Origin of the sequence: Barnesiella sp. An55 (assembly GCF_002161555.1) — a bacterium.
GTDB lineage: Bacteria > Bacteroidota > Bacteroidia > Bacteroidales > Barnesiellaceae > Barnesiella > Barnesiella merdipullorum.
Map to the genome: position 1 here is coordinate 1 of NZ_NFHZ01000008.1, position 57,671 is coordinate 57,671.

The 57,671-nt window shown below is 45.1% G+C and carries 35 protein-coding genes, 3 tRNA genes and 3 pseudogenes (1 of these 41 running past the window's edge); 15 read left to right on the forward strand and 26 right to left on the reverse strand.

From position 1 onward, the window contains the following. Positions 1-506: 506 nt before the first annotated feature. The 4 genes from B5G10_RS06255 (at position 507) to B5G10_RS12555 (ending at position 5,048) form a co-directional block, all read left to right on the forward strand. Positions 507-827, forward strand: a complete 321-nt coding sequence (locus B5G10_RS06255; protein ID WP_087423885.1) for a helix-turn-helix transcriptional regulator — start codon at positions 507-509, stop codon at positions 825-827. Positions 828-850: 23 nt separating this feature from the next. Then, a complete protein-coding gene (locus tag B5G10_RS06260) occupies positions 851-2,728 on the forward strand; it encodes a DUF262 domain-containing protein (protein ID WP_087423886.1) in 1,878 nt (625 codons plus the stop codon). Continuing rightward, complete coding sequence (locus tag B5G10_RS06265) at positions 2,725-4,656, forward strand: DUF262 domain-containing protein (RefSeq protein WP_087423887.1); 1,932 nt, start codon at positions 2,725-2,727, stop codon at positions 4,654-4,656. The genes B5G10_RS06260 and B5G10_RS06265 overlap by 4 nt, the downstream gene beginning before the upstream one ends. A 113-nt stretch (positions 4,657-4,769) precedes the next feature. Beyond that, the gene (locus B5G10_RS12555; protein WP_143241083.1) at positions 4,770-5,048 is read left to right on the forward strand and encodes a hypothetical protein; all 279 of its coding nucleotides are present in this window, start codon (positions 4,770-4,772) and stop codon (positions 5,046-5,048) included. 291 nt (positions 5,049-5,339) lie between these two features. Here B5G10_RS12555 and B5G10_RS06275 read toward each other — a convergent pair whose 3' ends face one another. From B5G10_RS06275 to B5G10_RS06300, 6 genes are read right to left on the reverse strand one after another with little or no spacing between them, the layout of a single operon-like run. Continuing rightward, positions 5,340-8,054 (reverse strand): AAA domain-containing protein, encoded by a 2,715-nt coding sequence (locus B5G10_RS06275; RefSeq protein WP_087423889.1) that lies wholly within the window; start codon positions 8,052-8,054, stop codon positions 5,340-5,342. A 55-nt stretch (positions 8,055-8,109) separates the two neighbouring features. Further along, on the reverse strand, positions 8,110-10,194 hold the full coding sequence (locus B5G10_RS06280; protein WP_143241084.1) for a hypothetical protein: 2,085 nt from the start codon (positions 10,192-10,194) through the stop codon (positions 8,110-8,112). A 24-nt stretch (positions 10,195-10,218) separates the two neighbouring features. Then, positions 10,219-14,334: a restriction endonuclease gene (locus tag B5G10_RS06285; RefSeq protein ID WP_087423891.1), complete on the reverse strand. Its 4,116-nt coding sequence runs from the start codon at positions 14,332-14,334 to the stop codon at positions 10,219-10,221. A gap of 15 nt (positions 14,335-14,349) precedes the next feature. Then, positions 14,350-17,229, reverse strand: a complete 2,880-nt coding sequence (locus tag B5G10_RS06290; RefSeq protein WP_087423892.1) for a helicase-related protein — start codon at positions 17,227-17,229, stop codon at positions 14,350-14,352. A 5-nt stretch (positions 17,230-17,234) separates the two neighbouring features. Then, complete coding sequence (locus tag B5G10_RS06295) at positions 17,235-22,421, reverse strand: DEAD/DEAH box helicase (protein ID WP_087423893.1); 5,187 nt, start codon at positions 22,419-22,421, stop codon at positions 17,235-17,237. Positions 22,422-22,438: 17 nt separating this feature from the next. Continuing rightward, positions 22,439-22,651, reverse strand: coding sequence for a helix-turn-helix transcriptional regulator (locus B5G10_RS06300; protein ID WP_072542540.1), 213 nt, complete (start codon positions 22,649-22,651; stop codon positions 22,439-22,441). Between the two features lie 217 nt (positions 22,652-22,868). Between B5G10_RS06300 and B5G10_RS06305 the strand changes: the two genes are divergently transcribed. After that, complete coding sequence (locus B5G10_RS06305; RefSeq protein ID WP_087423894.1) at positions 22,869-23,684, forward strand: hypothetical protein; 816 nt, start codon at positions 22,869-22,871, stop codon at positions 23,682-23,684. Between the two features lie 60 nt (positions 23,685-23,744). Here the strand turns inward: B5G10_RS06305 and B5G10_RS06310 are convergent, their stop codons facing one another. The 5 genes and pseudogenes from B5G10_RS06310 to B5G10_RS06330 all read right to left on the reverse strand — a co-directional run. Next, positions 23,745-24,149 (reverse strand): hypothetical protein, encoded by a 405-nt coding sequence (locus tag B5G10_RS06310; protein ID WP_087423895.1) that lies wholly within the window; start codon positions 24,147-24,149, stop codon positions 23,745-23,747. A gap of 35 nt (positions 24,150-24,184) precedes the next feature. Further along, positions 24,185-25,123, reverse strand: coding sequence for a relaxase/mobilization nuclease domain-containing protein (locus tag B5G10_RS06315; RefSeq protein WP_087423896.1), 939 nt, complete (start codon positions 25,121-25,123; stop codon positions 24,185-24,187). Continuing rightward, on the reverse strand, positions 25,113-25,421 hold the full coding sequence (locus tag B5G10_RS06320) for a MobC family plasmid mobilization relaxosome protein (protein WP_005646264.1): 309 nt from the start codon (positions 25,419-25,421) through the stop codon (positions 25,113-25,115). Before B5G10_RS06320 ends, B5G10_RS06315 begins: the two co-directional genes overlap by 11 nt. 139 nt (positions 25,422-25,560) lie before the next feature. Then, entirely contained in the window at positions 25,561-26,634 is a 1,074-nt protein-coding gene (locus B5G10_RS06325; RefSeq protein WP_087423897.1) for a DUF6371 domain-containing protein, read from the reverse strand. 83 nt (positions 26,635-26,717) lie between these two features. Continuing rightward, positions 26,718-27,479, reverse strand: a pseudogene (locus B5G10_RS06330) (DUF3987 domain-containing protein); the annotation flags it as partial. Between the two features lie 204 nt (positions 27,480-27,683). Between B5G10_RS06330 and B5G10_RS12695 the strand changes: the two are divergent. Continuing rightward, positions 27,684-27,827 (forward strand): hypothetical protein, encoded by a 144-nt coding sequence (locus B5G10_RS12695; RefSeq protein WP_158098789.1) that lies wholly within the window; start codon positions 27,684-27,686, stop codon positions 27,825-27,827. Between the two features lie 275 nt (positions 27,828-28,102). Beyond that, positions 28,103-28,591 carry a hypothetical protein gene (locus tag B5G10_RS06335; RefSeq protein ID WP_087423898.1) on the forward strand — a complete coding sequence of 163 codons (489 nt, stop codon included), beginning with the start codon at positions 28,103-28,105 and terminating at the stop codon, positions 28,589-28,591. A gap of 244 nt (positions 28,592-28,835) precedes the next feature. On the opposite strand, the pseudogene B5G10_RS12560 reads toward B5G10_RS06335, so the two are convergent. Beyond that, a pseudogene (locus B5G10_RS12560) lies at positions 28,836-28,991 on the reverse strand (site-specific integrase); the annotation flags it as partial. Positions 28,992-29,584: 593 nt separating this feature from the next. Between B5G10_RS12560 and B5G10_RS06345 the strand changes: the two are divergent. Next, entirely contained in the window at positions 29,585-29,941 is a 357-nt protein-coding gene (locus B5G10_RS06345; RefSeq protein WP_143241085.1) for a DUF4377 domain-containing protein, read from the forward strand. Between the two features lie 49 nt (positions 29,942-29,990). Here B5G10_RS06345 and B5G10_RS06350 read toward each other — a convergent pair. The 3 genes and pseudogenes from B5G10_RS06350 to B5G10_RS06360 all read right to left on the reverse strand — a co-directional run bounded on the left by B5G10_RS06350 (position 29,991) and on the right by B5G10_RS06360 (position 33,361). Beyond that, a pseudogene (locus tag B5G10_RS06350) lies at positions 29,991-30,842 on the reverse strand (helix-turn-helix domain-containing protein). Between the two features lie 249 nt (positions 30,843-31,091). Beyond that, complete coding sequence (gene mnmE, locus B5G10_RS06355; RefSeq protein ID WP_162612480.1) at positions 31,092-32,498, reverse strand: tRNA uridine-5-carboxymethylaminomethyl(34) synthesis GTPase MnmE; 1,407 nt, start codon at positions 32,496-32,498, stop codon at positions 31,092-31,094. A gap of 8 nt (positions 32,499-32,506) precedes the next feature. Continuing rightward, positions 32,507-33,361, reverse strand: coding sequence for a DNA/RNA non-specific endonuclease (locus tag B5G10_RS06360; RefSeq protein WP_087423902.1), 855 nt, complete (start codon positions 33,359-33,361; stop codon positions 32,507-32,509). Positions 33,362-33,481: 120 nt separating this feature from the next. Here B5G10_RS06360 and pepT point away from each other — a divergent pair, with 120 nt between their 5' ends. Together pepT and miaA are read left to right on the forward strand one after the other, a co-directional pair. Beyond that, complete coding sequence (gene pepT / locus B5G10_RS06365; RefSeq protein ID WP_087423903.1) at positions 33,482-34,702, forward strand: peptidase T; 1,221 nt, start codon at positions 33,482-33,484, stop codon at positions 34,700-34,702. Positions 34,703-34,790: 88 nt separating this feature from the next. Beyond that, the gene (miaA, locus tag B5G10_RS06370; protein WP_087423973.1) at positions 34,791-35,699 is read left to right on the forward strand and encodes a tRNA (adenosine(37)-N6)-dimethylallyltransferase MiaA; all 909 of its coding nucleotides are present in this window, start codon (positions 34,791-34,793) and stop codon (positions 35,697-35,699) included. A gap of 49 nt (positions 35,700-35,748) precedes the next feature. Here miaA and B5G10_RS06375 read toward each other — a convergent pair whose 3' ends face one another. From B5G10_RS06375 to panC, 6 genes are all read right to left on the reverse strand, one after another. Beyond that, entirely contained in the window at positions 35,749-36,831 is a 1,083-nt protein-coding gene (locus B5G10_RS06375) for a CapA family protein (RefSeq protein ID WP_087423904.1), read from the reverse strand. A gap of 14 nt (positions 36,832-36,845) precedes the next feature. Then, positions 36,846-37,727: a bifunctional methylenetetrahydrofolate dehydrogenase/methenyltetrahydrofolate cyclohydrolase FolD gene (gene folD / locus B5G10_RS06380; protein WP_087423905.1), complete on the reverse strand. Its 882-nt coding sequence runs from the start codon at positions 37,725-37,727 to the stop codon at positions 36,846-36,848. Between the two features lie 118 nt (positions 37,728-37,845). Further along, positions 37,846-39,168: a signal recognition particle protein gene (gene ffh / locus B5G10_RS06385; protein WP_087423906.1), complete on the reverse strand. Its 1,323-nt coding sequence runs from the start codon at positions 39,166-39,168 to the stop codon at positions 37,846-37,848. A gap of 155 nt (positions 39,169-39,323) precedes the next feature. Beyond that, positions 39,324-40,646 carry an MATE family efflux transporter gene (locus B5G10_RS06390; protein ID WP_087423907.1) on the reverse strand — a complete coding sequence of 441 codons (1,323 nt, stop codon included), beginning with the start codon at positions 40,644-40,646 and terminating at the stop codon, positions 39,324-39,326. Between the two features lie 87 nt (positions 40,647-40,733). Then, the gene (panD, locus tag B5G10_RS06395) at positions 40,734-41,084 is read right to left on the reverse strand and encodes an aspartate 1-decarboxylase (protein WP_087423908.1); all 351 of its coding nucleotides are present in this window, start codon (positions 41,082-41,084) and stop codon (positions 40,734-40,736) included. Positions 41,085-41,096: 12 nt separating this feature from the next. After that, positions 41,097-41,951, reverse strand: coding sequence for a pantoate--beta-alanine ligase (panC, locus tag B5G10_RS06400; protein WP_087423909.1), 855 nt, complete (start codon positions 41,949-41,951; stop codon positions 41,097-41,099). A 217-nt stretch (positions 41,952-42,168) separates the two neighbouring features. Here panC and B5G10_RS06405 point away from each other — a divergent pair, with 217 nt between their 5' ends. The 3 genes from B5G10_RS06405 to B5G10_RS06415 all read left to right on the forward strand — a co-directional run bounded on the left by B5G10_RS06405 (position 42,169) and on the right by B5G10_RS06415 (position 44,676). After that, positions 42,169-42,984: a glycogen/starch synthase gene (locus B5G10_RS06405; protein WP_087423910.1), complete on the forward strand. Its 816-nt coding sequence runs from the start codon at positions 42,169-42,171 to the stop codon at positions 42,982-42,984. Positions 42,985-43,004: 20 nt separating this feature from the next. Then, complete coding sequence (locus tag B5G10_RS06410) at positions 43,005-44,429, forward strand: DUF4270 domain-containing protein (RefSeq protein WP_087423911.1); 1,425 nt, start codon at positions 43,005-43,007, stop codon at positions 44,427-44,429. 174 nt (positions 44,430-44,603) lie between these two features. After that, a tRNA-Thr gene (locus tag B5G10_RS06415) sits at positions 44,604-44,676 on the forward strand. 299 nt (positions 44,677-44,975) lie between these two features. Here the strand turns inward: B5G10_RS06415 and B5G10_RS06420 are convergent. From B5G10_RS06420 to B5G10_RS06435, 4 genes are all read right to left on the reverse strand, one after another. Next, a tRNA-His gene (locus tag B5G10_RS06420) sits at positions 44,976-45,052 on the reverse strand. A gap of 38 nt (positions 45,053-45,090) precedes the next feature. Beyond that, a tRNA-Asp gene (locus B5G10_RS06425) sits at positions 45,091-45,167 on the reverse strand. Positions 45,168-45,466: 299 nt separating this feature from the next. Then, the gene (locus B5G10_RS06430; RefSeq protein ID WP_087423912.1) at positions 45,467-47,743 is read right to left on the reverse strand and encodes a choice-of-anchor J domain-containing protein; all 2,277 of its coding nucleotides are present in this window, start codon (positions 47,741-47,743) and stop codon (positions 45,467-45,469) included. Between the two features lie 379 nt (positions 47,744-48,122). Then, complete coding sequence (locus B5G10_RS06435) at positions 48,123-49,025, reverse strand: AraC family transcriptional regulator (protein WP_087423913.1); 903 nt, start codon at positions 49,023-49,025, stop codon at positions 48,123-48,125. Positions 49,026-49,178: 153 nt separating this feature from the next. Between B5G10_RS06435 and B5G10_RS06440 the strand changes: the two genes are divergently transcribed. Together B5G10_RS06440 and B5G10_RS06445 are read left to right on the forward strand one after the other, a co-directional pair. Further along, positions 49,179-51,086: a CocE/NonD family hydrolase gene (locus B5G10_RS06440; RefSeq protein WP_158098790.1), complete on the forward strand. Its 1,908-nt coding sequence runs from the start codon at positions 49,179-49,181 to the stop codon at positions 51,084-51,086. A gap of 268 nt (positions 51,087-51,354) precedes the next feature. After that, positions 51,355-53,283, forward strand: a complete 1,929-nt coding sequence (locus B5G10_RS06445; RefSeq protein WP_087423974.1) for an NAD(+) synthase — start codon at positions 51,355-51,357, stop codon at positions 53,281-53,283. 45 nt (positions 53,284-53,328) lie between these two features. Here B5G10_RS06445 and B5G10_RS06450 read toward each other — a convergent pair whose 3' ends face one another. Continuing rightward, a protein-coding gene (locus B5G10_RS06450; protein ID WP_087423915.1) for a translocation/assembly module TamB domain-containing protein crosses the window boundary here: on the reverse strand, positions 53,329-57,671 show its 3' portion. It continues 340 nt past the right edge of the window; only the last 4,343 of its 4,683 coding nucleotides appear in the window; the start codon falls outside the window, past its right edge — the gene reads right to left on this strand; the stop codon is at positions 53,329-53,331.

Sequence of the window (57,671 nt, forward strand, 5' to 3'; positions counted from 1 at the left end):
TTCCAGAGGGCGGATATCCGTGAAATTTATAATCAGCCGACAACTCCCGTTTGTGTTCCGGAGGCGGGTTCTGTCGAGCAACCTACTTTATGGTAAAATTTCTCCGGACAGCAGTGTTTCCATATATAAACGGAATTTCTTCCATATCACTCTATTTTTGATTATATTGCTAATATAGCACAAAAATGTAATTACATAAGTCGATGCTACAAAAAGTGTATATACATTTATTGTAGTATTTTGCTGATTGGTGTTGTCTATACATAAATATCTGGATAAAAGTTGTACAATCATAATGGGTTTCGTTTTCTGGCAAGAAACAATATATTATTTGTTATAGGTGAAATACGAACTCTACGAATAATATAATAGCATTTAATATTTCAACGTCCAATAATGTGCCCAAGGCAGATTCAGGTAAGAGTAAATTCTAAAATTTATTTTTGTAACCTATCATAAAATAAAGTAAAACCGCTATATTTGCATATTATATGATATGTTGAGCTATGACGAAGAGTACGATGGGTACCAAGTTGCCAAGGAAATTGGGGCAGAAGATGCAAATTGTGGGTGAGCAGATCAGGCTGGCCAGACTGCGTAGAAATCTCAGTATTGCTCAGGTTGCCGAACGTGCCACCTGTTCGCCTCTTACGGTTTCACGCATCGAGAAAGGCATACCGACTGTGTCGATAGGCATTTATCTCAGGGTACTTTATGCGCTTCAGTTGGATGATGATATTCTTCTGCTTGCAAAAGAAGATACAATGGGAAAGGCTTTGCAGGATTTGAGCCTTAAGAAACGAGAAAGAGCATCCAAAAAGGAATAAAAATTAAATGAATTGGTAATAATATGTTGTATATCTATCCGGAAACAGTAGAATCAGTCAGAAAATTTGTAAATAGGAAATGGCCAAATAAGAATAAAGAAGTGTATTGCCAAGAAAATGAAAGTGCTTGGCATCAGAATAGGTATATATTGATTACTGTCTCACCCCGGATTAACTTTAAAGTAGTGCATTATGAATATATTAATGGCTACTTGGAGTTGCATCTGGAGGACGAATATTATGGTAATACATTCAATCAGAGATTGTATAAATATCTTCGTGATAACATCGATACGGAATCGGGCGATTATTTATGGCATAATTGGTATGGGATGAGACAAGGACGATTACGCTATGAATATAAGATTGGAGATCTTCTGGAATTAGCAGATTATCTTACAAAATTTATTAGTAAGATCGATCCACTGATTGAAGATTTCCTAAACACATATTATGACGGGAATAATGATACTCAAAAGGATAGTTGTACAGTATCATCTATTGATTTTAATGAAATAGAAAATGGTGCTTCTGTCAACATTAATATCACAGAAGGAACTGAAAGCAAAGTTGTCCTTCATACGATGTTATTAAAAGATGTATTTTCCTTAAAATTAAAGATACCGGATTATCAACGTATATATTGCTGGCCACAAAAAAATGTAGAACAGCTGCTGGATGATATTTTTATTCCAAGAAATCATAAATATCATTTAGGGACATTGATTCTTCAAAAGAAAGGTGATGATTATGATATCATTGATGGTCAGCAAAGAACTGTTACTTTGGCACTCATTTTACGTGCTATGTGTATTGATAATATTCTGTTATTGAAAGAAAAATTTGATTCTGTTGAAGCTCAAAAATATATAGGGTATAACAGATATATTATAGAAACGTACCTTGATAGACATTATCCTAACATTGAAACACGTAGTAAAGAAGCAAAAAAAATTCTTGATATAATTTCGTTTGACGTACTAGTACTTAATGACTCTTCACTTGAACTTGCTTATACGTTTTTTTCAACACAGAACGCCAGAGGAAAGGCTTTAACAGATTATGAGTTGTTAAAATCACATCATCTCAGATTCATTCCTGAAAGCCATGAAGCTCAACAGCGTCATTTGGCAAAGATGTGGGATAAGCTTCTTATGAAAAGTGAACGGGAAAATGGAGATAGAAGCGTATCAATTATCTTAGGAATATATTTATATTGCCTCCGTAAGTGGACAAGAAAACAATATTGGTATATAAAAGAACCAAACAGGGTTAAGAATGAGTTTGAAGCAGCTCCAACTATACCAGAAATTCCACCTTTTGGCGAGAGATTCGATTTTATGGACCCAATCCAGGGAGGAACACATTTCTTTGCTTTTGTAAATGCATTCATTCAACATTATAATCATTTTATTGAGACAAAGCAATACCATATTCTTTGGGAAACCATTTCATGTTCTGGATTAATTGAAATAAATATTAACGGTAACGATGACAATAAAAAGTTATCGGAAGGAAAACGACGGACTCATTGGTGGTACGGGGATGTCATAGCGGCATTTTTATTCGCCTATTATATGAAATTTGGAAACCAATATCTATCTGAAGCTTTAACTTGTATAACAAGGATTGTATCTCAATTAAGGTATGAGAAAAGTAAAGCCAATAAGCAATCCATAATGGACAAAGCAGGGGAGATGGAAATCATAGTAATGATAAATCAGGCTACATCACCAACATTCTTCCTTGCAAGTGCACGAGATATCATAAAACGTCTCCCATATTTTGATAAAAATCTGAAAGGAATAAGAGCTGATTATTTCAATAAAGAAATGTCACTTTATGAACAGAACGAAAAAAATTATCTCATTGACTCATTTAAAACACTTCATAACAAATGACGAATATAAAACAAGCTTATACTCCAAGAAAAATTGTAGATTCAGGATTATTCTTCAGTATTCCTTTATATCAGAGATTATTTGAGTGGGGAGAGGAGCAGATAATCCAGCTACTTGATGACCTTTATTCTTCGTACAAAAGAGACAAAGAATCTGCATATTACATTGGAATGCTTACAGTCAAAAGGACTGAAAGCAGTATAGAACTTGTCGATGGTCAGCAACGCTTTACCGCAATGATTCTTCTAGGGATCCATTTCAAGTGGAATAATTTTCTATATGTCTCTACTGAACATGATAATATCTTGCGTCTACAATTTACAGCGCGAGAAGAAGACAAAAAATATCTTGAAGCAAAAATCAAGGGAATAGAGTGTTCGTTCTTAAATGAAAAAATGGAAAATGGATTGAATTATATTTCAAAACACCTGAAGAAAATACTACAGAATAATTCAGGTAAAGATTTTGAGAATTATATTTTCGAAAAACTAACATTTTTCCTTTCTGAACTTCCAGGAAACTATTCCCCTATGGAATTGAATACTTATTTTGAAAGGATGAACACCTCGGGTAAATCATTGGAGAATTATGAAATACTCAAAGTCGATATCATCCGGCGTTTGCGCACTGATAAGGAAAAATATACTCTTCTTTGGAATGCTTGTAGCATAATGGAGAAGATGATTCTCAGAAAACATAATAATGAACAGCTCGACAGCTTGAGGAATCGTTATAAAAATGCTATGATTGAGATAATCCAAAACGGGAATATAGATAATGCATTTGAAAAATATCAAACTAAATTTGATATTGAAGAGGAGGATTCTGATGACAATCAAGACTTGGAAGCTACCTCTATAGCTATAGGTGACATAGCTATCAATACTGAGAATCCATATAAGATTATAAAACGACGTACTGATGAACATTCACTCCTGACATTTCCGGAATTTCTTTTGCAAGTATTATATATATGCCTTAATATGAATATTTCTGAACAAGAAAAGGATGGAAAGGCAGTAGAAGGTATGCTTGTTACAGATTTCTTTGATGTGAGAAAACTATGTGACACTTTCAAGTGGGCCTTTGAAAAACGTGGTCTTGATGCAGAAACTTTTATGCGGAAACTAGGATTGTATCGCCTGATTACGGATTATTTCATTATTAGAATGAACGATGAAGATGAGGAGCCTTACCCATTTAAATTATATAAAGGAGATGACAAAGAGAAGATGAAGGTTAGGATGTATCTTGCTATGCTATATTCCGCTTCATCAGCCATGACATATTATATGTGGATGCCCCAATTGCTTACCTATTTGGAATTTTTTGTTTCAATTAATAATAGTCTTGATATTAACGCTACAGAATATCTTGTCAAACTTAAGGCAATAGATAATAAATGGCATCCAGAACAAAACGTTGTCGATAATAATCTGACATACACAACCATTGATAGATATTGGTTTTGGAGAATAGATTACTATTTATGGGAACAAAGAGAGTTATTCTTTAAAAATGAGTTACTCAATGTCGTTGAAAAATATGTATTCAGAAGGAATCGTTCCATTGAGCACATTGCCCCACAGCATCCTAAAGATGAGTATGGTGACAAAACCAGATTCTACTGGGACGATGAATCTCGACCGGAAGTTGCTTGGAAACGAGATTGTCTGGGTAATATGGTCATGATATCTTCTGGTCAGAACAGTACATTGACTAATTCATGTTTTGAAGTTAAACATGCAGTTATGCAGAGATATGCATCTGGAAACGGAACCGTTGAAAGTCTGAAAATGTTATATGTTTATTCAAAATATAGCAGTTGGTCTTTAGATAATATTGATGAACATTATCGTTTTTCAATGAAGGTATTAAAATATTCGTATGAGAAAGGAAATACTATATGGAATGATCTCTATATCTAACTTTGGAAGTATAATAAAATGATTTATAGTAGTATTAGTAAAACATTTATTCTATTGTAAAGCCCAAGAGTTTACTCTACCTTTGCATTATAACCTAATAAATTATATCGGATATGCTCGAAATTAGATCAACAAAAAAAGGCTATGTTGCCAATCAAGAAATTAGTCCAAGACTATTTGAACAAGTAGGTAATACAATTGTGAGAGTTATTTGCGAAGTTCCTTGTTATGTCGAAGCTAATACTTTAGAGAATTCTATATGTACTTATATGAATTCTTTTATGCCAGACGGTATTGAAGTAAAAACAAATCACGTAACAATTCATCAAAGTTCTGGTGAGGATACAAGAGGAAAATACATTGAAAATCTAGATTTTCAAGTATATATCTAATCTGAATGGGCACTGTCCAAAATTTTGTGTAAATGGAAACAGGATTCGTCTGTAAGCTTCTCCTTATATCGGGATCCTGTTTTTCAAAAATATACATAAATTGATTCATAATCAATCCTCAGTTATGAATAGGCTGTGTTCATTTCTTCTCAATTTCCATAAGTGAAAGATACACGGTCTTTTTGATGGCATCATCCGAAAGGAATGAAAGTTTTGATTTTATATGCCTCTGAATGATAAAACGGTAGGTTCTTCAGGATTTTTCTTTGTTTCTTTGTATATATCCTAATTTCATAAAATTGCTAATAATGATTTTTTTATCGTTTCCTGATTCACTGTATCTGTCGTAGAAATGCGAAGCAGGCGAAGTCCTATGTTGGTGAAGATCTGATCTTTCAACGCATCACGTGATTGTTGGGCGCCATTCTCTTTATGGAAATGCCATCCGTCCACTTCTATGGCACAGATCGGCCGTTTGGTCAGGGAGTTATAGAGCAGGAAATCCACATGTGAGAATGGACTTTCGGCGAACGCTTTTTCTTTATCTTCCAGTTGATTCCAGTCGGCAATAAGTCTGGACAGTGGATAATGACAAAGTACTCCCGTATGGGGCAAACCTAATTCAGCAATAGCTTTTAACAGGATATTGTATATTAGATTCTCTGATAAATGTTCAGAGACGGCAGGATGAGCAGCTTCGTAAGCCAATCTTTCTGCCGTATATTGCTGATAGAGCAAATCAAAAACAGAATGCAACTTACTGGATTTCACTTCAAAATTGTTGTACTGAATATAGCTGATTAGCTGGCTGAGATTGGAATCCTCTGGCATTTCATTTCCGTTTGTAACCAAACATAATTTGGTCTTAGCACGTGAAATGGCCACATTAAGCAAATTGGCGTCATCCGAAAATTCGGTAGGATAGTTGTCTACCATACTCATAATGATGGTGTCACATTCCCGCCCTTGGTACTTATGTACTGTACTGGCTATGTCTTTTCCGACGGTTTTGTTGATTGCTTCAGCTTGTGCCCGATACGGAGTAATAATACCTATACTTCCCGACTCTGTACATTCCGGTAACACCTCTTGCGTAATGACATCTATTTCCCGTTTGTTGAAATGTCCTCTGGCATGGTTGCCGGGTACAGTTCGAATCACCTGCAATACATCTTTTTCACCTTCGTCTGTAGTCATAGCAATCAGTTCTCCATTGTAAAAGCGTTGATTACAGAACTCTATAATTTTCGGATGGCAACGATAATGTTCTCTAAGCAGTGTTACTGGCGCATCCCGAAAAATTTCTACGCAAGATTGTAGGAAACTGTGCGTGACAGCATTGTATCGGTCGTCCACTTGATATGTGGTCTGAATAGCCTTCAACGCCAATTCTTCTTCTCGGCTTACCACATTGGGTAACTGTTTATCGTCACCCACAATCACGGCGTTCATGGCACATGATAGAGCCAGAGCCCCCGTCTTAATATCCACTTGTGAAGCTTCGTCCATAATCACATAGTCAAATACCAGGTCTTTACTTATACAGCTTTTGGCCGAATAAGTGGTACTGAGCACAACTGGATATTCTTTCATGAACTCTTCTGTTCTGGGCTTAATATCCTTGATCGTAAATTTTTTCCTTTGTCCGGTATTATACCGTTTAGCTATCTTATCCTTCAATAGTTGCAGAGAAGAGGAGCGAAGTTCTTTCATACTCTTCTGGATATCTATGCTTTGGAGTGCCGAAGCAATCGATTCCAGCTCTTGCTCTAATTCTGTTTTTCGAGAAAAGTAATAGGCCGACTCCAAACTGTGTATAACATCTATTGCTTTTCTATTTAAAAATGTCAATATTTTAGTTCCTAATGAAAAAGCCCATTGCAATCTAAACCATAAACCTGGCTTATGTCCGTTCTCAACCATCATCTGATAGCGGTTGAGCAATTTCATAAGTTTAGTCGATGGTTTGCCATTCAACCATTCATCTTCTGTATGGTTGTCTTCCCGCATTTCGTTGTATTTCGATTCTTTTAATAGGGCATCGTATTCTGCCTTTAGTTTGGCCTGCCGGAGTTGTCTATCAAATCCTTGTGAAACGGCTTGAAGTGAGTCTTTCGCCAGATTCTTTGTAGTTGTTTGTTCTTCTAGCTTCCAATCTGTCATAGTAGGATACTCTGGCTGGTTGGCGATGAATGTTTCTTTGTTTTGTACACTGCCCAGTTGGGCCACAAGGAAGCCAAGTCCTTCTCCCTTTAGCTTCTCAGCTACATTCTCTACAGCCGAGTTATTATTTGATACGATTAATACCGTTTTACCTTTCATCAGCAGATTGGCAATGATATTCAGTATCGTCTGTGTCTTACCGGTTCCCGGAGGTCCCTGAATAATGCTTACCTGATGTGTCAATGCTGCTTCTACAGCCGCTTTTTGGCTGGCATTGCATCCAAACGGATAATAGACTTGTTTGGGCGTGGGGTAAGTTGCCAATTTTGTTTTGTCACCTAGGAATTGAGCCAAGGGAACATTGTCACGCTTCACATCTACCAATTCATATTGTTTGGATAGAATACTTTCATCATCTTCTTCCGCAATCAGTCCTGTTTCATCAGCCAGTTTGCGAAGATAATCCCAAATAGAACCTCCATTTTTGTCAATCGGGGTACGGGTAATATAGACCTCGTTTCCTTCCAGATTCTCATAGTAGCCATTGTCATAGGTCACTCGATAAAAAATGTAGCGACCATCTGTAAAACGTAGTAATTCTGCAACATTGTTAATGTGTTTATTATTGATGTATAGCCCTTTTTCTCCAAGATTGATAGTATCAGGATGTGTCAGATAAAGTAAACGGGATGGATTGTAATTGAATACACGTGGTGATGACGAAAAACGAACAGCCCAAAGTCCATTCTTGTTTTGGTAAATAGAAGAAACACGTTCGGTGACAAACATTTGCTTGTCACCGCGTTTCTCTAAATCTATAATCATGCATTGGCGAGAATCCATACTATACTCCTCTTTGTTTATGGATTAAATTATGACTTATGTAGTCCATTTTTATTTAAGAAATATGATTCCATAAATTAATCGCTACTTTTTTCAGCCATCCTTTACGATTTTTGTAATTCTTAACAGAAAATAACGCAACCCAAGAATATGCGACAAGAAGAACTAAAATACCATATGTTCCAAAAGTTATAGATTTAGCTATCTCCTTTTGAGTATCATCTAAAGAATCTATCCATGTGATTAACTTACTTATAATATTCCAATTCTCAGATTTATATATAAAGCAAAGAGTTAAGATTGCAATAAGTAATATGCTTACCATTAATATGAATATAAATCTAGGCCTTTTCCAATTTTTTAACTTCTGTTCTTCTATAGTGCTTTCCAGTCGGGATATTTCAGAATCTTTTTGCTCTAATTCAATTTTATGTGATTCCTGTAATTCCGTTTTTTCTGTTTTTAATTTTTCTATTTCTGTAGATTGGGTTCTATTAATTTCTTCTAGTTGGGATATATTATCTTCATTTTGCGCTTTATTTTTTTCTAAAGAGTTTATTATTTTGTCCTGTTCTGTTTGAGCAAATGATTTTGTTTTCTCTATAATTTCTGTACTAGAAAGATTACATAATTTTTTTTGATAATCACTTTTGATTAATTGTGTAATAAGGTGTTTTTGTTGTAAAATATCTGAGGTGGTTTCGCTTATTCCCTCAATCGCATATAATAATTGCTCTTCAGACATTACACTGCTATTAACTTTCATATTAAGAAAACATACAAAACTTTTATAGTCATCATCTGTGCGTGAAAGATACCTCAAGATTAAGCTAAGCCATTGACTTGGTAACATAACGATAGGGGCTTCATTTGAATTTCTATTGTAATCCCATATTCGTAATGCCTGATCTGATGAAATAATGAAATCTTTAGTATTGAAAATATCATTATTTGAGTCTCCTCGTTTATATTCAATCCACATTATGTTATAAGCATCAATTTCAGAGGCAATAAATTGCTTCTCGGGATCAAACTTACGTATAGAAGAAGCATATGCACTTATATTTTCCTTAATTGTTTCATTATTTTCATTAAAAGGCACCATTGAGTCTTTAGTTATTTTATATGTTTCTTTTAAGGTTTCATATGATGCTAATATATGGGCTTTAAAGAGCTCGATAGAACTATTGGAGCGACCAGCTTTCCATTTAAAATAGAGTTTATAAATTCCATCAATCGTAATAAATTCATTATAAACCTTAGGATTAACATTTGGCGTCGGTTTTAGTGCATCTTCCAATCTTTCTAATTGATAAGACAGTGTTTCTCTAAATTCTTGTTCAGTCTTTTTTGTGATGAAAATATGCTGTTGTAAATTACTCCTAGCAATATTACGCAAAAATGATCGAGTTCTAATCTTCCGATCTTCACCGTTCAGTCCAATCGCTCTAAAAATAATATTTGTATCAAGATAGAGATTTTTGTTTTTGAGATTGTTAAATTCCAGAGTTGTATTTTTTTTATTTGTCATCATACAAAACTCTAATGCGGAACTTGCAAAGTTATAAATCGCTTTATTTTTTTCTGGGTCTTCACTATTTAGGAAACCATTAATTAATAATCTGTCCTCCTCACTATATGATTCCTCTGGTACATCTATCGAGTAATCCTCTTGTAATAGCTTTTTGTATGCAGATAAGTTGGTAGTGAAAACACCATAGAAAAATTGTCTGAATATTTCAATTTTATTTGGATCTATGCCGTTATTTGAAATATATTCCTCAATATAAGTTTGGAGATTTTTCACTTTTGGAAGATTCTCCAAAGTTATTCTTCTTTTCCCGTTTAAGGAGACCATTTTAATGTCATTATCTATATATGAATCAAAATGTTCCTTATATTTTGGAGTGTCTATAATGTTTTCTAGTTCTTCGTATGAAAAAGATAATCCCCCATAATTTTCCTGTATATACAACATTAGTTCAGATAAGGGAATAGCCGTCGTTGAAATCTTTATCAAAGAATCTTCTATTACTTTTTTGCAAATCTGCTTACTTGAAATAATGCCATCATTATTATTTGCATAAATCAATGCGGACATTCTAAATAAGCCAGTAGTTAAATCATCTTTATTTTTCATTTATTTGAAAATTTTATAGTTATCCTATCTGTCAAATCCAAATTTATTCCATGCCTCCATAACCAAGCGTTTGGTACGGTACTCGCCCAGTTCTCGGAGTTCTCGCTCTTTGAGCACGCGGAATGTTTCGTTGATACAGCCTTTGCCACACACATCTTCAGGATCAAGAATATAGCGAAGGTCCTCAGTGGTAAGACCATATAAATGAGCAAAGATGGCATCCAGTTCGGCTTGCCACACAGTTCGTTGCTCTTCATCCCATATGACTGGTTCTTCAGGTAGGTCATACTCTTCTGTGCACTCTTCTCGTAACTCTTCCATCCAACCATCCAAGTCATGATTGAACCAGCAAAGGCGTGCTACACGCTCCACAATTCCCTGTTCGTAACCCGATGAGGAAACCTGTTCGGGAGTAAGGACAGGGAATTGTTTCACAAAACTGATACTGGCATGACTTCCGCCAATTTTTTGTCTTGTTGCATAATCAAATACTAATGAGGACATCATTCCCAAAAGCAGTGCTCCGGGCATAGTGCCACGCTCCACGAAGAGGAGCGTGGCACTATGCCCGACGCCGCAGGCGTCGGGAATAAGTGATATAACAAATGTTCTATCATGTGTTGCATTTGTTATGTCTCGAAATCCAATAAGCCATTTATGTGACCACTTCCATATAATATTACCTTTGGCATCAGTTTTAATAAGTCTATTATCCATATCCTCTTTGGGAATCCAATACCATGGCATAATATTATGATTGGGATTTTTTAATTCATCAGATGTTGGCATAGCCATTTGTCTAGCAGGCTTCTCCTTTGTTCCTTCGTTGATCGTTCCGAAATGGTGATTATAATGCCAAATCATTTTTCCCTCATATAGCGGGTCATAAATTTGATTATTTAAAAGAAATTTATTCCCATTTAATTCTGCTCCTTTATTGATAAGTTGAGAGTAGGTCCGGAAAAGATAAGAAGCTGTAGACATATTAAACATACTGCCAAACTTGACATCCCAAGGATTCTCATTTGTTGTATCGTTTATTATCACTTTACAACGGCGATAAATCTTTGTGGTAAGCATTGCATCACGACTGGTTCGAAATATCGGACATGTTTGGGTATTCGGATTCAGAAGTTTAAAATCTGTTGTTTTAAGTTGATAGATTCTTGTTGGATCGAGAAGATGATCCAGACGAGTAAGATAAAATCCACCTGAAACCTCACGTGGATTATCTTGTTTTTGACCGACAGTAATAAGGCAAAATCTTGCTAGAGAAGCAATATCAAATATTTTTTCTCTATTTACGAAATCATATAATGATATTAATCGATTGTCATTAATAAGTCTTGCAAAGAAGTCTTTTGTTGAATCATTTACTGCAATACCTGTAGGCAATACTAATCCCCATGCTTCTTTTGAACAATTTAAGCAATGTTCAGCAAATAATGGATATAAATCAATTTTTCCTATAGCAGTAAGAGGAAAACGTCCAGAATTTTTTAAATAATTAGATTGACTCGATACAGCCTCACGAGCAGTTTTGTATTCAAGATATAAGGCTGGATTATTTTCTTTAAGTTGAGCAATTTTTTTATCTCGAGCCGCTTGGTTTGCAGCGTGGACAATGGAATCATCTTTGCCAACGAACCATTTTTCATCTTCCATTTGAAGTTTATCCCAAGGTGGATTGCCACACATCACATCAAATCCGCCTCCATCAGCAAAGACCTCTGGAAACTCAACGCACCAGTGGAAGAAACGATTGGCCTGTGCCACTTCGTTAACTTCTTGCTTAAACGAATCAGGAAGAACCTGTAAACCTTCCATCTCCTCAGTTGAATAATCAAGATACTTTATCTCCTGTAAAGCATTATAGACTGTACGGGTATAGGGAATATTGAATGGGGTAAATGTCTCGGTTTCACTATCAAATTCAGAAGTCAAATCTGTTGCATGGAATTGTTTATAGAAACTATAAACATATATATCACAAGCTCGTCGTAGACATTCTACACGAGGAGATTGCATCAATTCTTCCCATTTTGATTGCTTGGTAAGCTCTTGTAAGAGTGAGTCTTCAGGTAAATCATTTATTTCTTTTACCTTACCGGCCAGTCCGATTTGCTCGCTATCAATGCTTTGAATGGCAATATCCTGACTGAACAAGGTTACGGATAAGCCTATATTTTTCCCACTACGGACTAAATCGACATCTTTGAGAGCCTGCTTGTTGAGCTCAATAATTCTTTTCTTGGTTTCTTTATTATCAGCAGTGAAGGCTTCTTTGGGAACTCCATCAAGGAGTATGTCAAGGTTGGTCACTCCAACCACAGAGTTACCGCAACGAATATGATGGTCAAGGAAAGAAAGTGGTTTCCCAGCACAATAACCTTCAATCCAAAGCACAACCTTACAAAGTTCTACAGCATCGGGATTATAGTCTACTGCATAGATGCACTTCTGAATTACTTCACGAAGCGCTTCACGATAGTCGAGCGAAGCTGGATTGTCTTCACCAGTACGTAAGGTACATATATACCAGGCTAAAGTTCGAGCCATAGCCAAAATAATATGACCTGAACCACTAGCGGCGTCACATACTTTCATGGAGAGTAGTGAACGAACTTTTTCTTCAATGGTCTGACATTTGGCAATACGCTCTTTAATTACCGGCTCCAAGGTTGTACGAATAAGACTTTGCACGAGATCCGGACGGGTATAGTAGGAACTAGATGATTTCCGATCAAGACCTGCGCCAAAAGTAAAGTTCCACTCTGAGACGGATGTTCCCTGCATAATGATAGCACGCATTTCAAGAATGCCCTCATATACTGACCCAAACTCTTCTACATCAAGAGATGAATAATTAATCTTTACCCGATTTTGCTTCTCGTCCCTAAACTCATTTAGACAAGAGAAAGCAGCCAGAAGCTGTTTATTGGTAATCTGGCATTGACGTAAATAATGTAATGTCTCAGTCGCGAATAATACGCCTCCAAGAGGCTTTATCAAGAGTGGAGTTCCAAATGTTTCATCCTCAAAAAGTCGGAAAGAATCCATTAGTCCTTCCCATAAGTCGCAGTAGTGTTCATTGCGCAAATAGGGTAACTCAGACAAACCACGTAAGCGAGACACTGCATAATATTTTTTGTAGATGTCCTGGCAACGAACTTTTTGATCATAATCATTATCTGTATCCGGAGCACCAATATTGTATACCAGATTGCGGTCTTCGATAATAAAGAGAAATAATAATCGGTAAATAAAATGAATCAGTTCTTTATTCAAAGTCTGTGCGTTTGCTTCACCATTGATGACAGCCTGTCTGAATACTTCATTACCTGCACCTTTTCCACATACCACTGAGCGTCCCAGTATTTCCATTGCTTTTTGAACGGCATCACTTAACCCTGCACGAATGCGGTTACCGCTTTCAATAGAGCGATTGAACCATTGTTCCATGATACAGGCATCGTCCCCGCTGTGTGTGAAACGGGAAGAATGCATCAGTCGGAACAACAAGCAGAATTCAGCATAATGATCTTCTTCGACCATACGACGTATGTCGAACTCAATGTATGTAAGTTTGACTAATTGTCCGGTGTTACGAATAAGGCGTAATACTTGACCATTAGTTACAATGCCATATACATGTTCGGTATTATTTAGATAGTCAAGCATAGTAGCTTGAGGTGACTTTTGGCGGCGTTCACCTTTGATTCGCTGGTCGAGTGTACATTTGTCGAGAAGATCTAATTCTGCATCACCAGTTTTATCTCCGACTATAATAATTGGCATTTGGTCCAATTCAGGACAAATATAAGGTATGTCGAACTTACGTTCGCCTACTTCAATTTGTGTAGGTTGATAATCTAACTGATAATCAAGACTTGAAAAGAACCGTTCCATGAGACGACGTACAGCTTTCGTTCCGTATGGGTCGCGAAGAGAGTTACGTTCAGAAAATAGTTTCCAATCGTTACGCAGACTGCTCCATGCATTATCAATTTTGGCCGTGAGCGAAACATCAAGATTAAAATCTTGTTCACGGTTGCCTTGCATGGAAGATTCAGTCTCTATTTCATGTAAAATATCATCTGAGAGAAGATGGCCATATATATGTATAGAAGTATAATCCATATCCAATAGTTTACTTTATAAATGTGATACTTTGGGTGTATAAACAAACGCAGCTATAACATCCATGGGAAGAATTGGCTTTACTACCTGATATTCTGCTTCTGAAAGATACGTACGGTATCGTGCAAACGAACGTACCAGGTTATTTGCCCGTTCTGTGGCAATGTCGTCGGTGTGTAGGCGTAGTGTCGCTTCATTGTTAATCCATTCCAAACGGCGGTTGAAGATATTGCGTTGAGCAGCTAAGTCAATATCACCGGTTGGCTGTGAATCCAAAAATAGATTTTGGCATTCAGCCTCTGAAATGAAATCATGATTGTCTACTTTCCCCTTATACCCAAAGAATATCATTTCCTCACCAACCAATTGATTATCGTTGTGTTTTGTCTCGCTAATTACAGATCGGACTCGCATAAGGAGTACGGTAGTAACCATATCAACCTTGTCTGTCTCTATAACCATTGCACGGCAAGCTCCCAAGTTTCCGCCGTTGATTGTATCATTGACAACACTCCTTGAAAGATCTTCTACGAAAGTGTGATTACGTCCAATATACATGTAGTTTTTAGGAGTAGGCGAAGCAAATGAAATCCGCACTGTTCCTTTTTTATCTACCGTCCGTTGAAAGTAGGATTTCAAATTTTCTGGCAGTTCGATAAATTGGAAGGAATAGCACAGTGGAATACTATCCACTTTCACATTGATACCGGCATGTCGTAATTCTCCGATAACGAAATCCCTTGTATCGTAAATATCACCTATAACCTTTTTGGCTTCATTCAGACTTTCAATCAACCGGGTCGGATCCATTGCTTTCGTATTATGGGCAAAGTAGGTATGTGACTTCTTTTCAATTTCTACAGCTCGTTGAATACGTTTATCATGTTCTTCAACCGTTTCTGAAGCCCACTCCATATCAAAAAGAGTCGGCTGTTTAATAAATTCCTTTTTCGTGTCGAGTACAATAATCTCTTCCATAATACTCTCCATAAGCGTAGAATCATTATCGGCAATTGGGATGTAAATACCTAATGATTTTCGAATCTGATTTTGCTTACGATAAAGTACTTTCATGATGATTTTGTCGACAGGATTCGTGTCTTCATCAAAGAGCGTAAAAATCGCAACTTCCTTTTCAGTCTGTCCAAAGCGATCTATACGACCGTTACGCTGTTCCATACGATTAGGGTTCCATGGTAAATCATAATGAATAACACAATTAAAACCCGTTTGAAGATTTACTCCTTCTGAAAGACAATCAGTACATACTAATACATGGCGAGGTGCTTTAGCTAATTCTTCAATCTTCATTTTACGGTCTTCATCCGTAAGTCGACTGGTTATCACTTCAATCGATACATCTTTGTATTTTTTATTGCCAGATAAATGTTTGGCTATATAGTCTTTACAATATTCTGCTGTCTGTATATATTGACAAAAGACTATTGGAGCATATCCAGAATTTAAAGCAAATTCAACATTCTTTGCCAATTCTGTAACTTTGCTATCTTGTCCCTTTTCTTTGATTTCTCGAAGGATTGAAATGAATGAACGTAACTTGTTCTTCTCACTATTTGATGATTCCTCGTATGATTCAGGAATTACATCATCATTGAAAAGCCCATCTTTTAATGCATCATTAAATTTATAAATCTTGTCGTTATCTTCTGCTACATTTTCAGAATCATTAGAGCGTTTGTTTATTTTGTTCTGTAGCATGCTAATACCTGCATCTGGACTTGACATCACACCTCTGATAAGGGCCAATAGATCCCAGTAAATATAGCGTTGTTTTATTTTACCTAAAGAACGTGCAGCTTTGACACCTTCACGTACATAGTCTATAATGTTCATAAGGAGAGCATGGTACTGAGCACTTAATTCATATTTGGCATCAAATTGAACGCGAGTAGGAAATATCATATCATTTCCTACATAAGGTTTAACATCTGCACGACGGCGTTGGATAAAATAATGTGACAGTTCTTCACGTTGGCGAGCATCTTCCAATGTGAAATGTTCAAACTCAGGTTTTAAGAGCCCGATAAGTGATTGAAATTCCTCATTATTTCCACTATGAGGAGTTGCAGTAAGAAGTACTATATGCCTTTCTGATTTAGACAAATCAGAAAGTAAAGCATGGCGTAGCTGCTGACTCTTGTTGGCACCTTTGGGCTTAGCGCAAGTATGTGCTTCGTCCACTATGATAAATTCCGGACAATGTTGTAGAAACATTGGCTTTCGGTCTGAAGACTTAATATAGTCTATAGAAATGATTTGGAAGGGTATATCGCGGAACACATTTTGATTGGCACGCATATTCTTTTCCAAACGGCTTATTGTGCTGGAGCGGATAATTTCGGCTTCCAGCCCAAATTTATCGCGAATTTCATTCTGCCATTGCTCGCATAGGTGTGGCAAACATATAATAGCAAAACGTTGAATCTCTTTGCGATCCAAAAGTTCTTTAGCAATTAATAAAGATTCCAAAGTCTTACCTATACCTACATCATCTGAAATCAGCAAACGTATAACCTGGTGTTTCAGGGCCAATATGAGGGGAACCATTTGGTAGGGGCGAGGTTCAAAAGAAAGTCGTCCTAAACAATGGAATGGTCCTGCTATGTCACGAAATGATAATCGGCACGCATTATAAAGAATACGTGCTGCCTCAGGATAACTATTCGCTCCCACATCATCAGATGAGGGCTTGCGAAAATCATATGAGCAGACCATTGAATTTAGTTGGTCTTTATATAATGGCTTATACAGACCGATAACTTCGGCATCTGTACCACCTAAAGGTTTTATAATTAATATATCTTTATCTGATGACTGTTGAACCACCCATGGACGTGAGCGAAATTCAACAAGTGTTCCTGTTTTATATTCCATCTCAATTAACTTATTGGAGTAAATATGTCTGAATGTGCAGATACGAACTCTGCCAATGGCGTTTTGTAGTACCAAACGATGACTACATAGCCGGCATCTTCAAGTACTTCTCTTTTCTTTCTATCATCTTCCTGCACTTCTGGTAAATCATGGGGTGTACCATCACAAAATACCACGATTCTATCACCATATATGAAGTCTGGTTGCACATAATATTTTTCTGGAAACATTGGCTGGGCTTTATCTGGTAGACGAAGCTTATGCTCATATAAATATTTTAAGAATTCGTATTCTGTGCTGCTATTATGGTCACGGGTTGCTTCGAGTTCCTCATACTGTTTATCGTAGCTTTGAAGTTGGCCAGCATTGCGCACTTCTATATCAGCATTCATCATGATAGATAATGTATTATATATTTTTCTAATATCAATAAGTTGATGATATGGCTGATTGTAGTAATTAAGCAAATTAGTATAATCTGCAGGAATTAATTTGGCACGCTCTTCCTCAGAGAGTGGTGTAGTTCTTCCATAACAGATTTCATAAGCTCGTTTTACTACTGCGTGATAAGATGCAGGCTCTAATACTAAGCGTTCCAGTACACCTAATGAACCTTCTGCATTTTCGTAAATGAGAAGATTGGGGACTTTTTCATCTCCCATTACATCGGCTCCTATTTCACTACCTTCTATTTGAAAGACATCTTCTATTGCTTGCTTAAATGCATACAAGAATGTACGAACAGCTCCTTTATCTGATAAAGCAAGCGTATCAAGAGGCTGAATATAAATAGCATTTGCAGTTGTCTCTGTAAATAACTTGACGTACTTGATACTGTTTGGCTCTTCCGGATGCTGTTGTTGTTTTTGCATATGAATTGCCATACGTTCTGCACTAATCCAATCACCTGTTTTTGTATCAAAGGCAAAGCCATTTGCATTGTCGTCATTTTTTGATTCCAGAATATAAGTCAAGCGGCATGAGGGGATGTAACGAATATTGGCTAAATGAGTTCCATTATTAGTCTTTAGTTCGCACATGCTTATTGCACGAGTATCATCTGAAGAGAAATAGGTTTTTAATTGATAGAATTTTCGACTTCGTTCTTCTTCCTGACACGTAATTTTTTCGCTTTCTTGTGCTACCATGTCTTGTAATTGTATACAATAGCCTGGTATCATTTTAGAGACACCATCAAGACTCTCTCCTGTGATTATATCTGTATGATGTGAAGCATTCTCTTGATTTTTGTAAATTACTCCCGTTTTGGGATTGTAGAAAAATTTGTTAGGCGTTACTTCTCCCGTTAACATCATGCGAGATACACGGAATTTGCCACCATCATTGTAGATGATATTTTGAGGACCAAATTCTGTTAATGCCAACGATTTTGCCCGGCTAAGATATTCTACCTTATCGCTATTTTTATATTGCAGTAAAGCTCTCTGAGGTAATTTTGTAAAATTATATCCTGGCAAGAATCCTTCGCTGGCAAAATATCTGTAAGGGTAGAATTCGTTCTCTTCCGCATTTTTCCCTTGATTTTGTCCGAGAAGCATATCGCGAAGCTCGATTCCTCGTCTTTCCTTTAATAGTGCCTCTTTCTTTTCCTTGGAATTTTCACCATATATATTATTTCTGGTAACAGTTTGTGCTTCTTCAATCTGCTGTTGAGCTAATTTATATAAGCTACGCCAGCGGTTGAGAGCTTTGTCAAAATCATATAAATAACTATCCAAAATCCAGTCCATCCAACTGTCAGAGAACCAATATGGCATTTCTTTGTCGATTCTACTAGACAAATAATAGTCTGATATAGCTTGCTTAAAAATGGCTTTAATCTCTTGTTTTCGTTCTTTTGAAAGTTGGAGATGATGAACAACTTCGGGTTTTAACGTGATGTTATTTGCATTACTATAATCAACCAAATCTGCAATCCCGTTAGATAATTGAGGAATGGGGCATATGGATAATATAGTAGAATGCAAATGGGTCGAGAATAATTCTTCGTTAACCAATTCCATACGTGGTGCTTTTACCTCACCACTCACCATCTTTTCAGGATGACGAAGATAATAATTTTCGTGTGAGTTACGTGTACGGCAGTAAGTATAGATTAAAGCTGCTTGACCGCTACGTCCTGCACGACCAGCACGTTGAGTATAATTTGCTGGAGTAGGTGGAACATTGCGCATACCCACTATAGATAGGTCTTTAATGTCAATACCAAGTTCCATGGTAGGTGAACAGTATAGTACAGGAAACTCTCCATTACGGAATTGCTGTTCTCGTTTTTCACGTTCATCTTTAGGAACCTGACCTGTATGATCTTTCGCTTCCAAATTTATATTGGAAAGCGGAATATTTTTATAGAAGTTCTGAAAATAGTTATTAGGGGTATAAACAATTTCATCCCCAATAGTCCTAATTCTTGTAAGATCTGTTCTCACATTTTTTTCATCACCTTTTTCCCATAAAATGCTTGAATAAAATAATTGGTAAGCTCCGTCATTTTCTTGAATGTAATTACCCAATGCAGCAAATAAAGATTGCATATAGGAAACATAATCTTCTGAATTACGGATTGTTGCAGTACCTCCATTTATATTCAAGAAATCGCGAACAAAAAATGCCAATTTAGAGCGATAGCCAGCGACCTCTTTTCCAAAAGCCTTGCGCTTATTCTGTGGTTTTACAAAGCATAATGCATGTGAGGCAGTAATTCTGTCGTTATCGTCTAATGTCCATGGACTTTTTAGATTTTCTCTAACTTGTTTCTCTATGTCTTTTGCAGCCTCTTCTGTTCTATCATCAGAATATATGCACAATTTGTGACGCATATAATCCAATATTTGGATGATGAAGCGTTCCTTATTTTCATCAGATAATCCGTCTAGTTCAGGTATATCATAGAGACGGTCGCAACCATTCTCACCTGTAATTTCGTCATGGAGATATTCATAATTAATCTTCAATAGTGCACATTCTTCAAGATTGGGCATGTTTACTTGCCAGTTTCCAGCCAGATCATCGTAGATGATAGTTCCTAAATATCTTTCCATTACATTTTCTACTTTCTTTGCACGTCCTCCAGTCCAATTGGGGAATCGGAAATAATCGTTATGAGAAAGATGAAGGTGCTTAAATACGAGTCTAGCAATTCTATCACTACCAATAGGCTCATCTGCTTCTTTTACAGCATTCCAAATGGCAGAGCGTATTTTACCTATACGTATAAAATCATTAAAATGGCCAGATTGTAGGGCAGCATCCTGACGAGCATCCACAAAAGTCATGACTTTACAGTCTGCAGGTTCTACATTTGCATTTCTCATTTTTATGACATTCTCATATGAAAGTACGGTTGTTGCTGTACTTCTACCTTCACTACCAATTTTTGATAACTTAGACCATTCTTTACTTGATCCTGAATAGATAGCTTTTGCCGTTGGATCATACTTCAGTGGACTTGGCACATATATTCCTTCAATACACTCATTATTAACATCTTGAACTTCTGAAAGGTTCCCATATATTGTAAAATAAACTCTTTTTGGGAAACGATCTAAATAAGTTTTCTTAAATTTTCGATTCCCATTTTTATCTATAGTGTACCAGTCCTCTGGAATATCATCTGAATTTGGATCTAATAAGAAATCTTCAACAGATTCATTCTTATGGGGAACGATAATATAACCGTTGTTTATAGTAAATTCTTGCTCTTCTTCATCTAATTCATTACGCTCATCGTAATTTCTGGGTAGAAGAGTGTCGTTTATAATTTTTACAGAATACAATTCATGTCCGCTTAAACGACTGAACATGATAGGATAGTATTTTACTTTATGCTCATTATCAGACAATTCTTCACAATATAATTTTTCATCAACTGTAATGTAACGGTTTTCAGGATTTCCTAATGTTGCATATACATTTCCGGTCTGAGGAATAAATTGATGGATTTTATAAGGTAATAGATTAGCCCCTTGATTAATATTAATATCATTACACCAGTTTAATATCTCAATAATGTGCTGAATACAAATATCTATTGAGACTTTTCTATCAATATAATTATGTAATTGTTCAGCTATTTTCCTAATAGAACAAGGAGCTCCTCTGAAGTACTTTTGTTCCTGTTTGTCAAAGCTCAGCGCAATGTTCTGCTCAATCCAATTGGCTGTAGGATGATTACGGAGCATATCAGCATTTAAATCTGACGGAATAGGAGAATTTATAGCTGATAGTATATCCTCTTTAGAATAATTTGTATTGGATAAGCCAACCTTCAAAGTTTCATCTACAACTTGATTAATATCATAGGAGCTGCCAAAAATGCAAGAAGCAACTTCTGCAACCTTTTGACGCTGTTCTTTATAGCTAAGTTTATCATCTGCAACCATTGTGGCAGATGTTCCAAAACATAACACTGGCTTTTTAGCTTGTGCCTTTATTCGCCTAATCAAAAATGAGACATCACTACCTTGCATACCACGATAGGTGTGCAATTCGTCAAATATCAAATAATGAAGATTCTCAAGGAAACAATCTCTGAGCCGTTTTTCATCGCCAGCTCGAGTCATTAAAAGTTCCAGCATCATATAGTTGGTTAATATGATGTTGGGAGGCGTAGTTTGTATGCGTTCTCTAACTTGTGAATCTTCTTGTCCTGTATATTTGGCAAATGTAAACGGGCATTCTTTTCCTGTTGCATTTTCATACTGTTGACGATATCTAGCCAACTCTTCGGATTGAGAGTTGATGAGCGCATTCATAGGATATACAATAATGGCTATTGTTTTATTGATAGAATCTTCTTGATGTTGTAGTATATAATTGAAGATGGTAGCCATAAATGTACGAGATTTGCCAGAACCTGTACCTGAGGTTACAATAAATTCTTTATCTTGACATCCTAATTCTATCGCCTCCTGTTGGTGTTTATAGAAGGTATTCTTAAAAAATAATCCTAAGTCTTTATGAATAGGGAAGCCATTTTTGATCATTTGACTGACATCGATTCCAGACGCAAAATTAGGATTAAACTGAATTAAGGCATCCGGCCACAATTTTTCACTTTTAATGGCCTCACTAACCTCTTTTCTTATCCGTTCGTCTTTTATGGAAACGAAACTACCGATATATTCTTTATAGCTTCGTTTTATTTCTTTGTATATATCTAATATATTCATATTTGTATATAATCGTTCTATTGTTTTGAGCTTATTAACAGTTCTCGAATATCGACTTCTAATATTTGAGATATTCTTAATAATGTTTCAAGACTTGGTTGGGAAGTGTTTGTGCACCATTTGGACACAGTAGCAGGATCTTTCTCCAATTGCTTAGCTAGCCATTTATTGGTTCGCTTTTTCTCCACAAGCACAACCTTGATGCGGTTTATGTCTTTTTCTTTTTCCATAAGGATTTTCTTTCGTTCTATGCAAAGATAAGAAAGCCTATCTATTTTTCATCATTTCAATAGGACTATTTGTAATATAAATTGCGAATTAGTTCAATATTATAGCTATTTATAGATAACATAATTTCTTTTTGGAATAGAAATCTGTATCTTTGTAGGTAACAATGTTTTGATATGGGCAATTGCTGATAGAAATAGAAAAATAGATATTAATTATATGGAACAAATAATAACAACAACAGTTGTAACTTTAATATCAGGAGCTATCGGTGCCATAATTGGTACTTATGGCGGAGCGTTATTTGCTGCAAAAAGACAAGAAAAACATATAAAAGAACTTAGACAAGTCGCTATAAAAGCTTTAAAAATATTCCAAAAGTATGCTCGTAATAGACAAACTTACGATGTTGCAGCTTCTGAATTCAATAATGCATTAAGTATTGCTGAGAAAAGAGTTTTTATTGTTGCATTACATAAGTTGGGTATCCCTATTCTGGCAACTCCAGATTCTAAGTTTGACATACAAAATATTGTATTTGAAAAAAGAGAAATAGATAAAGACGAAATAGAAGCTATTATCAGCCAAATACAATTAGGACATTGTGATCAGTTATTTTACATTGAACCTGATAATTATTTTAGTGAAAACATTCGTTTAAAAACATTACGTTATATTGCCAAAAGATGGGTAAGAGAAGTTTTTGGTAAAAGCAAACTTGATCGTTCTCAGAATCCTATTGTTATAGTTTATCCTACTAATTGGTGGCTAGGTTATACATTAGGGGAAAGGTTAGGAATTGCGGTTTTAAGAGAACGTATATCTTTAGACGAATATTTTGATGAACAAGGCTTGCCTAAGGAAGATTCTATTGAGCGTTTAATAACAGACATAGATCGTGGTCTATGGGATAGTAGCTTCTTTTGGGATATAGAAAATTATCGAAGCGTAACTGCAACAAGTTCTCTTAATAATATGATCTCTCAATTATTAAACAATAGTCAGAACAGTACGATTCAGAAAAAAGAGAGATAAAAGACAAAAAGTTTGTAAAAAAAGCAACAGAGAGGATTTTCCTCTCTGTTACGAAAAAAGTTACACCTCTAACTCCTTCAACGGCAACCCATAATTATATTGTCCGAAAAATCCTCTGTGAATAAGTTTCAAACCAAGGATCTGATAATACTTGTAATCGTCATCTTCGGTGCAGAGGTATTTGTAACCGTAACGTGGGGCGTACTCCTTAAAGAATCGGGCAAGGTCTTTCAGGTTTTCCTGCTGGTTTCGTTTGAAGTTGCTGCGCACAATGATAATGCTCCAGTCGGGGATGCTGCCAACGCCGCAACTATATTCCCAGAAACGGATGTATAAATCCATTTCGCCCACATGGACAGAAACACAAATGCCATTGGCGTTGTGCATGACGGAACAACAGTTTCTGTAACCGAATCTCTCACACAAATAGAGATTGAAATCATAAATAAAATCGGAATAGTTCATAATAATTTGAATTTTGATGGTTAATAAAAAATTGATTATAGACTGAAACCTCGCTTGCGTTTCGGTTTCTTTTTCTTCTTTTTAAGCCGGTTGGCCTGTATTGCTTCCTCCGTATCATAATCCGTAGGAGAGAGCGTGAACAATCCCACACTGATGCCGGAATGATTCTCCTGCTGGTATTCATGACGAGGTTCCTCGCGTATGGTTTCTGCCTGTGCCTGACGCTGGTTCATGGTAGCAGAAAGAGCGTTATATCTCAGCTCCTGGTCGATGTTCAGGAAACTGAACTGGCGGTCAATCTTGGAACCGCTAAAGGTCAGTTGGTCACATGTGAACTTGACACCTTGCATCTCTCCGGTCGTGCGACTTTGCTTCCATTGCGTATCAATTCCGTACTTCCGTAAGGCCACTCGCAGCTCACTCCAGCTTCGGGCGTTCGGAACCTCTCGTTTTAAGGCATGATAGATAAAATACTTTACCTTGTCATGATGACGTAACCGCATGAAATTGACATGCTCTTTTCCTTCGGCAAAATGCAAACAGTAACGGGCTGTCAGCATCTTGCAGACCTTTTCATTCCGGTAACGGTCGTTCTTGTCGCTGATAGTGCGGCCGTCATTATCCACCCGGTTGTAAACGATATGACAATGCGGATGATCACGATCAGTATGCCTGGCGATGATGAACTGCGTGTTCTCGATTCCCATCAATTTCATGTAGTCATGGGCGATCTTTAGCATCAGCCCATCATCGTCACGGATGCGGTCCCCGTCCTCTGCGGAGAAGCTTAATGATATATGGCCGACCTTGTTCTTGACCTTGTCATTCAGTAAAGTCTGCAACTCGAATTGCTCCGCTATTTCTTCGGGCGAACCGTAGACACCAACTGCCTTCAGCAGGCGTGACTTATCTTCTTTCAGCACATAGTTTATGCACCCGGAAAACGACGTGCCTTTGACAATCTTACCTATCATCCTTGAGCTGTTTTATGAGTTGTGAAATCTGTTGAACGGCGGTACTGCACTCATCGGCCACACGATAAAAACCGTAAGCATTGGCTCGTCTGGCAAGCTGGTTCAGGTTCGTGCTTTCGCCAATCAGTTTTCGGATGATGTCTAGATTTTCTCTCGTAATTCGTTCGCGCACCGTACCGTGTTCGATGAGTGAACGCACTACTTCGCTTTGGCTGCGTTTACTGCGTCGGCTAAGTGCTCTGAGCCAGCCGAATTGTTCGTCTGTAAGACGGATTGTAACTGTATTTTTCTTGTCCATAATATTTGTTTTTGAGATTAATAATTGTGACCATCGGGAGCCGTCTCACCGTCTTTTGAGGTGAGCAAGTGGCCGGGAAATGTAATACACCGGCATAAACTTGCTCCAGTGAAAAAGAAGTGAATCAGACATCTGACAGTCATCGTTTGAAAAGTCCTTTCCGAGTATGTTGAACCGTTGCTGAAAGCGGTGCTTTCTCCACATTGACAAGCTGTAAATCGAAAGTTTCGACCAGCGTTTTCAAGGCCGGATTCAACGTGATAAGACGATTGAAAATAGCCTCCTTTGTCTCTTCTCTCAGCAGAAAATCGGCGATGTCATAACCCGCATCACGTTCTTCTTTTGTTGCGTTTCTTTCCATAAAATCGAAGAGAGAAACCTCTATTCCCAGGCTCCGGATCATCTCCATTTTACTGTTCCAATAGTCGGTTGCACCCAGGTCAGGGAAGAGCAGGACACGTCGGTTTCTCAATACGCTCATGGCGTCCCGATTGAAGGCTCCGTTCTTTCCGCCCGAAGCAATCCAGAGGTATTGCGGCAAATAGAAGCTGGAAATCAAAGCGCTTTTCTCACTCTCTACAAGGGCAACCGGACGCTGCTGGTCGGAGGACAAAAGGTGCTCACCAAACAAACATTGCCGGAGATTGAAATTCTCTTTCTTCAGAAGGGAATGTACCCACGTGATGTAGTTGTGCGGCTCTTTAATCCGTCTCCCGTTTTCGGGATTGTAGAGCATCACTTTTCCGGTTCGTACCCGTCCGGAAATATCTACCTGCCAGAAGACTGTTGCTCCCGGCCAATGCTTTGAGGTTCCCACATGGTAGCGCAACATCAGCTCTTCGGTAGCCTCCTGTCCGAAATGAAAGCTCAGGAACTGAAACAGCTTGTTCGTGTGATATAGCTTCAAGGACTGCCTCATGATTTCCGGCTCAATGAAGGATGGTGCAGGAGGCAGACTGATGCGTGGCTTTGACATCGGCACAAACTCTTCGTTCAATCGCTCTTTGGCAATCGGATTCTCGTCAAAATACATTTTGGGCGTATAGTTATAGCCGCACTTTTGTTCATGGTTGCATCGCCCTACATAATCAGGAAAGCTGATTTGCTTCTCCGTATCGATGTATTTGGCGAAACAACTTTTGCGGTGGCAGTTCGGGCATGTGTGCCGGGTGCTGACACCTTTATATGGTTCTAATGTGAATCTGTAGTTCATTTTTCTTTCTGTTTGGATGTTACTATGCACATTTTCGCAACTTCACAAACCCCTCGGTTGCGAAAATGTGCATAGTAACAGGTTTATTTACTGTATTCTCCATGATTCTCTTTTCTGAATAATGTTCCGATGTGGCGTTTTAGAAACATCTTGAAAGCATGCTCCTTCATCCCGTAGCTTTCAGCAATACCGATACCTTCTGCCGTTGTAAATCTCTGAGGCAGATTCAGGTAGATATTGCGGTGCAATTCGCTCAACTGTTCCTGACTGACAGCAGTCTGCACTTTTACGGCTGTTGTCCGAAAATACTCAGTTAACAGGATGGCACGATTCACGCTTTCAAGGTCAATCGTATGCTTGTCGCACTCTCCACAAGTCCATCGGGCAAGTTGGATAATCAGACAAAACCGGATAATGTAGATTTCCAGTTTGCAGTAAATACCTACCAAAGCATCATTGGTTTCCAAATCACATTGGCGGGCATTTTCATGCTGCCAGCAGTAAAGCCGTTGCTTGGCTTCTTCATCGAATGGCAGGCATTGAGACTGCAACTCATTATTCTCGTCATGCGGACAATCTTGTGCGATCAGCTTATCGATAATCTGTTGCCACTGGATTTCCAGTTCTTCAGGAGTTTCCCGGTCATTCCATCTGCTTTTCAAGACAGATTCAGGCATCACGAAAAGAATACGATCAATAAAACCGTTACTCGAACGCTCGCCCTTGACCAGTTCGCCCAGAATTTTCTTTTGGATGGTACCGATAACGGAGATATAGGGACGTCTGATAAAAATGGAACTTTGCGTACTCTTGCGATCGGAAATCGTAGGCTTGGCATTGAACACCTTTGCATAAAAAAAGAACATAAAACAGAATGGCAGATAGAATATCACTAGAGAAAGCACATGTGAGGTGATTCCCTTGGCGGAGGCATCATAGTTGCCAAAATAGAAAATCAAGTCAATCATACACTCGCTCATGAAAGAGATAAGCACAGCGTATAAAAGCAACCCAAAGGTGACAAGTACCATAATTTCATTTTATTGCCGATGGCCAACATCCGCCTCATCGACGGCTGCCTGCAATGGCAAGGCAACAGTCTCAATCGCCTCGACTACTACCATCGATGCCCTGCCGACACCATCGTCTTCGGCCGTAAAACCAACAGCAAAGGAAAATACTCCCATCCCTAATTCTGTCAACGGGATACCAATCAAAAATTTATGTAATACAATCGGATAGGATGCCAAAAGCAGTGCATCCTATCCGATTTCTTTTGTCGCTCCATATAAAATTTTCTAAACCTTTCTTACAAAAATTAATCTTCATTTCAAAAGAAGTGATATATTTGCTTTCAGGTTTAGAATTTATTTTAGCCTTTGAAAAATTGCATTAAGGGACTAAAATTCTATGTTTAGCTAATTAAATACGGAAAAATCCAACCATTAATATTTTAAATTTGTAGAACATGAAAAAGTTTTTATTTTTGACATTATTAATGTCTATTTTCTGCACTGGCTCTGCTTTTGCTCAACAGATTGTTTGTGAAGCACCAGGAATCACGGTAAACTTTGAAAAAATAACTATGCAGGGAAACACTGCTACTATCCAATTCACAATAGTCAATGATACCGGTAAAGATTTACATCCAATAATGTTGGGGAAATACGGATTAGAAAAAACAGAGGCCTTTGATAATAAAGGTAATTATTATGATATGAGTTCAATAAGCATTAAAATTGCCAATGCAACCCTTTCTGGTTCTATCTACAGCAGTGTTTCTTTTTCCTTACCTAATGGCATTGTACAAAAAGGTGTAATTACAATAGAGGAAGTTGACCCCAATGCAACATCATTTACTAAAATCAATATATCATTGTATGGTTTTAACATTTCCGTTAAACCTTACGGGGAAGGACCTATTGCATTTAAAAATGTTCCAATCCCCAAGAACTAATTGCAGGTATTCATAATTTGGATTTCAATAAAAAGACTCACTCAGGTTCATTAGTGTCTCGTTAAAATGGGACACTAATGATGTCATTTCATAGATACCATATTATAAATCCAAGAAAGTGGCAGCATTTGTCCTCGATATGATACTTATTTCTATGCCATCTATGCCACAATAGAATAAAAAAGAAGAGTCCGACTAGGTTTTAACCCCATGTCGGACTCTTCTTACGTTACAGAACTTTATACTATTTCAGCGAAATCTTATTCGCCGTCTCTCTCTTCTTGGAATTGACCAAATCAGCATAGATTTGTGTCGTGGTGATATTCTTGTACGTCAGCATCTTCGATACAGTGTAAATGTCTGTGCCTAAAGAGATTTGGATAACCGCATACGAGTGTTTAGTAAGATGGCGAGCAATTCGTTGTAGAGGGGTTGCATTTTTGCGGCGGCTCGAAGAAGGGATTGAGAAAACGCTGCGAATTGTTTTCAATGAAGAGATGTGGGATACCCTTTATGACTTCCGCAGCCATCCGATAGAGAAACGTGACGGTCGCAAAATCGCGGTCCGTGTCATCTCGTAATTTGGAGAGGAATCGAACAAGGCCCTCATTATAAAATAATTAAATACGATTGTATATCATATCATCATTGGCCAATAAATGTCTTATGGATTATTTATTGGCCAATGATGTATTTACTTACCGACATGTGACAGTAGGAATAGCAAAAATCAGAACCCGGGTGGATTTCATTAGGGACAAACGGTATGTAAAAGGAGATAAAAAGGGACGCATTTTCCGATAGCTGGAACAATGGCTGATACAGGAAAATACGAATTACAGAAAATTCTGTGAACCAAACAGGAATAAAGTCATAAAAGACTTGGTCATTAAAAAGAAATCCGATAATTTAGGGACGTATTTTGATTTTTTGAAGTGCTTAGATAAATGTTAGTTGGAACTTTATAATTACGAATCTATAAACCAAAGTGATATGAAGACAAAGAATTTAGTTGGAATACTTATGCTGTTCCTTTTGATATTCACCTTTATCAGTTGTGATAAAGATGATCTGACAGACAAAGTAGAAATTGTAAAAATGTATGTTTCTGCAGAAACAGATACTTATACACCTTGGGGAAGTGAGATTCCTATAGAGTGTATGCTTGTTAAAGAAGAAGGAAATGCAAGCTATTCAAAACTTCCTTTCAGTGGTATAGACGGATTTGTTTATAAGAAAGGGACTGAATTCACTCTTAAGGTTGAAAAAACGACCTTAGCAAATCCTCCTGCTGATGATAGCAATGTCAGATATAAACTGATAGAGATTTTAACAGAACAAGAGAAATGAGGTGATTAAAAGCATAAGGAACTGACACCAAAAGATAGTATAAGGATAGTTAAAAGCGGCTAAGAAATACCTTGGCCGCTTATTATTATTTCACATAATGGTAGAGTTGATCCCGTGTCAGATTGAATCGCTCCATCGCTTCGGCAATGGTGTAATATTGGGGCTCTTCGGGAGCTATGAGACCTTTGGCAATGTCCACATGCTTTTTGGAATAGTACACCATGATGCCGACTTTCTTTTTGGGAATGGCATTCTTTGATACAAAAGAATAGATGGCTGTCAGTGTCATGCAGAACTTCTCCTGCATGTCTTGTGTGCTGTACCATTCCTTGATTTCAGGGTCGGGAGCTTTCTTTGCAAAGTAGTCATCAATATGCTTTTTGCTCCAATAGGTTTTCCCACGGTGAAAGGTTCGTGGAATATTATGTTCCTTAGCAATATGGAATATCCAGGAATCCTTTACGCCATACTTCTCCTTGACTTCGGCTGTGGTGTAGAAATCATTAATGGAAGGTTTATCTCTGACCGGAATCTTAAATTCTATAGGCTTATTGAATAAGTTATCAATATCTTCCTTTTTCAATAGAAATTTATATCCAAGTCGGGAGGCTTTTAGTTCACCTCTTTTCAGATAGCCATAAAGAGTAGGTCGGGTTACTCCAATGTATGTGGCAGCTTCTGTGATAGTAAGAATAGGCTTGTCTCTGATTTTTGCAATCGGCTTTTCCTTGATGGCTTTTTCGACAACTTGGTTGTTAGCCTTAATAGAAGCCTCACGTTTCTTCTGTTTATACAGAAGGTTTGCACATCTGTGCGAACAACAGGTTGTAGTTGTTTTATGCGCAATGAATTCTTGCTTGCACCACGCACAGATTCGTCTGATTTCAATGTTGCTACTCATGTTATTTCTCCTTATTTCTCCAATATTTTTGTATAACTCCGTAAAATCCCGTAAAATGGCGTAAAAGTTCTCCACGACCTTGCCAACGAAAATCCTCAGATTTCGTGGTGAGGTACACAGGAGGTACAAAAAATGGCGTAAAAAGGCTTAGCAACGATTATCAACGATACTTGAGCAACAAAAAAGGCGCCCGTAAAGAGCGCCATACTAATCGATTGTAATCGATTTAACTATTTGATAATCAGATATTTATTTACCGATACAAAACTTGGAGAAGATGGTGCCGAGGATTTCGTCGGTCGAGATTTGGCCGGTGATTTCGCCCAGGTAGTGCATGCACTCGCGGATATCTTGAGCGAGGAAGTCGCCCGAGAGGCCGGTTTGCAGGCCGTCGAGGGTGCGCTGTATGGCGTCGTGGGCGTGCATGAGGGCTTCGTAGTGGCGTGCATTGGTGACGATTATGTCGTTCTCGCCGGCTTGGGGCAGGTTGACGGTTTCGACCAGCATCGATTCGAGGGTATCGATATTCTGGTTGTGCGAGGCCGAGAGGAATATCATTGCGGTGCTGTTCATCCCGCGAGTGAGGCGTTCGTACAGGCGGGTGAGTTGCTGCCGGGCGTCGTCGTCGATCTTATCGACCTTGTTGAAGGCGATGATGAGGTGCTTGTCGTGACAGCGGGGGAGTATCTTTTGCGAGAGCTCCTCGATGGCTTGTGGGGTGTGGGTGGCGTCGATGAGCCAGATGACGATGGTGGCCTGGTCGAGTTTCTGGAAGGTGCGTTCGATGCCCATGCTCTCGATGGTGTCGTGGGTTTCGCGTATGCCGGCGGTGTCGATGAAGCGGAAGGTGATGCCTTGCAGCACGACGGTGTCTTCGATGACGTCACGGGTGGTGCCGTGGATGTCGGAGACGAGGGCGCGATCTTCTTTGACCAGGTGGTTGAGCAGGGTCGATTTGCCGGCGTTGGTCTCGCCGATGATGGCGGTGGGTACGCCGTTTTTGATGGCGTTGCCGAGGCTGAACGAATCGGAGAGGCGCTTGATGACGCGCTCGATTTCGCGGGCGAGGTCGGTGAGTTTCTGGCGGTCGGCAAATTCTACCTCCTCTTCGCTGAAGTCGAGTTCGAGTTCGACGAGCGAGACGAAGGTGAGCAGCTGTTCGCGCAGGCGGGCGAGTTCGCGGCTGAATCCGCCACGCATCTGCTGGATGGCCAGGCGGTGTGAGGCGGCCGAGGTCGAGGCTATGAGGTCGGCCACGGCTTCGGCTTGCGACAGGTCGAGTTTGCCGTTGGTGAAGGCGCGGCGGGTAAATTCGCCGGGTGTGGCCAGGCGGCAGCCCTGGCGCAGCAGCAGGGCAACGATTTGCTGTTGTATGTAAATGGAGCCGTGACATGAGATTTCGACGGTGTCTTCGCCGGTGAAGGAGTGGGGGGCGACGAAGAGGGTGGCGATGACGTCGTCGAGGGTGTGGCCCGTCTCGTCGGCTATGGTGCCGTAGTGGGCGGTGTTGGGACGTGCCTCGGCGAGTGGTTTGCCGTGGGGCGTGCTGAAGATGCGGTCGGTGATGGTGATGGCCTGGGGGCCGCTGACGCGAACGACGGCGATGCCGCCTCGGCCGGGTGCGGTAGAGACGGCGCAGATGGTATCTTGGGGCAGGGGGGTATTTAGTTGAGGTTCCATGCTTCGGTCCATAAGTTGCTTTCTATTTGGTTTTCTATGCTGTCGGGCAGATTGTAGAAGAAGTCTATCCCGGTAATTTTTTCCACGCTGTCGATGGTGACGGCCAGGGTGCGTATCGAGGGTTGCTCGTCGCTGTTGTCGAAGAGGAAGGCGATGCCTCGCGGACGGCCTACATAGGGGGCGGCCACGACTTTGAAATAGCGCTCGGGCACGGCAATGTGGTGGCGACCGATGGTTCGGGGCGATTTACTCACGATGGGGCCGCAGGCGATGAGCAGGGCACTGTCACGTTGGGCCCATTCGCGCACCTGTTCTTCCAGTTCCTTCCAGCGCCCGCGGTTCAGACCGGGAGCCTGGGGGCAGATGTTGGTGAGCAGAAACGACTCTTTCATGGCCTCTTCGCTCCACTTCATGTCGCCGGCCGGAGCCATGTGACCGCGGTCATATCCGCTGTGGGTATAGTCGCGGGTATCGGCCGGGGTGCCTTTCACGTCGGGGTCGCTCACGAAGCGGTCGCTGCGCGAGGATTCTCCTTGCGTTTCGCTGCGCAACAGTTCGTAGCACACCCAGTTGGGCAGTTTCCACTCCGAGTTGTACGAGGCGGTGTATCCCGTGCGGTAGAGCAACTGCTCGGGAGTATCGGCCGGAGTACGGGCCATCTCGGCCTTTTCGATGTGGTCGAGACTTGAGTTGCCTTCGTCGCGATAGCCCGGTCGTGCGTCGGCATGTTGGATGAGGTACCACAGGCCGCCGGCGATGAGCAGCAGCATGAGCAGGGATACCAGATTGTTTTTGCGTTGAGCCGACGATTTTTTCTTCTTTTTTCTCTTTTTAGCCATACAGCCCACTTTTGAATGAGGTAGTGCAAATGTAAGAAAAAATTTTTTTACCTTTGTTCGTCTGTTGGATGAATCCTTCGGACCGTGAACCGGAAAGAAAAACCAATAAAAACATATACGATGAATTTAGTAGATCGTTTTCTCCACTATGTAAGTTTCGATACCCAGTCGGACGAGCTTACCAATATGACTCCCAGTACGCCGGGGCAGATGGTGTTTGCCCAGGCACTGGCCGAAGAGTTGAAGCAGATAGGACTTACCGAGGTAACCCTCGACGATAACGGCTATCTGATGGCTACGTTGCCTGCCAATATCGACAAGAAGGTGCCTGTAATCGGGTTTATCGCCCACCTTGATACGAGCCCCGACATGTCGGGACGTCATGTGTCGCCCCGTATCGTAAAGAACTATGGCGGAGCCGATATCGTGTTGTGTGCCGAGGAGGATGTGGTATTGCGTTCCACAGAGTTCCCCGAGTTGCTCCACTACATCGGGCAAGACCTTATCGTGACTGACGGCAAGACATTGCTGGGTGCCGACGACAAGGCCGGTATTGCCGAGATTGTAACCGCCATGGAGTACCTGTTGGCTCACCCCGAAATCAAGCATGGCAAGATACGGGTAGCCTTCAACCCCGACGAGGAGATTGGCAAGGGGGCTCACAAATTTGATGTCAAGGCATTTGGCGCCGAGTGGGCCTATACGATGGATGGCGGCGAGATAGGCGAGCTGGAGTATGAAAACTTCAACGCTGCCGTGGCTCGGGTCACCTTCAAAGGCCGCAACGTGCATCCCGGTTATGCCAAGCACAAGATGATCAACTCGATACGTATCGCCAACCAGTATGCCATCATGTTGCCCCGTTGGGAGACTCCCGAGCATACCGAGGGCTATGAGGGATTCTATCACCTCATCTCGTTCGAGGGGAGTGTCGAGAAGACGGTTCTCACCTATATTATCCGCGACCACGATCGCGACCGTTTCGAGCGTCGCAAGAAAGAGCTCGAGCACCTCACCCGCAAAATCAACAACGAGTTCCCCGGCTGTGCCAGCATCGAGATTACCGACCAGTACTACAACATGCGCGAGAAGGTAGAGCCGGTGATGCACATTGTCGATCTCGTGTCGGACGCCATGCGTGCCGTCGATGTAGTGCCCCAGGTGAAACCAGTACGTGGCGGAACCGATGGTGCCCAGCTGTCGTTCAAGGGTCTGCCTTGCCCCAATATCTTTGCCGGCGGACTCAATTTCCACGGACGCTATGAGTTCGTGCCCATCCAGTCGATGGAGAAAGCCACCGAGGTGATTGTACAAATCGCCCGTATGGCTGCCGAGAAATAACAACCCATTTTAACCCGACGAAGCAGAAGAGGCGCGAGTGGTAGCCTCGGCTGTTTCGTCGGGCTTTTTTATCCTAAAGCAGCAATCCATGTCAGGAACCCTCCTTGTCCTTACTGGTCCCACCGGGGTGGGAAAGACCGAACTCAGCCTACAACTGGCCGAGCACTACGGTTGCCCCATTGTGTCGGCCGACAGTCGTCAGTTCTATCGCGACATCCCCATCGGTACGGCTGCCCCCACGGCCGAGCAGTTGGCTCGGGTCAAACACTACTTTGTGGGGCAGTTGGCCTTGACCGACTATTACAGTGCCTCGTGCTACGAGGAGGAGGTGCTGCGCCTGCTCGATACCCTGTTTCAGACGCACGACTATGTGCTGCTTACCGGGGGCTCCATGATGTATATCGATGCCGTGTGCAAGGGTATCGACGATATCCCTACCATCAGCGACGAGGTGCGTCGTGAGGTGCTGGAGCACTATCATCGGGTGGGGCTCGAAGCCTTGTGCGAAGAGTTGCGCGAGCTCGATCCGGTCTATTACGGCGAGGTCGATTTGAAGAACCACAAGCGGGTGATTCATGCCATCGAGATCTGTCGCCAGACCGGGGGACGGTATAGCGACCTGCGCACCCGGCAGGTGAAGACTCGCCCTTTCCGCATCGTGAAGATAGGGCTGATACGTCCCCGCGAGGAGCTTTTCGAGCGTATTGCCCGACGCACCGAGCAGATGATGGCCGAGGGGCTGCTCGACGAGGCCCGTCGGGTCTATCCCCAGCGACACCTCAACTCGCTCAATACCGTGGGGTACAAGGAGCTGTTTGCCTATTTCGATGGAGTGATGACCCTCGACCAGGCCATCGAAAAGATTAAACGAAATACCCGGGTCTATTCCAAGAAACAGGTGACCTGGTACAAGAAAGATCCCGATATGCATTGGTTCTCGCCCGACGACAGGGAGGCGATTATCGGGTATATCGACGGCTGTAGTAAATCGAACTGAATTTTTTCTCTTCCCCTTTTCCTGAATGTCGCAGCGCCGCAGTATCTCCTCAATTGCTGCTCTTGATAAAGTACTCGGTTACCCCCTTGTTGTGCCGCGAAAAAATCTCACGGGCCTTTTGCAGGAAACCTTTCAGGTGTGGACGTTGCGGATGGTCCTGTACCTCTTGTTCGGCTGGGACGACTACAAACGGGTCGCGAGCCGTGACGGGTCGGCGGGTATAGACCAGCGTATATTGGGCCGATTGTAGAACGACCCGATTCATCGAGTTGCGGGCTACGTTGACCTTGACCAAAGCGCCACCCACGGTGTCGCGCGTTTTCATGTTGGAGATGAAATTACCCAGCGAATAGACGACCAGAGCCTGTGGGTTGCCCGCTGCGTCGTATCGCACCTCCATGGGTTGAATAACGTGCGGATGCGAACCGATAACCAGTTGTACACCCTCGGCAACCAGCATATCGGCCAACTCTTTTTGCCGGGCGTTGGGGAGTAGTTGGTACTCGTCGCCCCAGTGCAGACAGGCTACAATCAGTTCGGCCTGGAGAGCTTTGGCCCGGCGTATGTCGCGTTGGATGCGTTTCCGCTCGATGTAGTTGACGATGAGGGGTGGGGAGGGGGCGAATCCGTTGGTCCCGTAGGTATAGTTGAGGAAGGCGATGCGGATGCCGCCCACCTGGGTCATCAAGGGGTGGAAGCGCTCGAGCGAACGGTTGGAGTCGTAGGTGCCCGCGTGTTCGACACCCAGAGTGTCGAGCAGATGCAGGGTGCGCAGGGCTCCGCGCGAGTAGCGGTCGAGGCAGTGGTTGTTGGCGGTGAGGAAGAGGTCGAACCCGGCCCGTTGCAGTGCTGCGGGAAAAGCATCGGGAGCCGAAAAACAGGGGTAGCCCGTATAGGGAGCTCCGCCTGCAGGGGCTTCGAGATTGACCACGGCATAATCGGCCTCGGCAATCTCGGGGGCAATCACTTCGAAGCAGTCGGTATAGTCGTAGCCTTCGCCGTTACGGGCCGAGGCTATCTGGGCCTGGTGCTGCATGGCATCGCCCGCAAAAAGCAGGGAAACTTCGGTAGCGGGGGCTACCGGAGTTTGCCCTAACAAAAGCGGTGCTAAAAAGGTGACGAGCCCTATCATCGCCAATCGGCTTTTTATTTATAGATGGCTTTCTTGCCGGCCAGCAGGGTGTTGCGCATGAGCGAGACGATGGTCATGGGACCTACGCCGCCGGGCACGGGGGTAATATAGGAGCAGAGGGGAGCAACCTCGCTGAACTTCACGTCGCCGGTGAGTTTGAATCCCGATTTCTTCGAGGCATCGGGTACGCGGGTCGTTCCCACGTCGATGATTACGGCGCCCTCTTTCACCATGTCGGCGGTTACAAATTCGGGTGAGCCCAGGGCGGCAATGATGATATCGGCTGTGCGGCATATCTCCTTGATGTTGGGGGTAGCGCTGTGGCACACCGTTACGGTAGCGTTGCCGGGGTAGGCTTTCTGCATCATGAGGGTAGCTACGGGCTTGCCCACGATGTTGCTGCGGCCCAGTACCACGCAGTGTTTCCCCTTGGTCTCGATTTCGTAGCGGGCCAGCAGCTCCATGATACCGGCCGGCGTGGCCGATACGAAGCAGGGCAGACCTATCGACATGCGTCCCACGTTTACGGGGTGGAATCCATCGACATCCTTGCGATAGTCGATGGCCTCGATGACCTTCTGCTCCGAGATGTGCTTGGGCAGGGGCAGCTGTACGATGAATCCGTCGATATCGGGGTCGTTGTTCAGCTCATCGACCTTGCGCAACAGCTCCTCTTCGGTCACATCGTTTTCGTAGCGAATCAAGGTCGATTTGAACCCGCACTGTTCGCAGGCTTTTACCTTGTGGGCTACATAGGTTTCACTACCGCCGTCGTGTCCTACCAGGACGGCTGCCAGGTGGGGGCGTTTGCCGCCGGCATTGCAGATGTCGGCTACCTCTTGGGCAATTTCTTGTTTGATGCGGTCGGCCACCGCTTTTCCGTCGATTAATTGCATATGCGTTATGGGTTTATATAAAAACTGCCGGACACACTCTCTATTTGCCTCGAGTCAATCGGTCGTTGGGTTTGGAGAGTATATCCGGCAGTTTCATGGTTGATAATGTTGTGTCTTTTTATCTGCGTTTGAGTCCTTTCATCATGGCGCCCTTGTTTTGTGTGACCATGCGCATCATCTTGCGCGTCTGGTCAAACTGCTTGACGAGTCGGTTGACCTCTTGTATCGAGGTGCCGCTACCGGCGGCGATGCGTTGTCGGCGGCTGCCGTTGAGCAGTTCGGGGTTGGTTCGCTCCTTGGGAGTCATCGAGTAGATGATGGCTTCGATGCTCTTGAAGGCATTGTCGTCAATATCCATGTCTTTGATGGCTTTGCCCACACCCGGAATCATCGAGGCCAGGTCTTTGAGGTTACCCATCTTCTTGATTTGTTGTATCTGACTGAGGAAGTCGTTGAAGTCGAACTGGTTCTTGGCAATCTTCTTTTGCAGGCGTTTGGCCTCCTCTTCGTCGTATTGCTCTTGGGCCCGCTCGACGAGCGAAACGATATCGCCCATACCCAGAATACGGTCGGCCATACGGGCGGGGTGGAAGTAGTCGATGGCCTCGAGTTTCTCGCCGGTACCGATAAACTTGATGGGCTTATCGACCACCGTGCGGATGGAGAGGGCGGCACCACCGCGGGTATCACCATCGAGTTTGGTGAGTACCACGCCATTGAAGTCGAGCCGGTCGTTGAACTCCTTGGCCGTGTTGACAGCATCCTGACCGGTCATGGCATCGACTACAAACAGAATCTCGGTGGGGTTTATCTTCTTTTTGATAGCCTCGATTTCGTTCATCATCTGCTCGTCGATGGCCAACCGGCCGGCGGTATCGACGATGACCAGATCGAGGTGGTTCTCCTTGGCATATTTCACGGCGTTGGCGGCGATGCTTACGGCATCCTTGCTGTCGGGTTCGGTATAGACCGGTACCTCGATTTGCTCGCCCAGCACCTTCAACTGTTCGATGGCGGCGGGACGATACACGTCGCAGGCTACGAGCAGCGGACGTTTGGCCTTTTTCGATTTCAACATCTTGGCCAACTTGGCCGAGAAGGTGGTTTTACCCGAACCTTGCAAACCCGACATGAGGATGATCGACGGGTTTTGCGACAGGTTGATGTCGGCCGTCTGGCCTCCCATCAGGGTAGCCAGTTCGTCGTGCACGATCTTCACCATCAACTGTCCCGGCTTCACGGCGGTGAGCACATTCTGTCCCAAGGCCTTGGCCTTTACCGTGTCGGTAAATTGCTTGGCGACTTTGTAGTTGACATCGGCATCGAGCAGGGCACGGCGCACATCTTTCAGTGTCTCGGCCACGTTGATTTCGGTGATTTTGCCTTCACCTTTCAATATTTTAAAAGACCGTTCCAGTCTTTCACTAAGGTTTTCAAACATAGTTTTTAGAACAAAATTATTTATACTGATGGATAAATCGGTGCAAAATTACTCAAAATCGGCGGAATATGCGAATAAAAACCAAAGAATAAATATTATAAATAATGTATATATAGGTGCGCTTCAACTCTTTGTCGAGGCTCGCCATTTGAGGGTTATATCTTCTTGTTTCTCCAGTTTGCCTTTTTGAAGAAGAGTATCGAGAGCAGCAGTTTGAACCCCCAATAGATATACTCGACGGTCCAGCAGAGCGAGATATCCACGCGTTGCCGCACGATGATTACATAGATGGCCAAAGTGTAGAAGACAATAGTGACCATCTCGATGAGGAAGGCCATTCGGGTGTCGCCCGTGCCCGATACCGACTGGAACAGGAGGTTACCCGGCAGAGCTAGCAGGTAGTAGGCCGACATGACATAGACCGAAGCCGTGCAGTTGGCAATGAGTGCGCTGTCGTTGGTGTAGATGAGCAGAATCCATTGTGGAAACAGGCACAGCAGGATAATGAGCGGCAGCACAATAGCGTAGCACATCTTGATGATGCGTCGCACGATGGGTATCACATCGTCGGCTCGGTGAGCCCCCATGGCATTGCTCACGAGGGTGCAGGCGGTGGCACCAAAGGCATTGACGGGCATGAACAACAGGGTAGAGGTGCTGCGTATGATGTTCGAGATGGCCAGGGGCAACTCTCCCAAATGTTCCACGGCTACAAAGAAGAGAAACCAGGTGCCTATGGTGAGGAAGTAGAGTATCATGCTCCACACCGACACGTTGAGTATCTCGCGGATGAGGCCGAGCCCTTGGAATCCGAATCGGGAGAGCTGGTATCGCTCCCGGTCGATGCAGAAGAGGGTATAGAGTATGAAGTGCAGAGCTGCCGAGGCTTCGGCCAGGACCGAGCCCAATGCGGCGCCGGCGATACCCATTTGCGGGGCGCCAAAGTTGCCGAATACGAAGATGTAGTTGAATACCACGTTGGCCACGGTCATGATGATGGCATTGACCATGAGCACGCGGGTGCGGGTTATCGCCACGAAGAAGGCGCGGAACATGACCCCTATCGAGGTGAACAGCAGACCGAAGATGCGGTACTCCATGTAATCTTCGCCGGCCTGGCATACGGCCGGTGACGAGATGAGCAGTTTGAGTAGCTGCGGGGTCCATACCAGTGAAGCCAGTACGAGTAGTATCGAGAAGAGTACCAGAAATAGGGTACCCTGGTTCATGATCGGCCCCAAAGCGCGATATTTTCCCTCGCCGTTTCGCCTGGCCATGAGTATCTGAGCCCCCGTGCTGAAGCCGAAAGTGACCATATAGAAGGCCAGGTAGAGCACGCCGGCCAGGGCCGAGGCTCCCAGCTCCACCTGCCCCACGCGGCCCATGAAGGCGGTGTCGGTGATGTTGATGAGGTTCTGTACAAAGAGGCTGACGAGAATGGGCAGTGCGATGCCCCAAATATCTTTACGACTGTACATCTGGTTGGGTTGGATGGAAAGGTTCAGTTATATAGCGAAAATGCCCACTCGACAATTCGGGCAGGCATTCTCAAATAGTGAGTTCGGTTATATCAGTTTGTTGGTCGCGGTGTCGGGGAAGACAACAGCCGGGGTAAAGTTGCGAGCCTCCTCGGGAGTCATCAAGGCATAGGCCATGATAATGACGATATCGCCGGGTTGTACCTTGCGGGCTGCGGCACCGTTGAGGCATACCACACCCGACCCTCGTTCGCCCTTGATGACATAGGTTTCAAATCGTTCGCCATTGTTGTTGTTCACGATCGATACTTTCTCATTGGCGATAATATTTGCCGCGTCCATCAGATCTTCGTCGATGGTGATGCTGCCGATGTAATTCAAATCGGCTTGAGTGACGGTAACTCTGTGAATTTTTGATTTTACAACCTCTATAAACATGGTTTTATTGTGTTATTTTTCGGGACGTCGATAAGCGATGTTGTCGATCAGTCTCACCTCACCGTCATACACCGTGATGCAGCCCACGATATAGTCCGAGTCGTTCCAGTTGGCAACAGGTTGCAACGTGTTTCCATCGACAATCTCGTAGTATTCTACGCGCATTTCGGGGATAGCGTTGAGCGTGGCGACCACTTCATCGATAGTCTCTTTCACCGAATGATCGGCTGCAAAGGTACGACTTTTAAACAAAGTCTCGGCTATTTTGGGCGCATTTCTTCGTTGCGATTCGGTGAGTCGGGTGTTGCGGCTGCTCAGGGCAAGGCCGTCGGGCTCGCGCACGATGGGTACGGCCACGATATTGAACGTGTAGCCCAGTTGGGCAGCCATGGCCCGGATGACGGCGATCTGCTGGAAATCTTTTTCACCGAAGTAGGCATTGTCGGGGCGCACGATGTCGAAGAGTTTGCTCACGATTTGAGCCACTCCGTTAAAGTGTCCCGGGCGATATTTCCCCTCCATCACCTCGGCTACCGGACCCAGATTGAATATCCGGGTATCTTCGGTCGGATACATCTCTTCGACCGAGGGGGCAAAGGCATAGCTGCAGTTGACCGACTCGAGCAGGGCGCAGTCCTTGTCGAGGGTGCGGGGGTAGAGCCGCAAGTCGTTTTTATCGTTGAATTGGGTAGGGTTGACAAATATACTCACCACCGTTACGTCGTTGTTGGCGACACTGGTCTTTACCAGTTGCAAATGTCCGTTGTGCAAGGCTCCCATTGTCGGTACAAGTCCTATCGTTTTACCGGCATTCCTGTCCGAATCGAGCTGTTGGCGCAATTCGGCGATTGTTGTGAATACTTTCATAATTGAACTTTGGTTAAAAAATCGTGCAAAAGAAACAAATAAAACCCAATTGACGAAATAAAGCCTGCTTTTTTCTGGATTGTAACCTCAAATATTTCGCATTGAGGGGAAAATATGAGAAGTCTGGCGATTTTTTGTTGTTAATACTTCTAATAATTCGAGGATTCAGCCGTTTTTTTTTATATCTTTGCAAAACTAATCGAGTTTAAAGAGTAGAATGAAAGAAGCCAAAGTTCTATTTATCGCCCAAGAGATTACCCCGTATTTACCGGAGTCGGAGATTGCTCACATCTGTCGCTATTTGCCGCAGGGCATCCAGGATAAGGGGCATGAAATACGCACGTTTATGCCCAAGTATGGCTCTATTAACGAGCGTCGTAACCAATTGCACGAAGTCATTCGGCTGTCGGGTATGAATTTGATTATCGACGATACCGACCATCCGCTTATCATCAAGGTTGCTTCGATTCAATCGGCTCGGATGCAAGTCTATTTTATCGATAACGACGACTATTTTCAGCGTAGTGCCGATGGGGTAGCCGAGGAGGCCATGCGTCCCGATAACGACGAACGCAGCATATTCTTTGTGCGCGGTGTGATGGAGACGGTAAAAAAACTGCGGTGGACGCCCGACATTATCCACTGTCATGGCTGGATTACGGCGTTGGCTCCTCTCTATATCAAGAAGAGTTATGCCGAGGATCCTTCGTTCAGAGATGCCAAGGTGATTTACTCGCTGTATGACAACGATTTTAAAACTCCGTTCGACCCGCGATTTGCCGAGAAACTGAAACTCGAGGGTATTCAAGACAGCGACCTTCCCTTTGCTGTGGGCGATGAGGTCGATCCCGTCACGCTCAACAAGCTGGCTGTGCAGTATTGCGATGGTGTGATACAGGGAAGTCAAAATATCAACTCTCAAATTACCGATTACGTCAAGCAGCTGAATGTCCCATTCTTGGAATATCAGGACCCCGAAAATTATATTGAAGCCTATAACGACTTTTATGGTAAAATTGTAGGGAACGAATAACATCAGTTACTAAATAGGAAATGAAAGTTTTGAAATTTTTGCCGATAGCTTTCCTTTTGGCTTTAGGCATCTCTTCGTGTGGCGACGAAAACAGCCTGATAGGCTCGTCGATAGTCGATACGGATCTTGAAATCGTGGTGGACTCTTCCTTTCAACGCATGATAACCGCCGAGTCTATACCCAACGATAGTGTCGTAGGTCGCACGATAACCCAGTTGATCGGTCGCATTTCGATTCCCGGATATGGAAAACTGGAGACCGATTTTCTCACCCAGTTCATGCCGGCATCGACGTTCGATACCACAGGTGTCGATAGACTCGACTCGCTGGTGCTCTACCTGAACTATAATGCCGATTCGTTTACGGGCGACTCGTTGGCTCCCATGCAGTTGAGTGTCTATCCGCTTGAGCAGCAACTCAAATCGCCTGTGTATAGCAGTATAAATCCGGCCGACTATTACAACGCTCAGAGCGAACCTATCGCCTTGAAGAGCTACAACGCCTCGTTTCTGGGGTTGCCCGATTCGTTGGTGAAGTTGGGGTATAAAACCATACGGGCGAAGTTGCCCGATGCGATGGCCGAACAACTCTTCCAGAAATACAAGACCGATCCGCTCGTCTTCTCTTCGCCCAGCCGGTTTACCCAATACTTCCCGGGCCTCTATGTGAAGACCTCCTATGGAAGCGGTTGCGTAGTGAATGTGCAGAACTCGGTGATAAATCTGCATTATACCAAAACCACAGTCGTCAACGATAAAGATTCTACTTATGCCGCCATGCAAACTCTCATGGCAGTGACCCCCGAAATAACAACCGGCAACCACATAAAATTCGAAATCGATCCTTCGGTACAGAGTAATATTGCTGCCGGTAAGGTCTATTTGATAGCTCCGGCGGGACTGAATGTCTTGTTGCACTTCCCTACACGCGAAATCGTGAGAAGTTTCGAGGAGTCGGTGGGAGCCGAGGGCTTGACTGTCCAGGGGCTTATCAACTCGCTCATCCTTACGGTGCCGTTGAAAGAACTGGTTTCGAACAAGTATAACCTGCAGCCGCCGCAATTCCTGCTCTTTGTACGCAAAAGCGAGCTTCAGTCATTCTTTGAGAAAAAAGAGTTGGCCGATAACGTGAGGTCGTTTTATGCCGAGTACAACAGCGATACACGCACCTATAGCTTTACAGGGTTACGCACTTTCCTGAACGATGTCATTGAGAAGAAACGTCAGGGTATCGAGATAACCGATGCCGATGAAGAGATTGTGCTTGTGCCCGTATCGGTGTATAGCGAGACGGTATCGGCAGGTAGCAGTTATTACTACTATTCCTATAACGAGCAAGAGGTGGTTACCGATATCGTGCCCTATATTGCAGCACCTTCGTTTGCCGAAATTGATATGGATAATATTAAATTGCAGTTGACATACAGCCGCCAGAAGGTGAAATAATACTTCGACAGGCCAACGATAACACAGGATAAAGCGGGGTAATTTTTTACCCCGCTTTCTTTTTTTTGTAGAGTGGGGATGATTGTCGCGAATAAAAAAATAGGCCGAAGCAATAAAAAAATAAGGGAAAGAGTTGGCGCGTTTTATCAAAAGTATTACCTTTGCACCGCAATCGCCACAATAGCTCAGTCGGTAGAGCATTTCATTCGTAACGAAAAGGTCCCGGGTTCGAGTCCCGGTCGTGGCTCGAAAAGAGGTTCAATGCAAATTGAATCTCTTTTTTTGTTTGTATCTCCTTGTGATGTGGAGGAGTGCTTGTGTCACTTCGTACCTAATGCGTGGCTCAATATAGAGTGCCGGGGTATCATCCCGCACTTGATGCGGGATCCAGTAGTGCGTCTTTTGCTGCTCTGGCATTTCTTTTGCCGGTAACTTTGTTGGGTGTTCTTGGATACCATGTCGCAGCGATGCATGAATTGGGAGGTTGTATTGCAGTATGGGGAAAAACAAAAATCGGCAAGAACTTTATGTCCTTGCCGATTTCTGTGGGGTGCTAGATGGGACTCGAACCCACGACCCTCGGAACCACAATCCGATGCTCTAACCAACTGAGCTACAGGCACCATGTTTGTTTTTCATAAAGGAGTTATCCTCGCTTTACTGGCGGTGCGGACGGGACTCGAACCCGCGACCCCATGCGTGACAGGCATGTATTCTAACCAGCTGAACTACCGCACCAGTTTGGTTTTGCGACGGCAAAGATAGGCCAATTTTTATTTCTACGCAATACCTTGGGCAAGAATTTTTGCAAAAAAAAATCATGCCTTTTTTTATCCTGCACGAAAACAAATACTTACCTTTCGATAGCTCTCGATACAGTGGCGATATTCTTTGTGTGAGCCAGTGTTGGGAGTGGTATGGGTGAATTACCTTATTTAAAAGATACATGCCCGGGCAAGGGTGAAATCCCTTGGTCCCGGGCATGTATGGCGATCGTTTGTGACTTTGGGTAGGAAAGTCACGCTGGCATAGCTAATTTAGCGAACAATCACCTTATGGGTTGAGTTGCCTGTGGCAGTTGTGGCTTGCAGGATATAGATTCCACGGGCGAGGTGAGAGATTTGCACCAGACCGTTTTCGGCAGCATATTGTCCCATTTGTATTCCCGATGTGGTGTATAGCGATACCTGTTGCAGTCCGTCGGCCATGATGCTGACAACCGTTCCCTGTTGGGCTATCGATACCGCCTGACTGTTGGCCGTGTTGATTCCCGATTGCGATTTCACGAGAACCGACAGGGGAATGTATTTGTCGGCGGCACCGCGAGAGGCAAGTTTCACATAGGCTTCGTGAACTCCCAGATTGGTGCTGTTGAACGACACGGTGAACGAGCCACCGGCAGCAGGGAGCGATGTGGTCGAGAGTTTGAATTTGCTGGGATTGGCTCCGCCAAGCGACAGTTTTATCGGTTCGGTCAGATTCTTGCCGGTCACGGTAATCTTTCCGCTCACCTGGTCTTTACTTTGTGCGGCAACCATCGATACGTGGGTCGAGTCGCTGGATACCTCGGGCAGGTCGGTACGACCCCAACCGATGTCGTCGATATAATAGGTCACGGCATTTTCATTACCCCAAAGTCCGGTGTATTTGAAAGCCATGAAGAATACATCGTTGATGTTCTGTCCCTCCAGATTTACGTGTATTTCGTTCCATTCGCCGTTTTGGTCGGGGGTAGCCGGTATGCCGGCTTCCAGGGACTGGAAGAATATCGGGCTCCCGGGAATGGTATCGATGTAGTAGAGCTCGAGCTTGGTGGGGCAGTTCTCGAACATGTTCTCGCCCATGACGCGGAAGGTAAAGGTTTTCCCGGCCGTGTTGTAGCTCAAGGGAGGTGTAACAATCCACATCTCTACGCTGTCGTTGCTCTGTTCTTGATATACATATCCCGAGGCTTTGGCCATCTTCTCACCATCGAGCTCGTATCCCCACCAGGGACGCTCTCCTTTGCGGACTACGTTTTGCCAGCCTTCGAGTTGCAGATTCTCGTTTTTGACGGCACTGTCGAAGGTTTCGAACAGTTGTTCGCGGGGATTGCTCATGTTCCAGTTGAAATCTCGGGTGAGCGGATCTTCTACCGGGGTATCACCGGCGGTAGCCGTACCCTTGAGATCTACCACGAGTTCTTTCCCTTCGAGGGTGGTAAAGTGAATCTTCGAATGGTAATTCCCGGCCTGGTTGGGGGCAAAGGTGAAGGTGATGGGGTTGGAGATGTTTTTGACAAACAGGGTGCTCGATATGCTGAAGGCCGCTCCTTCGATGTGTTCGATCGAGGCTCTCACATAGTCGATGCAGTTTTGGCTCGAGAGGGTAGCCTTTGCTGTGCTTCTTTCGTTGACTTTGGCAGTAAAGGCCGGGATGGTGGCGGGCTCGAGAGAGATTGTGGGCGGGTTGTTGGGGTCGATGCAATAGCCTTTCAGTTGGAAGGTCTGCGTGAGTTCGTAGTTGCCGGCACTCTCGATGGAGACTGTAGCCGTGTGGCGACCGATGACTGTGGGATTATAGGTGAAGATCACCTCTTGTGTGGGCTCGGTTGTCGATTGTACCGAGGCACTGAAGTATTGGGAGTCTTTGCCCGTGATGCTGATGGTCACCGGCTGGGAGAGGTTGGCCTGCTGGATGGTTACGGTAGGATAGTCGATTGGTTGGTTGAGCCGGGTCGAGAGTTCGGTAAAGCTGTTGGGCGACACGTTCAGTGTGGGTTCGGTAGGGGTGGCTCCCTCGACCTTCTGGAAACTGAAATCGTCGAACAGTACAGAGGCATTCTTGGCCACCATCACGTTGAAGTAAAAGCGGGTAGCCCCTTCGGGGAGGGTGGTCTCGACCGCCTTCTCGGTCCAGTCGCTGGCGGTGAAGAAGTCGGTTATCAGCTTGTCGCTGTCGTGATCGAGTTTGCCGTCGCGGGGAGACTCCCAGTAACAGTTCAGTTTGACGTCGCTGCCGCTTTGCGAGGTCAGTACTTTGTATTTGATACGCAGGCGGTAGGTAGCTCCCGACTCGAAATTGCCGGCAATCTCTTGGCTCAAATAGCTCTCGTTTCGTGAGGCTTTGGTGACTTTCAGAGCTTGTTCACCCTCGACCTTGTCGGTGGTTTCGATATCCAGTGTAATTCCTGTGGCACTCCAGTCATCGAAAGTAGTCCCAAAGAAGGGGCTGGTAGAGGTGTCTTCGAATCCCGGGTTGGATAACATCTCGTCGGCCGCGAAAGTGCTGGTAGCCAGCAGCCAAAGGGGGAGGAGTAATAATAATTTTTTCATATAAAAAGTGAGTTAAAGGTAGGGAAGAGCCCGACGTCAAGGCCTTTCCATACGGTTAGAATTTAGAATATAGATGATTTTTATTGGGCAATCTGTGTTTGGGACGATACTTCGATTTTTACGGAGTAGATATCCCCTCGTGTGGCGTATATTTTTTGCATAAAAAGCGAGTTGTTAGATTAACTATTCTATATATTTTGTTTTGGGGGGATAAATATAGAATACACTTTTACGAAAAACATAAAAGTCAATGTAACTTTTACTCTTTTTTAACGTATAAAATAGTTTAAAATTGACGAATTTTTAGTAGTGTAAAAGGTTCAAGAGTAGCGGTTTTTACTCCTCTTGATTAATATATAAACAGCTGTAAAACAGGTGACTATTTGTCTTGTCGGGCTTTTGCCTCTTGAGCCCGGTAGTGCAGGGGTGACAGGCCGGAGTTGGTTTTGAAAAATTTGCCAAAGGCCGATTGGTCCGAGAAGTTGAGTTCGTCGGCAATGGCCTGTATGGGGAGGTCGGTGTGGCGAAGCAGTCGGCAGGCTTCGGCATAGAGCAGACCGGTGATGAAGTAGGCTGCCGTCTTGTGGGTGGTCTTACGGATTATGCGCGAGAGATAAGAGGGCGATATCGACAGGTGGCGAGCATAGAACTCGATATAGTGTTCACGCTTGTAGTGCTGGATGAGGAGGGCGATAAACTGCTGGAAAAGCTGTTCGGAGTGGCCCGGAGCGTTAGTCGAGTCGGCACGCGGGTCAATCATCTCGAGCACTTGCAGCAAGACCGCATGTAGGAGATGGTGCAGAATCTCCTCCTGGTAGGAGCCATGCCGGGCAATGTGTCGGGCGATTTGTTGCAGGTCGTTGGCCAGGTCGTTGGCTTGCTCGGGCGCCAGGTGCAATATGGGCGACTGGGTTCGACAGAAGAAGAGCGGGTATTGCCGGTAAGCCGGGTTGGTGGCCAGCAGGCGCTCGAAGAGGGTGCGCTCGCACAGCAGGTGCAGGGCGGTGAAATCGGGGCTTTGGCGGGTGAGCGCAACCAGCAAGCTGGGCCAGAAGAGCAGCATGTCGCCGGGGCCCACCGTGTGTTCCCGGTAGTTGAGCGAGAATGTAGCTTTGCCTTGCCGAATCAGTATCACCGAGAAGATGTCGGCAAAGACCGGAGGAATGGTGTCGATGTTTACCAACCGGTCGCTCATCTCGAAACAGGCCAGACTGTTCCCATATACCTCCTTTACCTGGTGGTATTCTGTGAGTTCACTAAGCCTTATAATCCTCTCTTTCATCTGCCGGTTGTAGCGGGTTTGACAGGGTAAAGATAGGGAATGTTCAGTATTTAACCAATAATGGCATTTGATTTAACACTCGTAGCCGAGGGCGATTGCCGAAATTTGCAGCACAAGAAACCTGAATGTTTAACCGATAAAAAGGATAACGATATGACAAACCAATGGATGTATGCAGGCGCTTTGGCGCTGATAGCTTTGTGTACACAATGCGGTGTGTCTGCCCGTCGGGAGATTACGCTGCACGATGTCCAGGGACGAGAGATGACAGTTCCCCTTCGTAAAGCTCTGTCGGTAGATGCACCTCGGGTGCGTTACCCGGGATTCAACCCCGATACGCTGGTGTTGAAGGCCGGCAGTGTGCGACGCGAAGGGGCCATGCCGCTGCCGTGCGATATTTTGCTCGAGCGCGATGTGCCTATCCGGTTGCGCGACGGCGTGACTATCTATGCCGATGTGTTCCGTCCCGTAGGCAATGAGGTATGCCCGGCCATTCTGGCCTGGAGTCCTTATGGCAAGGAGATAGGCGGGCAGATGCTCGACGATGTGCCCATGCGTTCGGGGGTACCCTTGTCGGCCACTTCGGGGCTGGAGAAGTTCGAGGGTCCCGACCCGGCCTACTGGGTGGCACATGGCTATGCCATTGTCAATCCCGACAAGCGGGGAGCCTATATGTCGGAGGGTAATTTGCTCTACTGGGGACACGAGGATGCCCTCGACGGTTGTGATGTGATCGAGTGGATTGCCTCGCAGCCCTGGTGCAACGGCAAGGTGGGCATGTCGGGCAACTCGTGGCTCACCGTGTCGCAGTGGTTCATTGCGGCCGAGCGTCCCGAGCATCTGGCTGCCATTGCTCCGTGGGAGGGATTTTGCGACCACTACCGTGAGTCGGGTACCCGGGGCGGAATACCGGCGCCCGAGTTCCCCGAGATGATTGCCGAGACCTTTGCTTCGGCACACGGTATGCTGGAAGATCAGCCCCGCATGATTGTCGAGCACCCTTTCATGTGCGCTTATTGGGAAGACAAGGCTGCCCGGGTCGAGAATATCGAGATACCGGCCTATGTGGTAGCCAGCTATACCAACTCGGTGCATACCCACGGCTCCTTTGCCGGATTTCGCCGCATGGCCTCGAAAGAGAAGTGGTTGCGGGTACACAACACCAGCGAGTGGTTCGACTATTACACACCCGAGAATGTGGAGGATCTGCGTCGCTTCTTCGATCACTATCTGAAGGGTATCGACAACGGTTGGGAACAGACCCCGCGGGTGCGCCTGTCGGTGTTGAATCCCGGTGGTACCGACATTGTGGGACGAGCCGAGGAGGATTTCCCGCTGGCCCGTACCCAGTATCGCAAACTCTATCTGTCTGCTGCCGACAGCTCTCTGCTCACCTCGTTGCCTGCTGGCCAGGCCGTGAGTGAATATCAGTCGGACAGCGCCCGTCACGAGGTGACCTACCGCTATCGCATGGAGCAGCCTACCGAGATTACCGGCTACATGAAACTGCACCTGTGGGTATCGGCCCCCGATCATGACGATATGGACCTGGCCGTGCGGGTTGAGAAACTCTCGCGCGACGGCCAGCCGCTCCCCGACCGCACGGGCAACCTTATTGCTGCCACGGGACTGTTGCGGGTGTCGATGCGCCAGTTGGACGAGACCCGTTCGACGGAGTCGGAACCGTATTACACCTTTACTACCGAGCAGAAGTTGAAGCCGGGCGAGATTGTTCCTGTCGAAATCGAGATATGGCCCATGGGGCTCTACTTCGACGAGGGTGAAATACTGCAACTCACCGTGGGGGCCTATCAGCCCCAAAAGGCGGCCATTCCCTTCGGTTCGGCTTCGATTTCGGTTCCGCGCGACGGGTTCACCTATATGCCGGGGCAGCCGGTCGAGATGATAACCGTGGGGGGGAACGCCACCCAGTGTGCCGACCCGGCTGAGGTGGTTGTTTCGCCGGCTACTCACAATGCCGGGCGTCATCGCATCTATACAGGTAGCAAGTACGATAGCTACCTCTATGTGCCCGTGATACCGGATAATTCTGTGAAATAACCAAGCGCTACGGCGGTGTTTGCCATCGGGATATAGAGAAGCTCAAACCTCTCTGTATCCGCACCGCCGGCGCTTCGCATAAAAACTCTCATATCATCGAAAGGGGAGGGATGGCTCCACACGTTTGTGGGGCGTCTCTCCCCTTGTTGTAGTATCGATTACAGAGGGGTGGGTTGTGGTCCCATGCACAAAAGGGTAGAGAATATGGCCGCCGATGGTTATAATCCCAGGTAAATTTTTTACATTTGTCGAGGTTAACCGTATGAATATGGCACAAAATTTTGGATTCGTAAAAGTGGCGGCGGCAGTTCCCGGTGTGGAGGTGGCCGACTGCCAATATAATGTCGTCGAGATAGAGAAGCAGATAGCCGAGGCTTCGGAACAGGGCGTGCAGATAATCGTCTTTCCCGAAATGTCGGTCACGGCCTACACCTGTGGCGATCTGTTTGGCCACACCCTGTTGCTCGAGCAGGCACAGCAAGCCCTGTCGCATTTGCTCGAGGTCACAGCCCATTGCGCGTTACTGTGCGTCGTGGGTATGCCCGTGGCCTGGCAGAACAGTCTTTACAACTGCGCTGTCGCTTTTCAGCAGGGACGCATCCTGGGGGTAGTCCCCAAGAGCTATCTGCCCAATTATAAAGAGTTTTACGAGGAGCGCTGGTTCGCTTCGGGTCTTACGGTTCGGGGCGAGAGTGTCGAACTGTGCAGCAACCGGGTGCCTTTCGGTACCGACCTTCTCTTCGAGAGTGCCGGCGCCGTGGTGGGTATTGAACTGTGTGAAGACCTGTGGGTGCCCATACCACCCAGCAGCCATCTGGCCCGGCAGGGTGCCGATATCATTCTCAACCTGTCGGCCACCAACGAGTTGATAGGCAAGCACCACTACCTGCTCTCGCTGTTGCGGCAGCAGTCGGCACGCTGTCTGGCCGGTTATGTCTATGCTTCGGCTGGTTTTGGCGAATCATCGACCGACCTGGTTTTTGCCGGCAACGGTATCGTGTTGGAAAATGGTTCTATCTTGGCTCAAACCGAGCGATTTGTCCAGGCACCTCGCCTGGCGGTGAGCGAAATCGATGTGGAGCGGCTCCGCACCGAGCGAAGGGTCAAGACCTCGTTTGCACAGGGCACCGATTCGATGGAGCACCCCGTGCGACACATCCCTTTCGTGCTGGCCGATGTACCTTTGCACCTCACCCGTCGGGTATCGTCGCGCCCCTTTGTCCCTGCCGATTCGGCCACACTGAACGACCGCTGCGAGGAGATTCTCTCGATTCAGGCTGCCGGGTTGGCCAAGCGGCTTGTTCACACACGGGCTCAAAGTGCAGTGATAGGCATCTCGGGTGGACTGGATTCGACCCTGGCGTTGCTGGTGGCGGTCAAGGCGTTCGACAAGCTGGGAGAGTCGCGACAGAAGATTATCGGGGTAACCATGCCGGGATTCGGCACGACGGGGCGCACCTATCGCAATGCCGTGGCTCTGATGCAGGCCTTGGGTATCACGTTGCGCGAGATTTCTATCCGCGAGGCCTGTGAGCTCCATTTCAGGAATATCGGGCACGATATCTCGGTACAGGATGTCACTTACGAAAACTCCCAGGCTCGGGAGCGCACGCAGATATTGATGGATATCGCCAACCAAACGGGCGGACTGGTTGTGGGTACCGGCGACCTGTCGGAACTGGCATTGGGCTGGGCTACCTACAACGGCGACCACATGTCGATGTATGGGGTATCGACGAGTATTCCCAAGACGCTGGTCAAGTATCTGGTGCGTTGGGTAGCCGAGAACGAGTTGACGGGTGAGGCCCGCGAAACGTTGCTCGATATTGTGAATACGCCTATCAGTCCCGAGTTGATTCCGGCCGACGAGAACGGCGAGATAAAACAGAAGACCGAGGATTTGGTGGGGCCCTATGCGTTGCACGACTTTTTCCTGTTCAACATGCTCCGCTACGGTTTCTCGCCGGCCAAGCTCTACTACCTGGCGCGGTATGCCTTTGCGGGAGAGTTTGACGACGAGACGATAAAGAAATGGCTGAAAGTCTTTTGCCGTCGTTTCTTCAACCAGCAGTTCAAACGCTCCTGCTTGCCCGACGGGCCCAAGGTGGGATCGGTAAGTCTCTCGCCGCGAGGCGACTGGCGTATGCCCAGCGATGCGTCGAGTGCCATGTGGCTGCGCGAGTGCGACGAATTGTAATTGACAGAATAATATATATAAAAGGTAATCGGGCCGGGCGAGGAGTTATTCCTCTTCCGGCTCGTTTGGTTTCAAGGCCGGCTGTGCCTTCCCGCCCGAAATCGAATCGGTGGGCAGGGCGGGCGTGGCCGGTGTGGTGTGTCGGGTCGAGTCGGCCGGAGCCTCGGGAATAACCGGTGTGGCCTGGCGGGTAGTATCGGGCGCAACCTCGGCAGGAGGGGTGTTGCGTTTGAACAGGTCGCTCCAGCGGTTGAAATCGTGGCGCAGCATGATACCCACGCCCTGGGTGGTGAGAGCCGATTTGATGTAGTAGTTCTGGTCGTTGTAGTGGTTGTAGGCCTTCAGCCGTATGGTTCCGCTCTTGTTGAGCAGGTACTCCAGATCGAAGTCTCCGATAAAAGTGTTGTTGTTCAGTGTATTGTCGCGATACCCGAAATTGCCGTTGAAGATGAGCCGGTTGTTGAGCAGCTGGCTCGAGAGAGCGAGATCGACCTCCATGTCGGAGAAGTCGCCTTTTTCGCTGCGGAAGTTAGGCGAGATGTTCCAGTTGTCGCTCAATTGGCCCAGGATATTCCCCAGTTGCGACGAGAGAGTCGATGAGGCCACTGATACCAGCTCGTTGTTTCGGCTCTGTCCCATATTCATGAAGTCGGGGGTATAGAACCGGTTCAAGGCCAGCAGATAGATGATTTGGCGGTTCATCATGTCGTTGGTGCTGATGATGCTGCGCACCCGGCGGTCCACATCCTGGGTGAGGGTGGGGAAGGCAATGTCGAACGAGAGGTCGGGACGGCGCACGTCGCCAGCCACATTCAGGATGGTCTGTACCGGTACGGTAGTGCGGGTGAGCTCCTTGTCGTTGGCAAAGTTCTCGTCGAGGTCGAGCAGGTTGGCCGTGAGCGAGTAGATGGCCGATATGTCGAGGTTGGTCGCCATGGGGTCGCCGTGGAAGGAGACCCGGCTTCCCTCCTTGATGGAGAAGTCGCGGGTGATGATATCTTGCAGGCTGAAGTTGTAGCTTCCCTTCTCCAGCACATAGGAGCCATAGAGTTTCATGTCGTCGTCCACCGAGTTGTATTCCAGTAAGATACTTCCCCGGCCGGTCGCCTTGATCATGTCGCCGGTCGATTTGTCCATCACCAGGTTCACCTTGGCCTGGTTGGTAGCCTCGATTTGGAGGTTGAGCGACAAGACACTGTTGGCTTGAGTCTTGTCGTCCTCGAGCATGCGGGCATTGTTTTTGATAGCCATGCTGTCGGTGAGACTCTCTTCGGCCACGATCACGGGGCGGCTCGAGTTGGTAAAGGTGATGAAATCATATTCGCCGGCCGCCTCGCTGCCCGAGAGGACAAACGTGAATTTCGACTGATCGCCGGTGGCCATGTTTACATCGATGCGGTTATAACCCGGTTCGCCCTTGATGAGCGCCGAGCCGGAGCCATAGATTGTGCCGTAGTAGGTGGAACTTTGTCGCTCGGTCATGTCGTAGGCGAGGAAGTCGCGGGCATTGGTGATGGCAATATCGTAGGTGAGGTCTTTGAAGTTGTGATGCGCGAGCCATCCCGACGCTTTGGCCGTGTGGCGCAGCTTGTCATAGACGGTCACGTTGTCGAACCAGATGCGGGTGGGCGAGAGGTGTATGCTGTCGGTGAGCGTGTAGTGTGTGTTGAGGTAGCCGATGCCGAAGTTGAAGTTCTCGACATAGGCATCGCCCGTCACATTCAGAGCCTTGAACCGGCCGTAGAAGTCGATATGCCCGCTGGCCACTCCCGAGAGGTCGGTCATGACGGTTTCGACAAAGGGGTTCAGGAAGGCAATGTTCAGCCGGTCGGGGTCGAACGAGAGGGCGAGCGAGTCTTTGGTGGGGAAGATATAGCCGTCGATATAGGTCTGTTTCTCTTCGGGCGTCTCGACAAAACCTTTCATGAGGATACCCTGGTTGTCGTTGTCCCACATGCTGAAGAGGTGCAGGTCGCCAAATACAGCTCCGTTATAGGCAAAGTTCTTGACATCGAACTGCTCGGTGCTGAGTCGGGGGGCCGATGTGAAGAGGTGCGAGGCCACCAGGTTGCCGGTGGCATTGCCGCCGAACGATACATGCCTGATGTTGAGTGTGCCGAATATGTAGTCGAGATCTACGTCGTTGAGCTTTATGTCGAGCTCGTCGTCCTCCAGGGCCGAGGCAACACCGTCGATGAGTATGTATTGCGGGGCATGCGATATTTCGAAGTCGCGTATCTCGAGGCGTTTGTCGGTAAAGGTAAGTTCGGCCGGTTTCATCTGCCAGATGGTGTCGTTGAAGATGAGCTTCGAGGGATTGATGCGGGTGTGCACCTGCAACTTGTCTTCGTCGGGGGTGCGCATGAAGGAGGTCGAGGTGTTCAGTTCGCCGTAGAAGGTCGATTTGGTGTCGTTGTTCCAGTTGAGCACCAGGTCGAGGTTGTCTTTGCAGGCTTTGCTGCGCAGGCTCCAGGTGGTGCGTATTTGCTTTTTGTTATAGGTATTGGTTTCAACCGACAGGTACATGTCGGCAGAGTCTTTGCGGGCACTGATATAGGTGTCTTCGATATGACTCTTCTTATACCACAGATGGGGTATCTCGCCGGTAACGACAGCCGTGCTGCGGGTACTGTTCATTTCGCCTTCGAGAATGGCCCGGTCGGTAAGGGTAATAGGCAGGTCAAACACCTGTGCCATGTGCATATTGGGCTCGATGGTGAAGCGGAATCGGAAGTCGTTGGGTGTCGTTGGAGCGACCTCTTTTCTCTTTTTGCCTTTGACCCGGTGCGAGCTCGGTTTCGTTTCGGCCGGTTGGGGCAGAAGCGAAGGGAGGGCATCGGTCACGAGGCGTTGCAGCGATTGAGGCAGTGACGAGAATTTGTAGTTGCCCTCGACCCAGCCGTTGATGTAGTCCGAGGTGATGGCGATACTTTGCGGTGTCTGTCGGTTGTGAGCCTCGATGCTCAGCCGGTCGATGGTGAACACGTCGTCGGGCTTTGTAAATACCAGGCTGTCGATCGATATCGAGCCCTCGGCATTGTCGAGGTCGTTGCCGGTGAATTGGGCCGTAGCGTTGAAATCCAGTTTGGACCCCTTGTACTTGGGCATCAGTCGCAACTCGGCCACGCGGATGTCGCGAGCCTGCAGGTTGAGGTCAAACTCCGACTCCTGCTGTTTCAGCACGGCGAGGCCTTCCACTTGTACCCGTCCGTTGGGATCGTCGATTTGGGCGATGCCGTTGTAGCGGTTGTCGCCGAACTCGCCGTTGAGGGTGATGTTTTCATAGGGGTAGCCCTTGTATTCGAAGTAGTTGACGGTGCCTGCAAGTGTACCCGAGGGAGCCCGGTTGCGACTCTTGCGGCTGTCGAGCTCGACCTTGAAGATGATTTCGCCGTAGGGGTTACCTTCGGCAAAGAGTCCGTTCAGGTTGAACTTTTGCGACTCGATGAGGCCCGAATAGCGTATCGTACCCGGAGTCCCGTTCTGTTTGGCGGTGACGTCGGAGTGGATGGTTCCCAGGTCGGTAGTCAGGGTACCGCAGGCTGTCAGGTCGCGATGCTGGTTGGCAATATTGCCGCTGAACTGTATGTGCCCCAACCGGGCAATGGTGTGGCGTTGCTCGTCGGTGAGAGAGGGGATCTTTTGCAGAATGTGGTCCATTCCTTCGGCCGAGGCGTTCAGCGTGATGGGGTCGCACACGATGCTTCGGTTGGTGGCATCGGTTATCTGTTTGACGGCGATTTGACTGTGGGCCGTGATGCTCCCTTGCCCGAAATCGAAGTCGAAGGTGTGCACATAGAAATTGTTGGGGGTACCCGACAGGTGTACCGACAGATTGACCGAGGTGTCGATTCCGTTGAGCAGAGGAACGAACGGAGCTATGTCGTTCAAGGCTATCCGGGCCAGAGGTATTTGCAGCGAGAAGCGGGTCTTGTCGATAATCTGGCGGGCCGAGAGCGAGTCGGGCAGGGTAGCCGTGAGGGGCTTTATGTCGATGAGGCTACCGGGCAGTTGTATCTTGAAATCACTCAGCGATACCTGTTGGCGATTGCCTTCCAACTTGAATTGCAGCCGGTTGAGTGAGAAGCCCGAGCGTTCGTCAAAGGCCATTCGTCTGACCGCCACATTAATCGAGTCGCCGGTAAGCGACTTGATCGAGAGTTTCGACAAGAGGTTGTGCACCTCGATGTGGTGTGGATCGAATCGCCCCGGTTCGGCCGGGGGGGCCGACAGCAGGTCGTAGCGTATTTTGCCCCGGCGAATGATGGCGTTGTTTATCTTGAACTTGATTTTTTCTTTGGGTTGGCCCGATTTGCTTTTGAAGGCATCGATGACAAATTGCAGGTTGGTGACCGAGTCGGGAGTTGCCTGTGTGATGTGGGCATTGA

Coding starts and splice junctions, on each gene's coding strand:
- B5G10_RS06255 (WP_087423885.1), top strand. CDS start 507: ATGACGAAGAGTACGATGGGTACCAAGTTGCCAAGGAAATTGGGGCAG.
- B5G10_RS06260 (WP_087423886.1), top strand. CDS start 851: ATGTTGTATATCTATCCGGAAACAGTAGAATCAGTCAGAAAATTTGTA.
- B5G10_RS06265 (WP_087423887.1), top strand. CDS start 2,725: ATGACGAATATAAAACAAGCTTATACTCCAAGAAAAATTGTAGATTCA.
- B5G10_RS12555 (WP_143241083.1), top strand. CDS start 4,770: ATGCTCGAAATTAGATCAACAAAAAAAGGCTATGTTGCCAATCAAGAA.
- B5G10_RS06275 (WP_087423889.1), bottom strand. CDS start 8,054: ATGGATTCTCGCCAATGCATGATTATAGATTTAGAGAAACGCGGTGAC.
- B5G10_RS06280 (WP_143241084.1), bottom strand. CDS start 10,194: ATGAAAAATAAAGATGATTTAACTACTGGCTTATTTAGAATGTCCGCA.
- B5G10_RS06285 (WP_087423891.1), bottom strand. CDS start 14,334: ATGGATTATACTTCTATACATATATATGGCCATCTTCTCTCAGATGAT.
- B5G10_RS06290 (WP_087423892.1), bottom strand. CDS start 17,229: ATGGAATATAAAACAGGAACACTTGTTGAATTTCGCTCACGTCCATGG.
- B5G10_RS06295 (WP_087423893.1), bottom strand. CDS start 22,421: ATGAATATATTAGATATATACAAAGAAATAAAACGAAGCTATAAAGAA.
- B5G10_RS06300 (WP_072542540.1), bottom strand. CDS start 22,651: ATGGAAAAAGAAAAAGACATAAACCGCATCAAGGTTGTGCTTGTGGAG.
- B5G10_RS06305 (WP_087423894.1), top strand. CDS start 22,869: ATGGAACAAATAATAACAACAACAGTTGTAACTTTAATATCAGGAGCT.
- B5G10_RS06310 (WP_087423895.1), bottom strand. CDS start 24,149: ATGAACTATTCCGATTTTATTTATGATTTCAATCTCTATTTGTGTGAG.
- B5G10_RS06315 (WP_087423896.1), bottom strand. CDS start 25,123: ATGATAGGTAAGATTGTCAAAGGCACGTCGTTTTCCGGGTGCATAAAC.
- B5G10_RS06320 (WP_005646264.1), bottom strand. CDS start 25,421: ATGGACAAGAAAAATACAGTTACAATCCGTCTTACAGACGAACAATTC.
- B5G10_RS06325 (WP_087423897.1), bottom strand. CDS start 26,634: ATGAACTACAGATTCACATTAGAACCATATAAAGGTGTCAGCACCCGG.
- B5G10_RS12695 (WP_158098789.1), top strand. CDS start 27,684: ATGGCCAACATCCGCCTCATCGACGGCTGCCTGCAATGGCAAGGCAAC.
- B5G10_RS06335 (WP_087423898.1), top strand. CDS start 28,103: ATGAAAAAGTTTTTATTTTTGACATTATTAATGTCTATTTTCTGCACT.
- B5G10_RS06345 (WP_143241085.1), top strand. CDS start 29,585: ATGAAGACAAAGAATTTAGTTGGAATACTTATGCTGTTCCTTTTGATA.
- B5G10_RS06360 (WP_087423902.1), bottom strand. CDS start 33,361: ATGGCTAAAAAGAGAAAAAAGAAGAAAAAATCGTCGGCTCAACGCAAA.
- pepT (WP_087423903.1), top strand. CDS start 33,482: ATGAATTTAGTAGATCGTTTTCTCCACTATGTAAGTTTCGATACCCAG.
- miaA (WP_087423973.1), top strand. CDS start 34,791: ATGTCAGGAACCCTCCTTGTCCTTACTGGTCCCACCGGGGTGGGAAAG.
- B5G10_RS06375 (WP_087423904.1), bottom strand. CDS start 36,831: ATGATAGGGCTCGTCACCTTTTTAGCACCGCTTTTGTTAGGGCAAACT.
- folD (WP_087423905.1), bottom strand. CDS start 37,727: ATGCAATTAATCGACGGAAAAGCGGTGGCCGACCGCATCAAACAAGAA.
- ffh (WP_087423906.1), bottom strand. CDS start 39,168: ATGTTTGAAAACCTTAGTGAAAGACTGGAACGGTCTTTTAAAATATTG.
- B5G10_RS06390 (WP_087423907.1), bottom strand. CDS start 40,646: ATGTACAGTCGTAAAGATATTTGGGGCATCGCACTGCCCATTCTCGTC.
- panD (WP_087423908.1), bottom strand. CDS start 41,084: ATGTTTATAGAGGTTGTAAAATCAAAAATTCACAGAGTTACCGTCACT.
- panC (WP_087423909.1), bottom strand. CDS start 41,951: ATGAAAGTATTCACAACAATCGCCGAATTGCGCCAACAGCTCGATTCG.
- B5G10_RS06405 (WP_087423910.1), top strand. CDS start 42,169: ATGAAAGAAGCCAAAGTTCTATTTATCGCCCAAGAGATTACCCCGTAT.
- B5G10_RS06410 (WP_087423911.1), top strand. CDS start 43,005: ATGAAAGTTTTGAAATTTTTGCCGATAGCTTTCCTTTTGGCTTTAGGC.
- B5G10_RS06430 (WP_087423912.1), bottom strand. CDS start 47,743: ATGAAAAAATTATTATTACTCCTCCCCCTTTGGCTGCTGGCTACCAGC.
- B5G10_RS06435 (WP_087423913.1), bottom strand. CDS start 49,025: ATGAAAGAGAGGATTATAAGGCTTAGTGAACTCACAGAATACCACCAG.
- B5G10_RS06440 (WP_158098790.1), top strand. CDS start 49,179: ATGACAAACCAATGGATGTATGCAGGCGCTTTGGCGCTGATAGCTTTG.
- B5G10_RS06445 (WP_087423974.1), top strand. CDS start 51,355: ATGGCACAAAATTTTGGATTCGTAAAAGTGGCGGCGGCAGTTCCCGGT.